This window comes from Parathalassolituus penaei, from assembly GCF_026626885.1.
GTDB lineage: Bacteria > Pseudomonadota > Gammaproteobacteria > Pseudomonadales > Oceanobacteraceae > Oceanobacter > Oceanobacter penaei.
This window is the reverse complement of sequence record NZ_JAPNOA010000020.1, coordinates 115,343-173,013: the sequence shown is the minus strand read 5'-3', so window position 1 is coordinate 173,013 and position 57,671 is coordinate 115,343. Positions and strand designations below refer to the sequence as shown.

Below are 57,671 nucleotides of genomic sequence, written 5' to 3'. Positions count from 1 at the left end.
GCTCCACCCGATGGGCTGGCTCCGGGCCATCCCAGAACACAAAGTCACGGCGATAAATGGTCCAGCGATCACCAACCCGCTCAAACGTCCCAGGACGAGGTGAACCACCCACCGGGTGATAATCGGTCCATTGCAGTTCAGCTCCCAGCTGTTCACTGCTGAGCAGCTGGCCCGGATACAGCTGCAGCGGACGGGCATATACCCGCGCTGGCAGCGTCCATTTGCGGCCTTCAAACTGCTCACGCATCTGCGAGTCGAGATAAACCAGCGATGCCGCCAGAATCACCGCACCGAGAATCCCCAGCCGGATCATCCACATCAGCAGCGAGCCGAACCAGCCCAGCGAGCGTGGCGGTTTGCTGCCACCACCACCGGACGAACGCTTGCGGCCCGTGCCGGTTTTTTTGGCCGGTGGTTTGGGGGTGGAACGCGGGGTACTGGCTGGCCGACCATCGGGGTTATTACCCCAGGCAGCATCAGGATCAGATTTTGGTTTGCGCGGCTTGCCAGAAGCAGCCGCCATCAGAAGCCGGGATACCGACCATAATCCGGAAAAAGGCATATATTTCAGGGAACCAGGGTTGGATTCACACGGGAGTCTAACGGGATACTGGACAAATATCAGGTATCCGCTGGCAAATTACCAATCAGACCATTATGGCGAATTCTGGCCAAGCCGTTCGCCAGCGGCCGGCAGGAAACGAATCCTGATATCCGACAGCAGCACATCCACCGGATCGTCGTCCGGCACCAGTTCGATCTGATAAACGAATGCCGGTTCACATCCATGCGGAGCCTGATCACGCAGCGCCGACAGATCGGCACGTACCACCCATTCAGCAGGAGCCGAATTCCAGGCAGAAGCAGGTATGGTCAACGACTGACCACAGAGTTCCATCGACAGGTCAGAAACCTGCCCATTGGCTGAGGCCTCACGCTGCAGATGCAGCTCCAGAACCTCATAGTGTTGCAGCCAGTCATCCGGATACTGACGCGCGCGCAGCTCCAGAGGATACGCCTTGCGTTTCATCAGGGCATTACGAGACATCACCCGGTCGCCGTTGCTGTTCATACGCCAGCCAACCAGCCCCGGTGGACCACCGAGCATACGAACCTGGCTGTCGACGTCCATTGGCTGGTATTCGCCGTGAGTATTGGTCCACTGCACAGCTGCGGGGTGTGAAGCACACCCGGCCAGCAGCAAGCCGACCCACGACACAAACGCAAGTCGCAACATGTTCATCCATCCCTGAGAAAACTGTCCGTAACCTAGCACAACGGGAAACCCCGGCCAAGGTAAAGGGTCTGAACGGGCCACCTGCCTTGCGACAATGCAATTGTCCAAATTGGACGTTAAAGTAAACAAAAATAACGGCACGAGAATGATTATGACAGCCCGTTTCCCGGAATCCCTGCACGCCCGCTGGACCCACCTGCAAGCCATTGTTGCTGACACCTGTGGTCGTTTTGGTTTTGACTGGCCCACCTTTTTTGCAGCCCTGCCGGAAAACTCGCAGCAACAGCTGCGCACTGTCATGACCGTCAGCCAATACGTCGCCGACAGTTTTGCCCACGATGCCCAATGGTTTGCCGAAGCAATCCAGTCTGGCCGCATCAATACACCGATTGTGCGCACCGATATTGCCGAATGGTTAACCGCCATCTGCAGCACGCTGGAAGTGGGCAGCAGCGAGGATCTCTGGAGCAAAGCCCTGCGCCGTCTGCGTCGCCGCGCCATGGTTCATATCATCTGGTGTGACGTTCTGAAAATCGCCAGCACTCTGGTCACCACCCGTTCGGTATCCGACCTGGCCGATGAAACCGTATGCCGCTCCATCCGCTTCCTGAGCCCGCTGTTGCAGCAGCGTCATGGTGCGCCAATCGGCCGCAGCAGTGGACTGGAACAGCCATTGCTGGTACTCGGTATGGGCAAACTCGGGGGCTATGAACTCAACCTCAGTTCCGACATTGACCTGATTTTCACCTACCCGGAATCCGGCGAAACCAGCGGCCCGAAAGTGCTCAGCAATCAGGAGTATTTCATCAAACTCGGCCAGAAGCTGATCACCGCCCTCGACCGCTCCACCAGTGACGGCTTTGTGTTCCGCACCGACATGCGCCTGCGTCCATACGGCCAGAGTGGCCCGCTGGTGATGAACTTCGACTCGATGGAAGAGTATTACCAGGATCAGGGCCGCGACTGGGAACGTTACGCCATGGTCAAGGCGCGGGTAATGACAGGCGAACAGGACTCCTACGCCCGCGAGCTGTTGAACATCCTGCGGCCGTTCACCTACCGCGTGTATATCGACTACAGCGCCTTTGAATCACTGCGCTCCATGAAAGCCATGATCAACGCCGAAGTGCGCCGTCGCGGCCTCGATATGGACGTCAAACTCGGCCCTGGTGGTATCCGTGAAGTGGAATTTACCGTACAGGCCTTTCAGCTGATTCGCGGCGGCCAGGACAAACAGCTGCAACAACGACAGTTGCTGCCGGTGCTGGGTATTCTTGCCGACGAAGGTTATCTGCCCGCCGATGCCGCCCGCGAATTGCGCGAGGCGTACCTGTTCCTGCGCGACAGTGAACACGCCATTCAGGCCCTCAACGACGAGCAGTCACAACAGCTGCCCGACCAACCGGAAGCGCAAGCGCGTATTGCGCTTTGTATGGGCTTTGACGACTGGCCAGCCTATCTGCAGGTGCTGGAACAGCATCGCAGTGCCGTCCGCCACCACTTTGCTGAAATCGTCCGCAGCCCGGACGAAGACCAGCCCGAGCAGGAACAGCAGCACACCTGGATCGATCTCTGGCATGGTGATCTTGCCGAAAGCTCACGTACCACCATTAACACCTGCTGCCCGGAACTGCTGGAAACCCCGTTCGCCAACCTGCTGAGCAAATTCCGCGACAGCCGTGCCGTCAACAGCATGCAGGCGATTGGCCGCGAGCGTCTGGAAAGCCTGATGCCAGCCCTGCTGGAAACCCTCAGTGCGTATCCACAACCGACCGTAACCTTCGAACGCCTGCTGCCGCTGCTGGAAGCCGTGTTGCGGCGTACCGCCTATCTGGTGTTGCTGAAAGAAAATCCGCACGCCCTCAAACAGCTGATCCGTCTGTGCAGCGCGTCGCCGTGGGTGGCCGCCTACATCGCCCAGACACCGCTGCTGCTCGACGAGTTACTCAACAGCCGTAACCTGCTGCGCTGCCCGCAACATCTGGAGCTGCGCGAAGAACTGCACCTGCGCCTGCTGCGCATTGCCGAAGACGACCTCGAACAGCAGATGGAACAGCTGCGCCACTTTGTGCGCGCCCACAAGCTGCACGCCGCCGCCTGCGAAGTCACCGGCACCTTGCCGCTGATGAAAATCAGCGACTACCTGACCTTCCTCGCCGAAGTGACCCTCGAAGCGGTATTGCAGATTTCCTGGCAACAGATGGTCAGCAAATACGGTTATCCATCCCGTCGCGACGGCGAAGTGGAAACCGACCCACAGCTGGCGATTATCGGTTACGGCAAGGTGGGTGGTCTGGAGATGAGTTACAGCTCCGACCTCGATCTGGTGTTCCTGCACGACAGCGACTCCATGGGCGTGACCCAGGCCGATGCCGGCAGCAACCAGCGCAGCATTGATAACAACGTGTTCTACACCCGTCTGGGTCAGCGCATGATCCACATTCTCACCACCCAGACCCGCACCGGTGATATTTACGAAGTCGACATGCGCCTGCGACCGTCCGGCAACTCCGGCATGATTGTCGCCAGCCTCAAGGCCTTTGATGAATACCAGCAGAAACACGCCTGGACCTGGGAGCATCAGGCCCTGACCCGCGCCCGCGTGCTCTGTGGCAGCCCACAGGTCGCCGCCGGATTTAGCCGCATTCGTGCCGTTACCCTCGGTCAGGCCCGTGATCAGGCCACCCTGCAGGAAGAAGTCCGCAGCATGCGCCAGAAAATGCGCGACCAGCTCGGCACCGGCAACAGCACCGTTAACGCCAGCAAGTTCCACCTCAAACAGGACGCCGGTGGCATTGTGGATATCGAATTCCTGGTGCAATACGGCGTGCTCGCATGGGCACACCAGTATCCACAACTGCTGGAAGTCACCGACAACATGCGCCTGCTCGACGGCTTTGAAGCCGTCGGCCTGCTCAGCAGCGCCGACCGCCAGCTGCTGCAAGACACCTACCTCGCCTACCGCGCCGAAACCCATCGCCGCGCCCTGCAAAACCAGAAACTGTTACTGGAAGACGAGGAAACCCGCGAACTCGGATTTGATACATGCCGTGCCGAAGTCAGCCGCCTCTGGAATCAGTGGCTCGAACCGGCAACAGCGCCTGACGTCTGACATCGGGTGTCGGGTGTCGGGTGTCGGGTGTCGGGTGTCGGGTGTCGGGTGTCGGGTGCGATTGTTGTGGGCATAAATGCCCACACTACAACAATCATCAACACCGTTTTCACCCAGCGCAGCTGGCCACCTTTAATTGCCCATCTGGGCGAGCCGGGATAAGCACCAAGGCCCGACCCAGCCGGGGGACAAGGTCCCAGGCAGGGCAAGCAGCCTGGCGTAATACACCGTTTTCACCCAGCGCAGCTGGCCACCGTTAATTGCCCATCTGGGCGAGCCGGGATAAGCACCAAGGCCCGACCCAGCCGGGGCATGGATGCCCGGCAAGGCCCTATTTTCACCGATAGACAGGGCACAGGGATGTGCCATCTGGCCGGGGTCGAAAAGGCCTTGTGTGTGAAGACCGGATTCACGAGCCCAGTCGGGCTAAGCAGGGGGACGGCCGCCCGGCCGGGGGACAAGGTCCCCCAGGCAGGGCAAAAGGCCTGGCAAATTAACAAGCCGAGTAGCCGCCAGAAGCCGGTCTCGGGCGTTTTACAAACTGCGCCCCTGCAACTGCTCAGCATTTACCTGCGCCGCTTCACGCTCCTGCAACGTCCGCTCAAACGCCCGCAGACGTTTGTAGATCGACTGCAGCTCCACAATCGTGGTCCAGGAGTTAACCAGATACTGGAACGAATCCTGAACCTGACGGAACGCATTCAGAATCCTCTGCATGATCCCCAGCGTAAACGCCCCTGCCATAATCGCCGGTGCCAGTGCAATCAGCGGCACAAACTGGCCGACGTTCAGATAACCGTAACGCACCACGTTGAAGTACAGGTAGTTGCGGTACAGGCGGAAGTAATTGGCGCGTACGTCCGCAAACAGCTCTGACAGGGTTTGCGGATGGGCGCGGTGTTCGTGGTCTTCACCGTACACCAGCTCCTTGCGGTAAGCCGCTTCCACTTTCTGGTTGTTGAACTCCAGCCCCGGCAGCTTGATACCGGCCAGCGCCAGCAGCGCGGTTCCCACAATCGACCACACCAGCGCCACCATCACCAGCGCCTGTGGCACCTCACCAATCAGCGGTAATTCCGTAACGTAGGCCGACAGCCCCCACAGAATCGGCAGGAACGCCAGCAGGGTCATCACCGACTCCAGAAAGCTGACACCGAGGTCTTCCACAATGGTGGCGAAACGCATGGTGTCTTCCTGAATCCGCTGCGATGCCCCTTCAATCTGGCGCAGCTGGCCCCATCGGGAGGTGTAGTAGTCGTTCATGGCATGGCGCCAGCGAAACACATAGTGGCTGACAAAAAAGCGGTTAAACACCGATACCGCCACCGCCGTCATGATGATCACCGCCACGGTGGATAACTCGCTGTAATACTCGCCGATACTGACCTTCCCCGGATTACCCAGGGCGTTCTGGATCAGGTCGTAAAAACCGCCGTACCACTCGTTTAACATCACGCTGACCTGCACCTGGAACCAGGTGATAAACACAATCAGCGCCGAACCGGCAATCGACCAGCGTGACCAACGCTGGTCACGGGCCAGCCACAACCAGACGCCCACAAACACCGCATATCCCACCAGCATGTACTGGTAGAACCAGAACTCACTGGCCTCCGACTGCGCAGTAGCAAACGCGGCCTGCGCCGCTTCATCGGCGGTCGCCGCCAGCGCCTGCGGAAAACTCACACCGATACTGAATGTCGCCCCCTGATCGGCAAAATAGCCATACCAGCCGCCGATACAAAGCAGAGCCCAGAGCGCAAACGACAGGAAGAACCAGCCTGGCCGCATAAAAAAGGAAACAAACACGTTTAACACCCTCCAATCCGGGAAATACCAACACAGCTGTGATCAGTGCAAACACAGACCTGTCGGCGCGCACAGGGTTTCCGTGATCCTCACAAAATACCCCGCTGACAGCGTTATACTGCAACCAGCAACCGAATTCAGGGAAATCCCATGTGCGAACTGCTCGGCATGAGTGCCAACACCCCCACCGACCTTTGTTTCAGCTTCACCGGCCTGACCCGCCGTGGCGGCGAAACCGGCCCTCACAAGGATGGCTGGGGTATCAGTTTTTACGACGGCAAGGGCGTGCGTTCCTTCCATGACCCTGAGCCCAGCGCCTCGTCGGCCATCGCCCGGTTTGTCAGTTCGCACCCGATCAAGAGCAAAACCGCCATCTGCCATATTCGTCAGGCCAACGTGGGGTCGGTGAATCTCGCCAACACCCATCCGTTTGTGCGCGAGTTATGGGGACGTTACTGGGTGTTTGCCCATAACGGTCAGGTGCCGAATTTTGTACGGCGGGTGGGCATGTATGAACCGGTCGGTGATACCGACAGTGAAGATATTTTCTGTGATCTGATGAATCAGGTGCGCCAGAACCTGCCACGTGACGCCATGCCAACCCAGCTGGCCAGCACTCTGGTGAGCCTGGCGCAGGAATACGCCAGTCAGGGGGTATTTAACTGTCTGCTGACCAACGGTGACTGGTTATTCAGCTTCTGCACCACCCGTATGGCCAGTATTACCCGGCGCGCGCCCTTTGGCCCGGCGTCGTTACAGGATACGGAAATGACGGTGGATTTTGCGGCCGAAACCACACCGGCCGATGTGGTGACCCTGATTGCAACCTCGCCCCTCACCCTCGACGAGGAATGGGATCGTTACCAGCCCGGTGAGTGGCGTTTGTGGCAACTGGGCGAACTGCTGGCGCAGGGGCAGGTGGATGTACCGCGTTATCCAACCACCCCAGCCCCGGAAACCTGCTAAAAAAACCAATAAAACCCTGAGCGAATCAGCGCTCAGGGTTTGCCACGGTTACGTTTCATTTCCTGCTCGGCAAACTGCTGGGCCGAACGCAAGGCATCTTCAACACTGCGTTTGCCCGCCAGCGCCGCACTGATCTGGCGGCCGGTTTCGAGGCCAATGCGCTGGAACTCCGGAATGTTCACCACCTGGATACCAATGTAAGGCACAGCCTGCAGGGTCGACTGTTTCGGGTCGGCACGATCAATGGCTTCACGCTCGGCATCCAGAAATGGCATCGCCGCCCTTACCGCCGGAATCTGATAGGTACTCAGACGGGTTCCAGTTGGCACCCGGTGCCAGCCCAGTTCACGCCCAACCAGCTCGATATAGGAACGCGACGTCGCCCATCTGACAAACCGTTTGGCGGCGTCCTGCTGGCGGGATGACGACGGAATCGCCAGCGCCCAGGCCCACAACCAGTTGGCCCCCCGCGGGGTTACCGCTACCGGAGCCGGGGCAAATCCGACCTTGCCCGCCACGGTTGACATTGCCGGATCAGATACAAACGATGCGGCAACGGTGGCATCCACCCACATCCCGCATTTGCCCGCACTGAACAGATCGAGATTCTCGTTAAAACTGTTGGCCGAGGCATTTTCCGGCCCGTAATTCTGCAACAGGCTGATATAAAAACTGACTGCCGATTTCCAGGCATCGGTGTTGATCTGCGGCTGCCAGTTAATATCAAACCAGCGGCCACCAAAGGTATTCACCATTGTGCCCAGCAGCGCCATGTTGTCACCCCAGCCCGGTTTGCCGCGCAGGCAAACACCATAAACTCCCTTAGCCGGATCATGGATGGCGGCTGCCATTTCTTCTACCTGTTGCCAGGTCGGATTGGCAGGCATGGTTTTACCCACAGCGGCCAACAGGTCCTTACGGTAAAACAGCATCGAACTTTCGCCGTAAAACGGCGCAGCCACCAGCTTGCCACGGGCGGACAGACCGGCCTTGATGGTGGGCAACAGGTCATTGGGGCGATAGTCGTCATCAAATTCCAGCGGCAATAACCAGCCGCGCTCACCCCACATTGGCGCTTCATACATACCAATGGTAAGCACATCAAACTGGCCAGCGCGGGTGGCAATATCGGTGGTGACTCGCTGACGTAATACCCCTTCTTCCAGGGTTACCCAGCGCAAATGAATATCCGGGTTGGCTTCTTCAAAAAAATGCGACAACTGCTCCATCGCCAGCATATGGCCGTTGTTGACCGTGGCGATCACCAGTTCGGTTTTATTCTGTGCAGCAACCGGCCCAGCCAGTACCCAGCACAACAGAATGCCCATTAATACCTGCAACAACGCCTTGTTCTGCCGAATCATTCTGTACCTTCCACAACAACGTCAGTCTGACGGTTTGAATCTCTGGTCGACCAGAAACAGTCGTTCCGTAAGTAAAGCAGCCACCTTGGAATCTGGCCTGTTTTTGGATGATTTGGTGGCGTAATAGCCCGAAGCCCAATACCCATAAAAGTAAAAAGGCTATCAGACCAGAATGGGCAGATTGGAAAACCCGATACGAGCCAACCCGCGATGAATGGCGGAATCAGTGCCGCTGGCAGCGCTGGCAGTCAACAGACGCCACAGGAATTGGCGTTTTCTGGCAGTAACCCAGAAGTTGTCCAACAACCCGGCCAGATGGCACGGGAAAAGGAGTTCACCATGTTGCCTTTGCATTCCCTGCTCGCCGCCTCGATTCTGGCCCTGTCGGCCACCACCAGTCAGGCCGCCAACCTCGACTTCTCCAACGAATACAACGACAAGTCGATCCACGCCCAGGGCGATGCCTGGTTTATCGAACAGGTCAAAGAACTCAGCAAGGGCGATGTGAATATCACCCTGCATACCAGCGGCGCACTGGGTTTCAAATCCGCGGACCACTTTTATGCAGTAGCCGATAACTCGATCCAGATTGCCGACACCCTGGCCGGCACCATGGGCGGTATCGACCCGATTTTCCTGCTGTCGTCGATGCCATTTCTGGTGAGCAACGTCGATGACGCCCAGAAGCTGTATCAGATTGCCAAACCCCTGTACGAAAAAGTGTTCGCTGCCAATGACCAGATTCTGCTGTACGCCTCACCCTGGCCGGCCAGTGGTATCTGGTCAAAAACCCCGGTGAATTCGGTGGCAGACCTGCAGAATCTGAAAATCCGCACCTTCGACAAAAACGGCACCCTGACCTTCAAGGATGTGGGCGCCGCGCCGGTGATGTTGTCCTGGGGTGATGTAGTGCCACAGCTGTCGACCGGTGGTATTTCCGCGGTACTGACCTCGGCCGAAGCCGGAGCCAACAGCAGCTTCTGGGAACACCTCAGCAGCTACAGTGAAATCGGTTACGCCATCCCCCTCAACATGGTGCATATGAACCGCAAGACCTTTGATGGCCTGTCAAAAGAAAGCCAGCAAGCCATTCTCGAAGCCGCCAAACGCACCGACGCTCACAACTGGGAAACCGTCAAAACCCGTATCGACCAGAACTACGCCGAACTGAACGCTCACAAGGTCAATCTGGTAACCGACATCAACCCGGAAATGGCCGCACGTCTGAAAGCGGCGGCCCAACCGGCGATGGATGAATGGCTGGAAAACATGAAAGGCCAGGGTCAGGACATCCTCAAACAACTGGCCGCCGAGTAAGCCTTATGGTGCGCCTGTATATCCATCTGGTGAAACGTATCAATCAGGGGGCCGGTGCGATTGCCGGTGCCCTGATGATCTACATGGCTGGCCATATCCTGCTGGAAATCGTCATGCGGTTTTTCAACAGCTCGACCTTTGTACTCAACGAATTCGTCGGGTACGCGGTAGCCACCATGACCTTTTTCGGGCTGGGTTACACCCTCGAACGGGCCGGACTGATCCGGGTGGATATGCTTACCGGACGCCTGTCCGAAGGCGCCAACGTACTGATAGACCTGCTGGTATCCAGTGCCTGTCTGCTGCTGTTTGGCTGGCTCAGCTGGTTCTGGGGCCAGAACGTGGTACGCAGTTTCAGCCGCAATATTCACAGCGACTCGCTGGCCAACACGCCGCTGTGGATTCCCGAAGGCCTGGTGCTTACCGGGCTGGTGATTTTCTGTCTGTCGTTGCTGGCGCGGGTGTTAAGCCTGGCGCTGTACCGCCAGCCTCCCTGTTATCTCGATGGTGAACCACAGGAGCTGCATTAATGGATACCTTGTGGACGACCCTCGGGCTGGTTGGCCTGATTTTTATTGTCCTGGGTCTTGGTACCTGGGTATTCGCCGGACTGGTGATGGTGGCGGTGCTATCGCTGCTGTGGATGGGCGATTTTGACCTGCAGCGAATTGGTATCACCCTCAGCCGTATTCTGTTCCGCGCCGGTAACTCGTGGGAACTGTCGGCGATCCCGCTGTTTATCCTGATGGGTGAACTGATTTTCCGTTCGGATATTTCCGAGCGCCTGTTCAAGGGCCTTGAACCCTTCGCCCGGCGGATTCCGGGTGGCATCCTGCATACCAATATTTTCGGCTGCACCCTGTTTGCCGCCGTCAGTGGCTCCAGCTCGGCGACCACCGCCACCGTGGGCAAAATCACCACCCGCGAGTTACAACAACGCGGTTACGACCGCCAGTTGTCTATTGGTTCGCTGGCCGGTGCCGGTAGCCTCGGCCTGCTGATTCCACCGTCGATTGTGATGATTGTGTACGGCGTTCAGGCCGAAGTGTCGATCAGCAAACTCTTTATGGCCGGGGTGCTGCCGGGCCTGCTGATCGCCACGCTGTATTCCGGTTATCTGCTGGTACAGGCGCTGTTGTATCCACACAAGGCACCGCGTCAGCCTGCCACGGAATCCACCGTCACCTTTCTGCAAAGCCTGGCGCTGCTGGCACCGGTACTGGGTCTGATTGTGGTGGTGATTGGTTCGATCTACAGCGGTCTGGCCACACCGTCCGAAGCCGCCGCCGTTGGTCTCGGCGCGACCCTGCTGTTCCTGCTGTTCGAAAAACAGCTGAGCTGGTCGTTATTTCAGGACGCCGTGCGTTCGGCGCTGCTGAGCAGCGTGATGGTCTGTTCGATTCTGGTCTGCGCCGCCCTGCTGGCCACCGCCGTGGGTTATCTGCATATTCCCCAGGACCTCGCCAAGGTGATTGGTGCCATGCAGCTGACCCCGGCCGGATTACTGCTGATTCTGGCGCTGTTCTACATCATTCTCGGGCTGTTCCTCGACGGTATTTCCATTACCGTCATGAGCCTGCCCATCACCCTGCCGCTGGTCATACAGGCCGGTATTGATCCGATCTGGTTTGGCGTGTTTCTGGTGATCATGGTGGAAATTGGCCAGATCACACCACCAGTCGGGTTTAACCTGTTTGTGCTGCAGGGTCTGACCGGCGAAAAACTTGGCAAGGTTGCCCTAGCCGCCATGCCATTTTTTGTACTCATGTGTGTGGCGGCGGTGATTATCAGCCTGTTTCCGGGCATTGCCCTGTGGTTACCGGGGCTGGCCAGCCAGGGCTGATATTCCTGATCGTTCCATCATGAGCCCGGCCACTGGCGCCGGGCCATCGAATCACCTGTAATAATTGAAACATTTGCTGCGGCGTTCTGTGATAAGAAAGGCTCTGGCAATTTTCACAATAACAACAGGCCACTCGACAATGACCGAACGAGGAACTCAGCGCATTCTCATCGTCGATGACGAAGCATCCATGCGGGAACTGTTACAAGACCTGCTGGAAGAAGTCGGATTCCAGATCACGACCGCCAGTAATGGTCAGGAAATGCGCAGCGCCCTGGAACAGCACGCCCATTCACTGGTGATTCTCGACCTGCGCCTGCGTGGCGAAGACGGCATGGAGCTGGCGCGTCAGTTACGCAGCCATTCCGGTATTCCGATCATGATGCTGACCGGCAAGGGCGACGAAACCGACCGTATTCTTGGCCTCGAACTGGCCGCCGACGATTTCCTGATGAAACCCTTCAACAACCGCGAGTTACTGGCGCGGGTGCGAGCCCTGTTGCGCCGCACCACCCAGCTCAGTATTCCGGTCAGTCGTCAGCAAGACAGTTACAGCCACCAGCGCCTGACCTTTGATGGCTGGGTGCTCGACCTCACCAGTCGGGAACTCTTCAACCCCGATGGCCAACCGGTGGGCCTTACCTACGCCGAATACGGCCTGCTGGAAACCCTGATCAAGGCCCCCAACCGCGTGTTCAGCCGTGACCAGCTGCTGGAAGCCACCCGCGGCCTGAACGTGGATGTGTTTGATCGCACCATTGATGTGCTGACCCTGCGCCTGCGCCGCAAAATTGAACCGAACCCGCGCCAGCCGCGTTATATCCGTACCGAACGTGGCATTGGTTACAGCTTCTGTGCCGCGGTGACCCAGTGCTGAATCGGCTGTTACCGGCGCGCTGGCGTTCGCTGCGCGCGGGCAGTCGCCTGTTGCTGGCGTTTCTGGTGCTGGCCACCAGCACCATTGGCCTCGCCTTTATGGGCTGGCGCAGCCTCAACGATACCGAACAGGCGGTAGCCGCCTTTGAACAACACAGCCTGCCGGAAATCTCACGCTCGCTGGAACTGGCGGAACGCACCGCCAACCTTGCCGCCATGGCCCCTTATCTGGCCGGGGTCAGCAGCCCCTTTATGCTGCAGGGCCTGAGCCAGACCCTCGAAGAAAAAATCCGCCATGTACTGGAGCTGGCCGCCACATTGCCGCAGCTCGATGCCGCCAGCCCCGACCTCCAGCCCTTGCTGGAACAGCTGGAACGCAACACCAATAACCTCATCAACACCACCCGCCAGACCCTGTTTATCCGCGAGGACATCCGTCAGGCCGGTTATCGTCTGCATCAGTTGCAGCAACGCATAAACGGCGATGCCGCCACGGTCACCAGCCTCGTCAACCTGCTGTTGCTGACCACCCGCGCCGACGACAACAGTGAACTGCTGAGCCTGCAGCAGCAGTGTGACCAGCAACTGACCGCGATCAGGGCCAGCGTCGCCGACGAAAACGACATCGAACAACTGCAACTGCTGTGCTCCGACGAACACCAGTCACTGGCCAGCCTGCGCCGCCAGCAACTGCAACAGGAAGAACAAAGCGCCTGGCTGCTGGCCTCAACCCGCGCCATTTCCGAACAGCTCAGTAACGCCGTCACCCACTTCGTTGACCAGACCCGCCAGCGCATCAACCGCGAAAGTCGTCAGGTCGCCCACACCGCCACCTCAGGCCAGACCGGCATTCTGCTGATCAGCCTGCTGTGTTTGCTGGCCGCCGGTGGTGGCATCGCCATTGTGGGCAGCCTTGGCCGCGGCCTGACCCAGGTAACCGCGGTGATGACCCGCCTCGCCAGCGGCAATGTAGAACAGCAGACCCCAGCGATTGAACGCCGCGATGAACTCGGTGAACTGGCCCGTGCCTTTGAAGTATTCCGTGAAAACGCGGTGGAAAAAGAACGCATCAGCCGCCACCTCAGTGAACAGACCCGCCTGCTGGAAACCGTGTTCAGCAACATCACCGACGGCCTCAGCGTGTTCGACAGCGAAGGCCGCCTGCTGGCCTGGAACCCGCACTACGCCAGGATTCTGGCAATTCCGGCCAACAGCATCCGCAAGGGTATGACCCTGACCGAACTGCATAACCTGTTACCGGCCGCCGCCCGCGAAGGCTGGTCACAAATGGGTACACTGCTGGATATGAACGAGATCAACCGCCAGCGCCAGAGCAGCAACCTGCGCTTTGAACGCCACTTCAGTGATGGCCGCGAGGTGGAGTTCCGCTCCAGCCCGTTACCCACCGGCGGTTTTGTAACCCTCTATACCGATGTGACCGAACGCAAGACCATCGAAGCACAGTTGCGTCAGGCCCAGAAAATGGAAGTGCTGGGACAGCTCACCGGTGGTGTTGCCCACGACTTCAACAACCTGCTGGCCGCCATGTTTGGCAACCTGCAGTTGCTCGACGACAGCATCAGCACCGGCCTGTTTAGCGACCCCGATGACCAGAGCCGTGCCCTCAAACGGGTACGGCGGGCACTGGCGGCGGCCGAGCGCGGCAATAACCTCACCCGGCGATTACTGGCGTTTTCCCGTAAACAGCAGCTGGAACCCAAACCGATCCACGTCGATGACCTTATTCGCGGCATGGACGACCTGTTTGAATACAGCATCGCCGATCCGGTAAAACTCGAACTCGACCTCAACAGCCGGGGTGCTGAAGTCGAGGTAGACCCGAGCCAGCTCGAAAACGCCCTGCTCAACCTCGCCATCAACGCCTGCGCCGCCATGCCCGACGGCGGCAGCCTGCGCATCAGCAGCCGTTGTATCCAGCGCAACGGCAGTGGCTGGGTCAATATCCGTATTACCGACACCGGCTGCGGGATTCCACGCGAACTCCTCGCACGGGTGTTTGAGCCGTTTTTCACCACCAAGGACATTGGTGAAGGCAGCGGCCTTGGCCTCAGTATGGTGTACGGTTTTGTGAAGCAGTCGCACGGCGATATCCACATCAACAGCGAAGTCGGTAAAGGCACCCGCATCAGCATCCTGCTGCCGCAACTGCCCGCCAGTCGGCAGACAGCCACCACACCCGCAACCAACACTGACAACAACGGGCCCACCGCCTTGTCTGCCCACTTATTGCTGGTTGAAGACGATGAACAGGTAGCACTCGCCACCATCGAACAGCTTGAAAGCCTCGGTTACGGATGTGTCCATGTGACATCGGCCGAACAGGCGTTACAGACACTCGCCAACGGCCTGCAGGTCAGTCTGGTGCTGAGTGATATCAACCTTGGGGCGGGTCAGCATGGCCTGAGCCTGCGCCAGCAGCTGGCCGATACGTATCCACAGCTGCCGGTGGTGCTGACCTCGGGCCTCAATGCCCAGCAACTGCAGCAGCGTTATGGCATCAACCCGCAGCCGCTGTTACCCAAACCTTTTCAACGCCAGCAACTGGCCACGGTAATTCGTGACTGTCTGGAAAACGGGAGTCCTGTATGAACAAGGCCGGTTCATGGCTGGCGCTGGCACTCACCAGCCTGCTCGCCAGCAGCGTACCAGTGTGGGCCGATAACCCGGCAGCGGCGGCAACCTCCGCCGCTACACCAACACCAACACCAACAGCACCCGCATCCGCATCCGCATCCGCACCGCTGCATATCGGCCTGAGTGTTTCGGACCTCGGTAATCCGTTTTTTATCGAAATAGCCCGTGGTGCTGAAGACGAAGCCAAACGCCTCTACAACGGCACCGTCAGTTTGCAGATGGTGTCGAGCGCCTACGATGAACAGCGCCAGATCCAGCAGATTGATGCCTTTATCCAGCAGCATATGGACCTGATTCTGGTGGTCGCCAACAGCCCCCACGGCCTCACCGAAGCCATCAGCCGCGCCCGCAGCGCCTCGATTCCAGTGCTTGCCATTGACGTTGCCGCCGTCGGGGCCGACCTGTCGATCACCACCAACAACCGCCAGGCCGGGGAAATCGCCTGCCAGTATCTGGCCGAACAGCTCGGGTTTCATGGCAAGGTGGTGATCCTCAACGGCCCACCGGTAGCCTCCGTGATCGAACGGGTGGCCGGTTGTATGGAACGGCTGCAACAACATCCGGCCATTGAAGTGTTATCCAACGACCGTAATGGCGGCGGCAGCCGTCAGGGTGGCCTCGAAGTCATGACCCACCTGCTCACCGCCTGGCCCGACATCGACGGCGCCTTCGCCATCAACGACCCCACCGCCCTCGGCGCCGAACAGGCCGCCAGCCTCTCCGGCCGCCAATTCCGACTGGTATCCGTCGACGGCTCCCCCATCGCCCGCCAACACCTGCAAGACCCGCAAAGCCTGCTCATCGCCACCGCCAGCCAATCCCCCGACGCCATGGCCCGCACCGCCATCCGCGAAGGCCTCGCCCAACTGCAAGGCCAAACCGCCCAACGTGGCGAATTGTTGTTACCGTCCGAACTCATCACCCGCGAAAACGTCGGGCAATTTCAGACCTGGTAAGAGGCGGGTCGGGTGTCGGGTGTCGGGTGTCGGGTGTCTGACGTCTGACGTCTGACGTCTGACGAACAGCATCCACCCACACACCGCTTTAACCCAGCGTAGCTGGCCACCAATTGCCCATTGGGCGAGCCGGGATTCGCACCGAGGCCCGACCCGGCCGAGGCATGGATGCCCCGCCAGACCCGTTGGCACAGGGACGTGCCATCGGGTCGGGGTCGAAACGGCCGAGTGGGTGAATTCCGGATTCACGAGCCCAGCGGGCAAAAGCAGGGGGAGGCCCGCCCGGCCGGGGGACAAGGTCCCCCAAGAGGGCAAGCAGCCAGGCCAATTAACAAACCGAGTAGCCGCGAAGCGCCAGACGCCAGACGCCAGACGCCAGACGCCAGACGCCAGACGCCAGACGCCAGACGCCAGACGCCAGACGAACAGCATCCACCCACACACCGCTTTAACCCAGCGCAGCTGGCTGCCGAATGCCCATTGGGCGAGCCGGGATTCACACCGAGGCCCGACCCGGCCGGGGCATGGATGCCCCGCCAGACCCGTTGGCACAGGGACGTGCCATCGGGTCGGGGTCGAAACGGCCGAGTGGGTGAATTCCGGATTCACGAGCCCAGCGGGCAAAAGCAGGGGGAGGCCCGCCCGGCCGGGTGACAAGGTCCCCCAAGAGGGCAAGCGGCGTGGCCAATTAACAAGCCGAGTAGCCCCAGACGCCAGACCAAAAAAAGCCCGCACTCCTGAGCAAGAAGGCGGGCAAGACTGGTGAGATAAGTCATTGGCGGGTAACCCCCGCCGGGGTATCAGAACATCAGGCGCGGTCGAGACGCGCACCTGTCTGTGGATCAAAAAACACCGCCAGGCTCATATCCAGCATCAGATCGGTGATTTCACCCGGCTTGACGCCAAAACGCGGGCCAACGCGGCAGTCAACCTGTTCGCCATTCAGCTCAGACACCAGCATGGTGTCGGCACCGGTTGGTTCGGTCACCAGCACTTTCAACTGCAGATGACTAATCAGCGGTTCCTGTTCCTTGTGCTGCAGTGGTTCGGTGATCTTTTCCGGACGCAGGCCCAGAATCACATCCTTGCCACTCATGCTGGCCAGCGCCCGTGGATTCGGAACCGGCAGGTACTGCACCCTGCCGAAGGCATCCTGTACTTCGGCCATGATTTCAGTGCCCTTGCCAACCAGACGGCACGGGATGAAGTTCATCGCCGGAGACCCCATAAAGCCCGCCACAAACTGGTTGGCCGGGTTGTCGTAGATTTCCTGCGGGGTGCCGAACTGCTGGACGATGCCGTCTTTCATCACGGCGATCCGATCGGCAGTGAAGTCAGCAACACCTTCTCTTTGCCGTTGGTGATATAACGGATTTCTCGTGCCTGCCATACAGCAGGAAGTTCCGGGTGTTTCTTTCGGGCTTGCAGGGAGACCGTCATCTCGATCAATCGGTCATCCGCGCCATCGACCGCCATGACTTGCAGCCCGTGCCAATCATCACCGCTGTGGCGTTCCTTTGCCCAGACCTCGCCGGTCTGCCGGAACAGCCATTCGACCGGGTCGGCACCCAGTCGCTTACGGGCTTCAGTGATGCCGCTACGCGCCAGCAGGCTGTCTGAAACCAGTCCTTCGGCGCACAGATTCAGGCGCCGAGCCACTTCATGAACAGGTTCGTTCACGGAATAGTGCCATACCCAGAACCAGCCAGAGCATTTGTTCAGAGGGAAGGCGTCGACGTCGAATGGTGGCTTTGTTGCTTAATCGCAGCGCCGACTCAATCTCTTCAACGGGGATGTTCTGGGTAAAGGTACTCAGATCAGAGAAGTTAAAGAGTTCGTCGAGGTCGAGGAGATCTTGCTGAATGGACATAAAAAATCCGATGTCATGGTCTGACATCGGAATTTCCTGATACTGATCAGATGAGCAAATCGCTTAAGTGAACAGCATTGCCGGGACTTTATTGTTGCGGCCTTCAAATCACTCAGGGACAACTTTCCCGCACCACCAGTTCGGTCAATACTTCCTGGGGTTCGGATTGCAGCCCCAGAAACAGCCGAGCCGCCTGACGCCCCTTGTCAGAGCTACGCTGATGTACCGTTGTCAGTGATGGACTGATCACGCTGGCCTCCGGTATATCGTCAAAACCCACCAGCCGTAACCTGTCCGGTATCAAAATACCCAGTTCCTGGGCAACCATAATCGCCCCCTGGGCAATACGATCACTCATACACAAAAGCAGATCCGGTTGTGGATAACTCATCAAGGCCTCACGAGCGGCCTGTTGGGCATGGCGCAAACTGTTAACCGGGATATTCCATATCCAGTTATTTCCCAGCGTCAGGTCATGTTCCGCAAGGGCCTGCATATAGCCACGCAAACGCTGAATCGATACCGAGGCATCTTCGTCCAGCAGGTCATCCTCATTGATGCGGCAAACCCGGTCGGTATCAATCAATCGCAACCCGAGGATGGCAACTTGCTCTGGTTGCCGCTGCAAGGCATGACGGGCACTCTCCAGTGCGCCTTCATAGTTGCTGACATGCACCGCCGGAAACGTCTCACACTGGAAATCAACCGTCACGACCGGCTTGTTTTGCTGAAAGATACGCGCCAGCACACCAGGATCACCCGGCGCACCATAAATAATGAAACCGTCCACCATACTATCCGGGATGTTGGCGGCTCGACCATCCGCACTGGTGGCACTGGAAAGCAGTAACATATGAATCTGTTGCTCATCAAACTCATGGGCAACCCCCTGCAGGAATTCGCTGGCAACCGGGTCGGTCATGCTATAGGTGAGGTTATCCGACAGCACGATACCGACAATGCCAGAACGGCCGGTTCGCAAGCTGCGAGCCGTGCCATTGGGGCCGTAATAACCAAGACGCTGGCATTCACTGAGAATGTGTCGGCGCAGTCCCGCCGACAACTGATCCGGCCGGTTAAATGCATTTGAAATCGTAGCTGTTGATACCTCCAACAGCTTCGATATGTCTTTGAGTGTCAGCTTTTTTTGTTGAACGATCATGAGTTTCTGGCAATTCAGATAGATTCAGCCAAGGCGCTCTCCGGGTGGTCGTGTAAAACCCTGGGATAGCTGATCCCCTGCTGATTAAACAGATGACAGGCGTCAGCTTCAAACAGCACACCAGCCCGCTCGCCGACCATTGGCAATTGCTGGCCGCTGTGGCGAATCACTAACGGCTCAGCATCCGCATGGTACATGAGATAGACAAAGCGCTCATTACCCAGATACTCCACATTCACTATTTCACCATCAATCTGTCCAGCTGCCGGAGTGGTCAACTGCATGTGCTCAGGACGAATACCAAGGGTGACAGAATCACCTTTAATGACCCCTTGCACAGGCACAGGAGAAATATCAATTGAAGTACCGGATTGCAGCGCCAGTGACAGCAAATCGCCATTAACGGCATCCACCGAGCTTGAGAGCAGGTTCATATTGGGGGAGCCTATAAATCCTGCAACAAAAGTGGTCGCCGGATGTTCATACAACTCATAAGGCGTTCCGACCTGCTCGATCCGCCCGGCATTCAGCACCACGATTTTGCTGGCCAGAGTCATGGCCTCGACCTGATCATGGGTTACGTAAATGATGGTCGACTTCAGACGACGGTGCAGTTTGGCGATTTCCATACGCATCTGGACCCGCAACGACGCATCCAGGTTCGACAAGGGTTCGTCGAACAACATCACTCTGGGCTCACGAGCAATCGCACGTCCCATCGCCACCCGTTGGCGCTGCCCGCCGGAAAGCTCCCGAGGCTTGCGTTCCAGCAACGGTTCGAGCTGCAAAATTCGGGCGGTACTGGCCACCCGCTCTTCTATTGTCTGGGACGACTCCCGTGACAACTGCAAACCGAAAGCAATATTGTCGCGTACTGTCATATGTGGATATAACGCATATGACTGGAAAACCATACCAATGCCGCGTTCCTTGGGCGCCAGATCAATAACATCCTGACCACCAATCAGCAGGTCACCATTGTTGACCTCTTCCAGCCCGGCAATGACCCGTAATAACGTCGACTTACCACAACCCGAAGGCCCGACAAAAACAACAAACTCGCCGTCCTCAATGTCGAGATCAATATTTCTGAGAATATGAGCCGAGCCAAAATGCTTATTTATTTTTTTCAGAGTGACGCTGGCCATAGAATTGGATCCTCTAGCTTGAAGGGAGCGATGTACCGCTCCCTTCAGGGATTAAAGTTCGATAAACAGAGCCTGCAATGCCGGAACATGCAGAGTATTGCCTTCAACAGTACCAGTCATGGCTGGCAGGCGAATCACCCTGGCACTTTCCAGCAAATCCGGCAGCTCACAGGCAACCGCTGTATTGCTGAGATTGACAGCCACCAGCAGCGTCTGTTGTGGACACTGGCGCAGCCAGCACACCAGGCGGTTACCGGTATCCAGAACCTGAATTGATCCGGACACCAGCGCCGGTTGTTGCTTGCGCCAATGCAGCAAGGCTCGCGTACGCATCAGTACCGAATCGGGATCACGCTCTTGCGCTTCCACACTCAAGGCCAGATGGCGATCATCCACGGGCAACCAGGGTTCTACCGGAGAAAAACCACCATGCTGCTGCGGCCCCCAAACCATCGGTGTACGACAGCCATCGCGGCCCTTGCACTCAGGCCAGAACGGAATGGCGTAAGGATCCTGCAAACGTTCAAAAGGAACCTCAGCCTCAGGCAAGGCCAACTCCTCACCCTGATAAATACACACAGAACCCCGCATACTGACCAGCATGGCAATAGCCGCCAACGCCAGTTGTTGCTGCGCAGCCCGGCTTGAGGCCAACCCCTGATCACCCCAACGGCTGACACAACGCACCACGTCATGATTGCTCAGCGCCCAGCAAGGCCAGCCATCCCCGACAACCGCTTCAAGATTACGGACAACCCGGTTGATATGCTCAACATCATAGCGCGGCCCAAGTAAATCAAAGGTATAGGCCATATGCAGCTTGTCGCCGCCACTGGTGTATTCCGCCATCCGCTGCAACGGAAAATCATCACCGATTTCCCCAACCGTGGTGCGTTCAGGATATTCATCCAGCAAGCTTCTCAGACGCCGCAGAAACTCCAGGTTTTCCGGTTGACTGATGTCATACAGATGGCGCTGCCAGGAGTAAGGATTATCCTCCTTCACCCCCAGGCTTTTGGGCTGATCGGCAGGTAGCGGCGGGTTATCGCGCAGCAAAGGATCGTGAAAATAGAAATTGGCAGTATCCAGACGGAAGCCATCAACCCCCAGTTCCAGCCAGAAACGGACGCTGTCCAGCAAGGCTTGCTGAACCTCCGGATGGTGCAGATTCAGATCCGGCTGACTGGCCAGGAAATTATGCAGATAATACTGGCGACGCCGACTGTCCCAGGCCCAGGAGCTGCCGCCGAACAGGGATAACCAGTTATTGGGAGGTGTACCATCAGCCTTGGGCTCAGACCACACAAACCAGTCCGATTTGGGATTATCACGACTCTGGCGACTCTCCATAAACCAAGGGTGTTGATCAGAACAATGGCTCAGCACCTGGTCAATGATCACTTTCAGACCCAGTTCATGAGCCCGCTCGACCAGTGTCCGGAAATGCTCGACGGTGCCAAATACCGGTGCAATATCGGTATAGTCGGAAACGTCATAGCCAAAATCCTTCATTGGCGAAGGAAATATCGGCGACAGCCATATCGCATCCACACCCAGTGAGGCGACATAATCCAGTTTCGAGATAATACCCTCAAGATCACCAATACCATCGGCATTGGCATCCATATAGGAACGCGGATATATCTGATAAATTACAGCGCCACGCCACCATTCGGAAAACTGATTTCCGGAAATATTAGAATTCATAAATCAAAACCCAGATTATTTTTTATTCAATACCGTCTGCCAGCCAAGCAGGGCCACCCCTCGAACATATCCAGGGGAAAGTCGGCTCCGGAACACGCAACTGCCCGCCAGATGGCACAATTACAATATTCGGCTGATCAGATAAAACGGATTTTCAACCCTTGACTGCTCCGGCAGTCAGACCAGAGACAATTCGACGCTGAAAGAACAGGACCATGATGACCAGTGGCAACGTCACCAGCACCGAGGCCGCCATAATAATGCCCCAGGGTAATTCATATTGACTGGCACCACTGATCAGAGCGATGGCCACCGGAACAGTCCGCTGGTCGTCAGTGAGCGTAAACGTCAGGGCAAACAGAAACTCATTCCAGGCCGCAATAAATGCCAGCATCCCGGTGGTCACCAATGCAGGCCACAACAATGGCATCATGACCCGGACCAGCGTCATCCAGGGAGTCGCGCCGTCAACGATCGCTGCTTCCTCCAGTTCCTTCGGCAGTTGCTGCATAAAGGTCGTCAGAATCCATACCGTAAATGGCAAGGTAAACAGCATGTAGGAAATCACCAGACCAAACGGGTTGTTGTAGAGCCCCAACATCCGAATGACCTCAAACAACCCTGACAGAACCGCCACCTGAGGAAACATCGAAACCGCCAGAATCACCATCAGAACCGTACTCCGACCGCGAAACTCAAAGCGTCCCAGCGCATAGGAAGCCGTCAATCCCAATAGCAGGGATAAACCGACGACCAGGGTAGAAACCAGAACCGAATTAAACAGGCTGTGAATAAAGGTCTCCTGCCCCAGAATATGCTGGTAATTATCAAAATGGAGCTGATTGACCCAGTAACTGGCCTGGAACAATTCACTGCTGCTTTTGAACGACGTAATAATCGCGTAATAGAACGGAAACAGACAAAAAACCAGAATCAGCACAACCAGCAGGGAGAATCCGGAGCGTGCCAGTATCCGCATGATATTCCTGTTCATTTAACACCTCCGTGATTTGAAGAGCGATTGCTCAGATACATCCAGATCAGGGTCAGCGACATAACGGACAGGAATACCAGCACCGAAGCCGCAGACCCATATCCCACCTGCTGGAATTCGACCAGCTGCTGACGGGCAAATACGGATATTGACATGGTGTCCGAGCTGTTCGACGTCAATACATAAATAACATCGAAAACACGCAGCGCATCCAGTACCCGGAAGGTAACGGCCACCACCAGCGCAGGCATGATGAGCGGCAAAGTTACCCTGAAAAACACCTTGACCGGATGAATACCATCAACCCGTGCCGCTTCATAACAATCCGATGGCAACATTTGCAGGGCCGCCAGAATCAGCAGAGCCATAAAAGGCGTGGTTTTCCAGACGTCCACCACAATCACTGCCCACAGCGACAAATCGGCACTGGCAGTCCACGACAGCGGACTATCAATCAGCGCCAGCGACATCAGGATATGGTTCACGATGCCAAACTGATCGTGCAGCATCCAGCCCCAGATCTTGGCCGACACAATGGTTGGAATAGCCCACGGAATCAGCACAGCAGCACGCACCAGCCCTCGCATGGGAAATTCGGCATTGAGAACCAGGGCGAAGATCATGCCTAACACAAGTTCGAGACTGACCGAAAAAGCGGTAAATGTCAGGGTATTCCAGACTGCCCGCCACCACAGGCCGTCTGCCAGAATGCCGAACCACTCCCCGTCTTCATAGATCAGATAATTCTCCAGCCCGATGAAACTCGCCTGCTCCATATTGGAAAAGGTTGCATCCGTCAGACTAAACCAGATCGTCCGTAGCAACGGCCAACCAGCCACCACCAATAACAGAAGCAGCATCGGCAGCAGAAACACCCAGGCGGCGCGTATTCTGCTGACAACCAGTTTGCTGTGGCGGCGAACCAGCACCGACCCGGTGGACGACATCCCGGACTCATGAATAGGCATGACCTGCTCCATTACTTGTCTTTCATGATGCGAGTGAGTTTACGCTGCAGATCACGGGTAGCCGCAGCTGAATCCGCTGAACCGGACAGCACCGAATGAACGCTGTTAAAGAATGCATTGCTGACCTGGCCATAACGATCACCGGTTACTGTGCTCGGGCGCGGTACGCTGTTGGCAAACACATAATAGAGATCAATGACCTGAGGTACGGTCTCGATAACATCGTCGTCCTGGTACAGGGCCGGAATAGTCGGGTTATAACCGCCTGCAGACTTGATAACACGACGCTTCTGCTCTTCGTAACTGGTCAGATACTGAACCAGATCTGCCGCCAGTGCCGGGTTACGGGTGTATTTCGAAACCGCCAGCTGCCATCCTCCCAGTGTCGAGGCGTGCTGACCGTCGGTACCGCCCATCGGCAAGGCTGCGATACCCACTTTGCCCTTGATCGGACTGTTCTCTGCCTGGGCCAGATTCCAGGCATATGGCCAGCTGCGCATAAAGACCGCATTGCCGCTCTGGAAAACCCCGCGAGCCTCTTCTTCCGCGTAGTTCAGGACGCCTTCCGGCGAGATGGTTTTCACCCAGGATTTGGCCATATCCAGCGCCTTGATCACGCCTGCGTTGGTCACGTCAACCTTGCCAGCGCTATCAATCAAGGTGCCGCCGTTATAACTGTATACCCATTCCAGAGCATCACAGGTCAGCCCTTCGTAGGCCCGCCCTTGCCAGACATAACCCCACATCTGGTCATGTCCGGACTTGCGTTCCTTATCCTGAATCAGGCGTGCCGAAGCCGTCAGCTCCTCCCATGTAACCGGAGTCGACTGCCCGTATTTTTCAAGCAAATCCTTGCGGTAATAAAGCATACCGGCATCCGTAAACCAGGGCAGAGCCGTCAGCTGATTACCGACCTTGAGGTTTTGCAGCATGCCGGGAAAGAACTGCTCAGTGTTCTTGACGTAAGGGGTCAGATCCAGCAAATGACTGGCCAGCATACCAGGCCAGACCACATCAATTTGCAGAACATCCAGATCCTGGGACTTGCTGGTCAACAACTGTTGATACAACGACAGGCGCTCGGTAGATGAGTTTGGCGTTGATACGAGGTTAACCTTGTTGCCGGTTTTGAGAGCCCATTGATCAACTCCCTCCTTGCACAGTTCAAATTCTGCGCCAACGGCACCACAGGAAATCGACAGGGTTTCTGCACCAGCGGCTGATGCCAGCAATGCAATTCCGATAGAAGCGAACAGGTGTTTCATAAGTGCTTACCTTTTTTTTCTTGTTTTGCGTAAGTCTTCTGAATCGTTTCAGAAGTGAAATTATCCTAGGCTTGAAAAATCCGAATTTCAACTGTCACAGAGAAAAAAATACGACGCCAGAAATCTCTGCTCCGGTAGTGCTGAATGCCGTTACCAGTGTCAAACCTGGTCAAAAAACACCCAAAAACTTTGACTGGCTGTCAGTTTTCTATCAAAAAATCCGCTTCTTAATCCTTTAAGAATCTATCAAAAACTGAAATTCTGGCCTATTTCGTTACAAACAAAGACTGGTAATATTTTTTTGTAGCAGAAACCGAAAATTCCATTTGACTTCCACTCTTGTCCAAAACTAATTTTGGAAGCGCCACCTGGAGATACTCTTAAACGTTTAACAAATGTTGTTGCTGCTGAAGAAATTGGAGGAATTTTCAGCACCAACAAAGCAAAACGCTTCGTACTCTTGCCAGCTCCAGGCACACCGGCACATTGACGATAAAAACAAAAACAGAGGTTTTCCAAGATGATCAATCGCACCGGCTTGTATCTGGCTATTGTTGCCAGCCTTGTACCAGCAACGTCCATGGCAGCGGATTCCGACGTAGAAACGCGCCTGCAACAGTTGGAAGCATCAATGCAATCTCTGCAGAAGGCGGCCCCTTCCAGCAGCAATCCAGCGGTAACAGCTACTGCTTCATCGTTCGAGTTTCACGGTTATGCCCGTGCCGGTACCCTGACCGGTAGTGATCAAACCACCCTGTCCGGAGTGGGCCCATACATGACCCCCGTCGGCAAACTTGAAGGCCCGATTGGCCGCCTGGGACTTGAAACCAATACCTATACCGAAGTCCAGTTTGCCAAAAACTTCAAGGGCAGCGATGGCTCCTGGGCGCGTTACAACACCATGATTGCCCAGGGAGCCGATACCAATAACGACTGGAGTGGTGACGGCACCAACCTCAACGTCCGTCAGGCATTTGCCGAAATGGGCAATCTGCCGTCTTTCAAGGGAACCGCCTTTGAAAACGCGGTGTTCTGGGCCGGTAAACGTTTCGACCGCAAAAACTTTGATATCCACTTTTTTGATAGCGACATCATTTTTATGTCCGGCACCGGTGCCGGTTTCTATGATGCGCAGCTGGGCAAGAACTGGAACTCCAGTCTCAATCTGTATGGCCGGGATCTCAACGGCAGCAAAAGCTACATCCTGAACAGCAACAACTACTTCGGCTCATGGCAGGTCATGGTCAACCTGATCAGGGCCAAAGCCAATGACGCCGCTGATACGGGTCTGGCGACCAGTGGTGTTCATGGCCTGCTGGCGTACCACGGCGACAACTTCTATGGTATCGCCGACGGTTTCTCGAAAACCGGAGTACTGGTGGGCAAAGGATTGGGCACACTACTGAAACGCCCGGGCGCCGCTGCCGATTTGCTGGAAGATGCAACCGGCACCCGTTTCTTTACCTACGGTGTCACCGCGCTGTCCGACAACTGGAATATCTCACCCGCTCTGTTTGTTGAAACCAGTTCAGATCGTTTTAACAGTGGCGACAGCTACAGCTGGGCTTCCCTGAACGTTCGCCTGATTAATGAGATCAACCAGAACTTTGAAATCCAGTATGAAAGCACCCTCCAGCATATGGATCTTGACAGCAACATCAGTAGCAATGAGCAGTCGCAGGGTAACGGCAAGGTCTTCAAGTTCACCGTCGCGCCAACCCTCAAGCTCGATACGGACGCAGGCTTCTTTGCACGGCCGGAATTGCGCCTGGTGGCAACCTATATGAAGTGGGGCAAGGACCTGAATACCTACACTTATGACGGATCAACCGAAAGTGGCTTCAATAGTCTTGGCATCACCGGAAGCGATCAGGCTGGCACCAGCAAGATATTTGTCGGTGCTCAAATGGAAACCTGGTTCTAACCGACCTGTTTAATCGCTCGCTGTATTTGGGTTACTTCGGTAACCCTTTTTTATTACCGGGGTTTTCCGGCCGTGGAACCTCCCTTTTTCACTCTGATCTGGCGGACATAATCATGCTGACCACCATCTCCTTTGGCGAAGTCCTGATCGACATGCTGTCCAGTCGCATGGGCACAGACCACCACCGCGACACCGAATCCTTCACCCAATACGCCGGTGGTGCCCCGGCCAACGTCGCGGTGGCGGTGGCCCGTCTCGGCGCCCCTGCCTGCATGGCTGGCAAACTCGGCGATGATATGTTCGGACACTTCCTGCGTGACGAACTGAACAAAGCCGGTGTGGACACCCGTTACCTGCTCAGCACCCGCGAAGCCAACACTGCATTGGCATTTGTCTCACTGGATGACAACGGCGAACGCTCTTTCAGCTTCTACCGCAATCCGTCCGCTGACATGCTGTTCCGCCCGGACGAATTTCAGCCGGAATGGTTTGCCGAACCCGGCCTGTTCCACTTCTGCTCCAACACCCTCACCGCCCCAGCCATTGCCGCAGCGACCCTGGCCGGTGTACAAATGGCTCGCGCTAACGGCTGGCTGATCAGCTTCGATATCAACCTGCGCCACAATCTCTGGCCATCCGGTGCCGCCGAACTGGCCGCTATCTGGCCTCTGATCGCCGCAGCCGATGTGCTGAAGATGAGCAAGGAAGAACTGGAATACCTGTGCGACGGCCATAGTGAAGAAGACACCATCAAACGCCTGTTCGAAGGCCCGGCCCAGGTGCTGCTGGTGACCGATGGCGGCAACCCGCTGCGGATACTGGTACGCAACAACGACGGCCATGAAGAAACCCGCCTGATACCGCCAGCAGTGCAGATGGTCGACAGCACCGGCGCCGGTGATGCCTTTATCGGTGGCTTCCTGTACCAGCTCGCCAGCCACAACATCAGCAGCGCCGAACTGGCTGCATTCAGCCACAACACCGAGGCCCTGCATCAGGCCCTGCGGTTCGCCTCCCGCTGTGGTGGCTACGCCGCCTCCCGCTACGGTGCCTTCGCCGCCATGCCAACCCTCGAAGACGTCAGCGGATAAGACTCTTGTACCCACGCGGGAGCGTGGCTACGAGAGCAAAAAAGCCCGCAGTGGCGGGCAAACAAAGCGTCTTACAGTCTGATTCGGATATTCCATCGCTCCCCTTCGCTCAGCATAAGCCGGGAGCGCGGGCGGCTCGCCCGCATGTTTTTGTCATCCAAGGCTTACTGGTCGATACGAGCACCGGTTTCAGGGTCGAAGAACACCGCCAGGCTCATATCCAGCATCAGATCGGTGATTTCACCCGGCTTGACGCCAAAACGCGGGCCAACGCGGCAGTCAACCTGTTCGCCATTCAGCTCCGATACCAGCATGGTGTCGGCACCGGTTGGTTCAGTCACCAGCACTTTCAACTGCAGATGACGAATCAGCGGCTCGTGTTCCTTGTGCTGCAGTGGTTCGGTGATCTTTTCCGGACGCAGACCCAGAATCACATCCTTGCCACTCATGCTGGCCAGCGCCTGAGGATTCGGAACCGGCAGGTACTGCACCTTGCCAAACGCATCCTGTACTTCGGCCATGATTTCGGTGCCCTTGCCAACCAGACGGCATGGGATGAAGTTCATCGCCGGAGACCCCATAAAGCCCGCCACAAACTGGTTGGCCGGGTTGTCGTAGATTTCCTGCGGGGTGCCGAACTGCTGGACGATGCCGTCTTTCATCACGGCGATCCGGTCCGCCAGGGTCATGGCTTCGATCTGGTCGTGGGTCACGTAAACGATGGTGGTGCCGAGGTTCTGGTGCAGCTTCTTGATCTCGGTACGCATCTCAACCCGCAGCTTGGCGTCGAGGTTGGAGAGTGGTTCGTCGAACAGGTACAGGCGTGGACGACGTGCCAGAGCACGGCCCATGGCCACACGCTGACGCTGACCACCGGACAGCTGGCCCGGCTTGCGGTCGAGCAGGTGTTCGATTTGCAGCAGTTTGGCAACACGCTGCACTTCTTTCATACGTTCGTCTTTTGGCACCTTGCGGATTTCCAGACCAAACGCGATGTTTTCGGCCACGCTCATGTTCGGGTACAGGGCATAGCTCTGGAACACCATGGCGATGTCACGATCTTTCGGTTCGACGTTGGTAACGTCGTCGTCACCCATCAGGATCTCGCCGGACGTCACGGTTTCCAGACCGGCAATCATGTTCATCAGGGTGGATTTGCCACAACCGGATGGACCTACGAGGATCAGGAATTCGCCGCTGTTGATGGCGATATTGATGCCCTTGAGGACGTCACCCTGGCCGTAGTTTTTTACAACGTTGTTAATGGTAAGTGCTGCCATTTTTCTGCTCCCGGACTGGCGGCTTGTTCACGCCAGCCCACAAATCGGTATTGGGTTAGGTTGCCGGTGCCGGGGCTCAGCCCTTCACAGCACCCGCGGTCAGGCCACGTACGAAGTACTTGCCGGCCAGGACATAAACAAACAGGGTTGGCAGCGCCGCAATCAGGGCCGCGGCCATATCAACGTTGTACTGTTTGCCACCAAAGCTGGTGTTCACCAGGTTGTTCAGCGCCACCGTTACCGGTTGGGTTTCGGCACCGGAGAACACCACCCCCAGCAGGAAGTCGTTCCAGATCTGGGTAAATTGCCAGATCAGGGTCACCACAATGATCGGCGTCGACAGCGGCAGCACGATGCGGCGGAAGATAAAGAAGAAACCGGCACCATCCAGACGCGCCGCCTTGATCAGTTCCTGCGGCAGACCGATGTAGAAGTTACGGAAGAACATGGTGGTAAAACCGCTACCCACAATCACGTGCACAATCACCAGACCGGTGGTGGTGTTGGCGAGGCCAAAAAACGCCAGGCTACGGGCCATTGGCAGCAGCATGACCTGCAGCGGAATAAAACAGCCCACCAGCAAAAGGCCAAACATCAGCTCGCTGCCACGGAAACGCCAGAACGACAGTACGTAACCGTTCACCGCACCCAGCAGGGTTGATACCAGCACCGCCGGAATCACGATCTGGAACGAGTTGAAGAAATAGGTCGAAATCCCTTCACAGGTGCCACCGGTACAGGCCGAACTCCAGGCCGCTACCCAGGCATCAAAGTTGAAGCTGCCCGGCAGAGCCAGCAGGTTGCCGGTACGGATTTCCTCGGTGTCCTTCAGCGAGGTGATGATCATCACCCACAGTGGCATCAGGTAGATAAAGGCGACCAGCGCCAGTACGGCATACAGACCGTAACGGGCCAGCTGGCGAACAGGGGTCATTGGAGCTTCAACCATGACGCTTGCCTCGCAGTTCGGAATACAGGTAAGGAATCAGGATCGCCAGCACACCACCCAGCATCACCATGGCGGATGCCGCACCCAGGCCCATCTGGCCACGGGTAAAGGCGTGGGCATACATGAAGTTGGCTGGCAGGTCAGAGGCATAACCAGGACCACCACCGGTGAGGGCGGCAACCAGGTCGAAACTCTTGATCGCAATGTGCGCCAGAATCACCACACAGCTGAAGAACACCGGCTTCAGGCTTGGCAGCACAATACGACGGTAAATGGTGGGCAGGCTGGCACCGTCGAGACGGGCGGCCTTGATCATTTCATCATCCACACCGCGCAGGCCGGCAATAAACAGCGCCATCACAAAGCCGGACGACTGCCATACGGCGGCGATGACGAGGGTGTAAACCACCATGTCGGGGTTCACCAGCCAGTCGAAGGTGAAGCTTTCAAAACCCCAGTCGTGCATGAGTTTTTCCAGACCCAGACTCGGGTTCAGCAGCCACTTCCAGGCGGTACCGGTAACAATAAAAGAGATCGCCATCGGGTACAGGTAAATACTGCGAATAAAGCCTTCACCACGGATTTTCTGGTCCAGCAGGATCGCCAGCACCATGCCGATCAGCAGACAGAGGGCAATAAACAGCACCGCAAAAATCACCAGGTTTTGCAGCGATACCATCCAGCGTTCGTTTTCGAACAGCTTTTCGTATTGCTGGAAACCAACAAACTTCCACACCGGCAGGATGCGGGAACCGGTCAGGGACAACAGAAAGGTCCAGCCGATATAACCGTAGATACACACAAAAATGATGACGAAGGTTGGTGCCATCACCAGTTTTGGCAGCTGCGCAGCCAACCAGCCGGACAGCCCACCCTGACGTGCAGACGTCTTGGTCGAACCGCTGCTGGCCGGGCTGCGGCTCAGGGTTGAGTGTGAGTGATTCATGCGAATTACCTGGATTCAGGCACAGCCGTCCCCGCCACACCCGTTGCCGGGTATGTCAGGAAGGCTGGCGTTTTAGGGATCAGATAGAGGCTTTAACCGCGCGAGCCAGTTTGTCGGCTGCGGCTTTGGCGCTCTGGTCCTTGCTGTTGTAGAAGTTGGTCACCACGTCGAAGATGGCGCCCTGAACACGGGAGGTAGTGGCCATGCCGTGGGCAAAGCTTGGTACCAGGTTGTTGCTGTCAGCACTGGCCTTGAACGAGTCCATGGAGCTGGTTGCACAGCTGTCGAATGGTGCACGGTCAATGTCCTGACGTACCGGGATAGAACCTTTGTTGAGGTTAAACGCGGTCTGGAAGGTTGGTTCCATGATCAGACGTGCGAGGTCCGCCTGGGCTTTTACCGAGCTGTCGGAGCCCTGGTCGAACAGATCAAACATCACAAAACTGTCGATGTTGAAGGTGAAACCGGAAGCGGTATCCGGAGCCGCCACACAGACATAATCCACACCGGCTTTTTTGCCAGCGGCAGTGAATTCACCCTTGGCCCAGTCACCCATGATCTGCATCGCAGCCTTGCCGTTGATCACCATGGACGTGGCGATGTTCCAGTCACGGCCCGGTGCATCCGCATCGATGTAGTCACGGGTTTTCTTGAAGGTTTCCAGCACCTTGACCATGGTATCGCCGCCCAGAGTGGCTGCGTCATGCTCAACAAATGCCTTGCGATAGAATTCGGAACCACCCACGCCCAGCGCTACGGCTTCGAACAGGGTTGCGTCCTGCCATGGCTGACCACCGTGCGCCAGCGGGATAATACCCTTGGCTTTCAGTGCTTCAGCGGCGGTAAAGAAGTCGTTCCAGGTGGTCGGAACTTCAACACCGGCTTGTTTGAATACCGCCGGGTTGGCCCACAGCCAGTTCACACGGTGAACGTTCACCGGAACCGCTACGTAGTGGTCTTCGTATTTCATGATGTTGCTGACCACAGGTGGCAGCAGGTTGTCCCAATGACCAGCCGCAGCAACCTTGTCGAGATTGGTCAGGAAACCCATCTCGCCCCATTCCTGAATATCCAGGCCCTTGATCTGGGCAGCTGCCGGAGGATTACCGGACACAGCACGGGATTTCAGAACAGTCATTGCTGTTTCACCGCCACCACCGGCAACCGCAAAATCTTTCCAGGTATGACCTTCTTTTTCCAGTTCCTGTTTCAGAACGTTGACTGCGGCTGCTTCGCCGGAAGAAGTCATGTAGTGGAGAACCTCAACTTCACCAGCCTGTACAAACGAGGCAGACAGAGCGAGGGAAATGGCACCCGCCAGGGCTTTGATTCTGTTCATGGATTCGAACCTTTTATTATTGTGATCTTGGCGGTCTGTGCTTGCAGACCGTCATTACACGTTACCAAAGGACGAGGTGCCAGAAAGTAAGACTGCCCATGGAAACCTTTCAAAGTGTTACAGCATCCCGTCCTCAGAACAGAGAGTCTGGCACAGAACGGCGGAATCAGCGCGGCAACACCAGGCGTGCGACCAGACCACCGTCCGGGTGGTTACTGAGGGTGATTTCACCGCCGTGGGCGCGGGCAATGTTGCGAGCAATCGACAGACCAAGGCCATGACCTGGCTGCAGTCCGGTATGGGCTCCCAGACGGGTGTAAGGCTCAAAGGCGCGATCAATCTTGTCGGCGGGAATACCGGGGCCAAAATCGCGGATAACCAGCGTCAGGGTATGGGCACTGTCCTGCACACTCAGTTCGGCACGCTGGCCGTAATAAATGGCGTTGTCGATGAGGTTGCCGATACAGCGTTTGAGCGCCAGCGGTTTGCCACGGTAACTGCAGCGCAGGTCATCCGGCAGCTGTAATGTCCCGCCGCACAAATCGGCACCTTCCTGCAGGGTTCGTAACAATCGGCCAATATCCACTTCCACCGGGGTTTCGTGAATATCGGTGTCTTTAACGCACTGCAGTGAGGCTTTCACCATGATTTCGAGGTCTTCGAGATCTTCACGGAAGGCTTCCCGTACTTCTTCGCGCTGCAACAATTCGGCACGCAGGCGCAGACGGGTAATCGGGGTTTTGAGGTCGTGGGAAATCGAGGCAAACAAACGCTGGCGATCATCCAGATACCGCTGGATACGCTCCTGCATATCGTTCACCGCCCGTGCTGTGGCCACCAGTTCCTTGCTGCCGGTTTCCGGCAAGCGCACACTTTCACCGCGACCAAACTGCTCCATCGCGGTGGTGAGCTGGCGTAATGGCCGGGTTAATGAGCGCACAAACAGGAAACCCAGCAACAGCACCACCACCAGCGATACCAGTAGCGAGAACATTCGCTCCAGACTCAGCGGCGACTGGCCATCGAGAAACATCGGGTCTGGCATCAGGCTGGCCAGATACAACCACTGGTTATCCGCAATGCGGATTTGCACCACCAGAATTGGTGCATCCAGCGGTTTGTAGAGCAGGCTTGAGGCGCCCCAGTTGTCCGGCAGATCAAGCAAACGGGTTTCGTTGTTAAGAACGTGCAGGTCTTCGGCGCGGGAAAACTCGATGGTGGCTTCGTCTTTTATCCCCAGCTGTTCCTGCAACACCTGGCGCACGCTGTTGACCACAATGCTCTTGCGATGGGAATCGTTGAGATCGTTCACCAGAATCCGCTCACGGTTGAGCGACACAAAAAAGCGGGTGCCGCCCATATCGCGCAGCTGGTCGAGCACCACATGGCGATAGGTATTGGGTAACGAGGTAAAAAATGAGGCGGTGGAGGCGATCCGGTACGCCATGTGCTCCGACATGTCGCGTACGGTGTTATCGGTATCACTGCGCCACTGGGCATACCAGATAGCGCTGGAGATCAGCTGGGCAGTCACAATACCGATCGCCAGCAACAACAGGAAGCGGGTCGATAACGACAGATGCCGTAATCCTTTCAAACCCTCCGTACCGGCTTCAGACACTGGCGTTGGCACTGCCAGACACCTGGGCGGTGAATACGTAACCCTTGCCACGCACGGTCTTGATCAGGGTTGGCGCCTTGGCGTCGTCACCCAGACGGCTGCGCAGACGGCTGATCTGCACATCGATAAAACGGTCCATCGGCAGGTTGTCGCGACCACGGGTAATACCGGCAATGGCTTCACGGCTTAATACTTCACCACAGCTGTCGAGCAGCATGGTGAGCAACTGGAAATCGGTTCCCGACAGCGGAATATCCTCACCGTCCGGGCCGCGCAGATTACGGCTGAGGGTATCGAGGCAGAAGCCTTCAAACCGGCGATAACGTTCCACATCGTTATTGGCCGGGGCGGCCTGCACTTCGGTGCGACGGCGAATGGCCTTGATGCGGGCCAGCAGTTCACGCGGGTTGAAGGGTTTTTCCAGATAATCGTCGGCACCCATTTCGAGGCCCACAATACGATCGGTTTCTTCAGCGTTGGCGGTCAGCATGATGATTGGCACTCGCGAAAAACCGCGCACCTGACGCACCACTTCAAAGCCGTCGATACCGGGCAACATCACATCCAGAATCACCATCTGCGGTTCCGGATGCAAACGCAAATGCTCTACAAACGACTCACCGTCAGGAAAGCTGGTGACAACAAAACCCTGCTGTTCCAGATACGCCTGCAGCAGCGAGCGAATGCCTTCATCGTCGTCCACTACAAACAAGGGTTTTACCGGAGTCATATCAGTACCTGTCAGATTTGCCAGAGCCGGAGTTTAAAGATAACTCCTGACATAAGAAACGATAGCGAGGCAGTTCCGACTTGCAACCCTGATATCCCCCCTGGATACCCGCTTTATTCACGCCTGCTCACACCTGTCAGCTGCGGCTGCGATTCTGACGCCCACTGGCACCACACCAACCGGCTAACGGCTGCATACGGGAGAGGCTGGACACCGGTTCCTGAAACAGCGAAGGCGCTGCTGAATTGTTATTACAAGGTGACCACTGGTTTACAGTGATTGCCGCGACCCGGGCCTTGACCGGACGCGGACAGGTAGGCCATACCATGATGCGTCTCCACCACTACAAGGGGAATTCCGGCGGGCACGAGCAACCTGCCGGATGGAAAAAGAAGTCAGCCTGCCGAAGGATAAGCAGGCTGACGGCCTCTCTGAGCCAGAGAGTGTTGGAGTGGACCCGCGACCCAGGTGACCAATCTGAGCGAGCACTACACGGATACACAGCAACGCGGGGAAATATCCACCGCCCTGTTCAGGCGGCGGATATCAATGACTTACCACCAGACTTCAGCCTGAACACCCAGGCTGGTGCCAGCGGTGTTACCGTTACCCAGAGCAATCTGACCGCCCTTGGCGTGAGTCACGTAGGCACGAACCAGTGGACGAGCCCAGTAACCGTCACCAGCAGCCCACTGTTGAGCCAGGGTGATCTTGGTCAGCTTGTTGTCAGCGATAGTGTCGGAAGTAACGGAATCGTGGCCGATTTCCAGAGCGGTAGACGCTACGTCGTTCCAGTGCATTACCGGACGCACACCCACAGAAGTCCAGGTGGTGGTGTTACCAGCGGCATCTTCAACCTTGTCGAACAGCACGTTGTATTCAGATTCCAGGTTGTCAGCGATATCAACCAGACCGAAGGCGATAGCACGCACGCTGCTGCCTTCCATGGTGTTGTCGTTCACACCGGTGCTGCCAGCCATACCGTCGTTACCGAACTGCAGAACCACCTTGTTGTAGGCGTCGTCGGTGTTACCGGCAAAGCCGTATTCCAGAGAGATCAGGGAACCGTTGTTATCGGCAACACCCATGGCTTCCTGATCATCAGTCAGGTTAGGAGCCGCGTAGGTAGCACCTACTTCCAGAGCACCACCAGCGATACCGATGTTGGAAACACGAACGTCGATGTTGTTGTTGTGAACATCACCGGCTGCACCAGAGTTGTTCTCGATCCAGGCGACGGCCAGTTTGGCATCGCTACCCAGAGAGATTTTTTCGATACCGGCGCCAGCGTTACCGGAAGCGTTCCAGTAGAAGAAGTCGTTCATGGCAACGGCATGACGCTGGTAGTACAGCTTACCGGCCCACAGAGTGGCACCTGGCAGGGCATCAATCACGTTGTCGCCCATAACAGCCGCCTGAATCAGGCCGATACCGCTTTCGCTGGTATCAGAACCACCCAGCATGGTCTGCACGCGGAAAGTACGGCCGTTCTGGTTGAACAGCTCACCTTTCACACCGGCTTCGTAGTAGTTGTCACATTCGTTACCCAGACGGTATTTGGCGCGAGCACCAGCAGCCTTGTAGCACATCTGGTCGCCGCCCTCGTTGGAAGTACCCACGTTGGTGCGGTAGTAACCGTAGAAGTCCAGATCCGGAGTGGATGGCTCAGCAAATACTGGCATGGCAGCCACGGCGGAAATGGCACAGGCGAGAATCTTTGGAGACATGGTCAGACGTTTCATGTTGTTATCGCTCTTCTGTCTAGTGGTTTTTTATTGTTATCTGGCAAAGTCCTGATACCGGGATGTCAGTCATCACGTCGGTCAACAGGCCGGTGCACAGTTCATTTCACGATGAAGGCTGGAAACAGGCGCAGAAAGGCCGTGGTCACAGGCTTTTGGCCGTGACGTTCCAGAAACAATTGAACGAAATACGTTTTGCTCTCGCTGCAACCAGGTAAAGCGTGGATCAGCTCATACCAGGATTATTGTTATTCTCATCGTTGCCGCAGTTCGGTAGCGGATGTAGGAAAATTACCAAAAACCCGCCTCAATGGAAGTAATTTAGTCATACAAAATGTAACGAAACCTTTCATCCGGGATTGTTCGTCAGAAATGATTGAAAGGTTTGCAGAAGAACTGCTGATTTATTGCCCAACCCCACTACTAAAGATGTAAAAAACCCAAAAAGATGGCTTAAAATTGAATTATTAACCGTATATTTCAATTATTTCTTGTTGGTTAACAACATTTCGAATGACAACGCACTGTTCCGGTATTTGCCCAAAAGCCGGTCAAAAACCCTCATGACAACACACATCGTCATCAGGAAGGCGTTATCATGGCCATCCCGATGCAAGTCAAACGATTGGAGGAAGGTATGTTGATGCATAAAATTTATGTAAATTTAGCAAAATCACGATTGATTAACGAGCGAACTCTGCCTACCATCTGATCAATTTCTGAATAATTACAAACAACGAGACATCACCATGAGTTCCCACGCCAGCGATATCATCATTTTTGGCGCCCGCGGAGACCTGGCCCAACGCAAGCTTCTGCCCGCCCTGTACCAGCTCGACCGTGCCGGTTTGTTACATCCACAATCCCGTATTATTGGCGTCTCCCGCGACGGCAACCGTGACAGCTTTATCAGCCAGAGCCTTGAGAATCTGGCGCGTTACGTGCCGGAGAAAGAGCAGGTAACGCAAGAAATCGAAACATTCAGCGCCCGTCTCGACCACCAGTGCATCAGTTTTACCGATGCCAAGGGTTACGTGCCGCTGGCCGAACTGCTGCTGCAGAAACATCACGACCGCGTCTTCTATTACGCCACCGCCGCCAGCCTGTTTGGCCCAATCAGCCAGAACCTGCATGCCTCCGGCTGTCTGAACAGCAACTGCCGTGTGGTGCTGGAAAAGCCGCTGGGTCACAACCACGAATCCTCTGCGGCGATTAACGATGAAGTCGGCAAGTACTTCACCGAAGCCCAGATCTACCGGATCGACCATTACCTCGGCAAAGAAACCGTTCAGAACCTGATTGCCCTGCGTTTTGCCAACCCGCTGTTTGGCTCGCAGTGGAACTGTGACCACATCAGCCACATTGAAATCACCGTGGCTGAAAAAGTCGGTATTGAAGGCCGCTGGGGTTACTTCGACGAAGCTGGCCAGATGCGCGACATGGTGCAAAACCACCTGTTGCAGCTGCTGACCCTGACCGCCATGGAACCACCACTCGACCTCAGCGCCGACGCCATCCGTAACGAAAAGGTGCGGGTACTGCAGGCACTGGCACCGGTCAAGGCCGTGGGCCCCGACAAACACGTGATCCGTGGCCGTTACACCGAAGGTGTGGTGGATGGCAAATCAGTACCGGGTTATATGAATGAAGAAGGTGCCAACCCCAACAGCAGCACCGAAACCTTCGTGGCAATCAAGGCCGAAATCCGTAACTGGCGTTGGGCAGGTGTGCCGTTTTACCTGCGCACCGGCAAACGGATGAAACAGAAGCTGTCGCAGATTACCGTGCACTTCAAACCGCACGCTTACTACATCTTTAATGAAAACCAGCGTTCGGTGGCCCGTAACCGTCTGACCATCCGTCTGCAGCCGGAAGAAGGGATTTCCCTGAAAATCCTCAACAAGGATCAGGACCTCAGCCAGGCCATGAACCTGCGCGCCGGCAGTCTGCGTCTCGACTTCGCCAACGACTTTGGCCGTAACCGTATCCCGGATGCCTACGAACGTCTGTTGCTGGAAGTGGTACGTGGCAACCAGTACCTGTTCGTGCGTCGTGACGAAATCGAACACGCCTGGCACTGGTGTGACCAGCTGATCGAACAGTGGAAACAGGACGACAGCGCCCCGCAAGGTTATTCCGCTGGCAGCTGGGGCCCGAAAGGTGCCGACCTGCTGATCATGAAAGATGGCAACTGCTGGCAGGAGGACCTCTGATGGAACTGCCAGCCGCCATCACACTGCACCGTTTTGAAGATCGCCAGCAATGTGCCGAGGCGCTTGCCGACCACATTGCCGGGCGTCTGCGTCAGGACCTGCAATTGAACGGTCAGGCCGGTCTGATCCTGTCCGGCGGTTCCACTCCGGTGCCGATGTTCAAGGCCCTCAGCCAGCAGAAACTCGACTGGGAAAATGTCCTGGTGAGTCTGGCCGACGACCGCTGGTTGCCGCCGGAACATGCCGACAGCAATCAGGGCAAGGTGGAACAACACTTGCTGCGTAACGAAGCAACCAAAGCTCGCTGGATTCCGCTGTGGAACCCGGCCAGCCAGGAAGACGAAGCACTGGGCCGTTGCCGTGAACAACTGCAACAGCTGCCAGCACAACTGAGCGTGGTGGTGCTGGGCATGGGCAATGACGGTCATACCGCGTCACTGTTCCCCTGCTCAAAAGAACTGCCACGGGTGTGGGACAGCCGTCAGGACTGCGAATGGGTACAACCCACCAGCGCTCCGTGGCAGCGTATGACCCTGACACCACAGCGTTTGCTGGCCAGTAACGAACGTATTCTGCACCTGACCGGGGCCGACAAGCTCGACACCCTCAGCCAGGCGCTCAGGAACAATCAGCGCGAGGAAATGCCGATTCGCCATTTCTTCAGCGCCGGCCTCCGGATTTTCTGGGCTCCATAAGCCCGGCCGGACGCCATCCGCACACTCAGCGGCACAACTTACTATAAAAGAGGACTTGCACATGTCTGAAGCCCGTTACCCAGAACACTTCATCGCTGCCATTGATGCCATGGCAGCGCTGGCCCCGGTGATTCCGGTTCTGAAAATTGATCGTCTGGAAGATGCCGTTCCACTGGCTACCGCACTGGTGGAAGGTGGCTTGCCAGTACTGGAAGTAACCCTGCGTTCCGACATCGCACTGGATGCGATTCGTCTGATCCGCGCCGAAGTGCCGGGCGCCCGTGTCGGTGCCGGTACGGTTACCAACCCGACCAACCTGCAGCAAGCGGTCGACGCTGGCAGTGAATTTATCTTCACGCCGGGCGCCACTCCGGCACTGCTGAAAGCCGCTCTGGAAGCCGGTGTACCTATGGTGCCAGGTATCCAGACCGTCTCTGAAATGATGACCGCCCTCGACCTCGGTTATCAGCGCTTCAAGTTTTTCCCGGCCGCTGCCGCCGGTGGTACTGCCATTCTGAACTCCATTGCCGGGCCATTCCCGCATGTGCGTTTCTGCCCGACTGGTGGTATCCGCATCAGCAACGCCAATGAGTACCTGAGCCTCAACAACGTGATGTGTGTTGGTGGCACCTGGTTAACTCCGGACAACCTGATCAGCAGCAAAAACTGGGGCGCCATCCGCGACCTGGCGGCAGAAGCCAGCGCCTTGCGCAGCTGAACCGCTCCGCCGCAGACCGGCCCCGACCAATAACAATAACAGCGACCGCCAGCACCAACGCCTGCTATCACCAACCTGTCACAATCAGCAGGCAGGCTGCCGGTCCTTATGGTTCCGATTTGCCCCCGCCCCGCGCCATGATCCGCAGGGCGGTTACACCACAGGAGATGATCATGCCGCAATTGACCCGCCACCCCGCCTGGACCAGTCTGCAGGAACAGATTGCCCCGGCCCTCGAAACCCCGATCAAATCCCTGTTCAGCGACCCGGACCGTTTCGATAAATACTCCCTGAAAGTGCAGAACATCCTGCTCGATATTTCCCGCAACCCGATCAACGACGGCGTCATGAACCTGCTGCTGCAGCTGGTGCGTGAAGCGGGTATCGAACAGTGGCGTGAACGCATGTTCGAAGGCGACATCATCAACTCCACGGAACAGCGTGCCGTTCTGCACACCGCCCTGCGTAACCGCAGCGGCACCCCGGTGCTGGTGCGTGGCAAGGATGTGATGCCGGTGATCGACCACGAACTGAAGCGTATCCGTGTATTCGTGAACGCCGTTCGCAAGGGCAGATGGCGTGGTCACTCCGGCAAACGTATTACCGACGTGGTGAACATCGGTATTGGTGGTTCCGACCTCGGCCCGCGTATGGTGACCCAGGCGCTGAAACCGTATGCCGACGACACCCTGCGTGTGCACTTTGTGTCCAACATGGACGGCGTGGAAATCGCCAACGTGCTGCGTGAACTGAACCCGGAACGGGTACTGTTTGTGGTGGCATCCAAAACCTTTACCACCAGCGAAACCATTACCAACGCCGAAACCGCGCGCAACTGGCTGATGGCATCGTCGTTTGACCGTCGTGCTGTGGCCAAACACTTCGTGGCGGTATCCAGTAACGTTGAAGCGGTAAAAGCCTTTGGTATCGCCCCGGAAAACATTTTCCAGATGTGGGACTGGGTCGGTGGCCGTTTCTCCCTGTGGTCCGCCATTGGTCTGCCAATCGCGCTGTACCTGGGCTTCCGCCAGTTCGAGGAGCTGCTGCAAGGCGCCCACGACATGGACCTGCACTTCCGCAACGCCCCGTTGGAACGTAACGCTCCAATCTGGATGGCGCTGACCACCCTCTGGAACAGCACCTTCCTCGGTCGCAGCAGCCAGGCCATCCTGCCGTACGACTGGCCACTGCAGAAGTTCTCGGCCTACCTGCAACAGGCAGAAATGGAATCCAACGGCAAATCCGTGGATCGTGATGGCAACCCGGTTCCATACAGCACTGGCTCCATTATCTGGGGTCAGCTGGGTATCGACGGCCAACACGCCTTCTACCAGTACCTGCACCAGAGCAACACCATTGTGCCAGCCGACTTTATCGGCTCGATTGAAAGCAGCACCCCGGTACAGGGCCACCATGAAAAACTCATGGCCAACTTCTTCGCCCAGACCGAAGCCCTGATGGCCGGTATCAGCGCCGACGACGTGCGTCGCGACCTGACCGCCAAAGGCATGGCCGCCGACGAAATCGAACGCCTGATTCCACACAAGGTGCACCGTGGCAACCGCCCGACCAACACCCTGCTGCTCGACCGTCTCGACCCGCGCACCCTCGGTGCCCTGATAGCCCTGTATGAACACAAGATTTTCATTCTGGGTGTGATCTGGGATATCTGCTCGTTTGACCAGTGGGGTGTGGAGCTGGGTAAAACCCTGGCCAAAAACATCCTGCCTGAGTTACAAAGCGGGGAGATCAAGCCGGATCACGACGATTCCACCCGCAACCTGATGCAGTACTTCGTCGAAAAACGTCGTCAGCTGCACAGTGAAGGCTGAGCGAAACCCCGGCCCGACAGCGATGGGGCAGTCGGCCATTTGTCCGGTTCGGCGTCGTCGGCTGCGACGGATTCGCTGACCTGCGGATTCTGGTGTGCATTTTGATGGAACCCACAAGGCCTTGCCGACCCCGGATCGGCGGGTGCTACCGGGTATCCATCATCGCCAGGAGGTTCTTAATGGAATGCGCCACAGATCCAGCCTCCATTGACAGCCTGAAACGCCAATGGCTGCGTCAGTACGAACGTATGATCAACAAGGATATGGCCTCGCAGCAGACCGACGGGATGCTGCTGCGCAACCTGACACAGACCATGGACAAGGTCTGTCAGGAATTGCTGCAGACTTCTCAGAAGGGCGAGTCAGGGGCGTTGTCTGCCGACAAACTGCTGATGCAGCTGTCAGTATTCACTGAAGGGTTTCTGGCGGATGTAATACAAAAGCACCGGACATCCTGCGCGATATCCAACTTTCCCCGGTAACATAATCCACCGCCTGGCTACCTCCCGAGGTGATCGTTGCGGTTGAAAAGCGCTGGCAAGGCTTCACGCAACCGTTACAGAGCCTCGCGTAGGCGAAAAAAAAACGGGCTGCCAAGGCAGCCCGTTGCTTCACCCGACGGATATCAGTTCATCACGCCCAGTGCACTCAGGGTTTGCAGGGTCAGCTGTCCGGTTGGCAGACCATTGTCTTTCTGGAATGCGGTTACCGCATTCATAGTACGCCAGCCCACTGCGCCATCCACCGGGCCCGGATTGTAGTTATGATCCAGCAGGGCCTGCTGCAAGTTCTTGACGATGTCAGGAGTGGTGTTGGTTTCACACAGAATTTCACGCCATTCCATGCGGGCATCCGATACCTTGACGGTCTGTGGCAGGTCCTGGTACTTGGCAGGAACGGTCTGGGCCAGCTCTTTCGGAGGCTCAACCATTTTCTCTACTTCTACCGTCTTGTAGACCGCGGGATGATTGATGGTTTCGGTGTGAGCCGCTACATCCACAACCTGCTTGCTGACGGTGGTGTATTCCGCCGGAATCACTTCCTCTTCGGTGCGCTCCGGTTTTATCAGTACCGTTTTGGAAACCATTTTGGACTCTTCCGGCACTTCAACCAGACAGAGAATCTCGCCGGTGGCGTCGTCCAGTTTCTCAACCGGACCATGGCCTTTCTTCCAGGTGGTGTAGGCAGGACGAATCACCACTTTCTCGGTGACTGTCTCGTACTCAGCCGGTTTTTTAACCAGCTTTTTGGATTCTTCCTTGACCAGAACCTGTTCTTCTACGGTTTTGTAGGTGGTTGGAACCACCACCAGTTCATCCCAGGCTTCGCTGACCAGAACTTCCTTGGACTCGGTTTCGTATCGTGCCGGTTCGACCTCAACACTGGTCTGTTCAGGCTCGATCATCACCTTCTGGATTTCATCCTTGTATTGCTCAGGAATGACCAGTCGTGCGTAACAGTGGCCAGGCAGGGCATTCGGGGGGAGCTGCTGATCAATCGCCGGTGAGCTTGCTTCACTCACAGCCGCCTCATCAGACTCGGACGCTTTCAGCTTCTGCAGCAGTTCTTCATTTTGCTTGGTCAGCTCCTGATTGGAGGTCACCAGCTTTTGATACTCACCGGTGTCTGCAGCACTGCTGTCTTTACTGGCCTGTGTTGCACATCCGCTCAGCATGATAGTGGCAATGCTGACCGCAAGCAGGTGTTTGTTCATATTCAATCCTTTAAATTTAACGACATGGTTAGTCCTATATCCAGTCACACCTCCCGAGACGAATGGGCCATTTCCGGTGCTGCTATCACATTCCCGAAGGCGCTTTCGTCTCACACGACAGACCTTGGTCTGCCAATCATTCACTGAAAGCACGCTATAAACTCCCGCTTGCTACAGCTCTGGACATCGGACCCAACCCATTATCCATATCGAACATGTCATTAAGTTATCGATTGTCACAATTAACACTTTTGAAAATCATAACAATGATTGATATCAGCAAAAAATCAAAATTCCAAAACAGTTTTTGCCATTAATGCTGCAAACAACGTGATTCCTCATGCATGGAGTACGGAATTTCGTCGACGAAAGCGATTGGACGGAAGTCCAGACGCGCGATCCTGAACAGCCAGCGGAATCGAAGCCCGGTTACGGAACAGACATATGAGACTGTTGATGGTCGCAGTGGACAGATAACCGTCGCCACAAACTTCAGCCTGGTTACGGGAAGTTCGGCAAAAGAGGGCAATCGCAGCCGGTAAAAGAATGCCAAACAAGGAATGAAGGCAAGGAGATCTCCTGCCTCCTGACAATTACGACCTGCTCCTGCAGCTGATCACTACGCCAACCTGGTCATATATGGAGATCTCCCTACTCCCGGTGCTTGTCGCACCACTCGTTGGGGCGCTACTGTCTCGGCGAACGGCGTCCGTCACGAAACAGAGCCATTATCCAGCGACAGCGCGCCAGCTTCATCTACCATCTGGTACAAAATCACCGACTCATTGCAGCAAAAATGACAAGCCAGACGCTCCCGGCGAGAAATACGGCAGGATTTGAATCAGTCGCAGCCAGAAAAGGCACCCGACCGATCGCACGACGGCCGGGATAGCGATACCGATGTTGCGGTTTGAGGCGAAGCCGTACCCCGACGGCTCCGACAGGACAGTCGGCCAATCCGCTCAGCCTCTTACCAGCGGGTTATCCAGTGCTGCCGCTGCACCCAGCAAGCCGGGGTTTTCGGCAACACACAACCACACTGGCACGGCGGCCAGATATTCCCGGAAACGGCCCTTGTTTTCGAAGCCCTGACGGAAGTCGGGGCTGCTGAGGAACAGCTCGCGTACCCGTGGCAGAATGCCACCACACAGATACACACCACCACGGCAACCGATGGTGAGGCTGTTGTCGCCTGCCACTGAACCGAGCATGCGGAAGAACTGGCGCAGTACATCACCGGCCAGTGAGTCCGGGTTTTCCAGCGCGGCCGAGCTGACCGCCGCCGGGCTATCCAGCTCAGCGGCAACGCCGCGCAGTTCAGCCATGATGCCGTAGAGGTCCAGCAGACCCTGACCACTCAGCACCCGCTCAACCGATACCCGTCCGTACAAACGGCGGAAGCCCACCAGAATGGCGTCTTCCTGTTCGTTGTGAGGGGCAAGGCTGACGTGTCCACCTTCACCCGGTAATGGCAACCAGCCATTCGGGGTGTAAGCCAGACTGCCCACGCCCAGACCAGTGCCGGGGCCAATCACCAGACGGGCCGCTTGTGGCAGCGCCGTACCAGCGCCTACCGGCAGCAGGTCGGCGGCGTCGACACACAACATGCCTAACGCCTGAGCGGTAAAGTCATTCACCAGTTTCAGCTGTTGCAGACCCAGTGCCTGACTCAACTGCTGGCGATTGAAAAACCAGTGGTTGTTGGTCATGCGGATGTCTTCACCATCCACCGGGCACGCCAGAGCCAGACAAGCGCGAGTCGGAATCGCAATACCGGCGCGGCTGCAGTATTCACGAATCGCTTCATCAATGTTGCTGTGGTCAGCCGTTGCCAGCGTAATCACCTGTTGCAGACCGGCATTGGCAGCCGAACTGTCGATCCAGGCAAAACGGGCATTGGTTCCACCAATATCACCTACCAGTACTGCATTACTCACCGCTATTACCTCACTCGATACCGGCAAAACGGAAAACGGTTGCGCCTTGCTCCGCAGAATTCACCTGCTGGCGCATCGGTGCAAACAGCTCACGGCCCATACCGTTGTGGTGTTCATTCACCACCGCCGGTTCCGAGGCCGGACGCTGCAGCCAGCTGTCATCGGCTGCCAGCAGGCTCAGCTCACCGGTGTTGCCATCCAGACGGATACGGTCGCCGGTCTGAACATGCGCCAGCGGGCCACCCAGACGGGCCTCCGGCCAGACGTGAATCGCCGCCGGTACTTTACCGGAGGCACCGGACATACGGCCGTCGGTCACCAGTGCCACCTTGAAACCCTTGTCCTGCAGGGTGCCGAGGAATGGCGTCAGTTTGTGCAGTTCTGGCATACCAATGGCGTTCGGGCCCTGATAACGCACCACGGCGATAAAATCACGCTCCAGCTCACCAGCCTTGAAGGCGGCAGCCAGCTCGTCCTGATCGTTAAAGACAATGGCATCGGCTTCCACCACCCGGTGTTCCGGTGCTACCGCCGAAATCTTGATGACACCACGACCGAGGTTGCCACTCATGAGTTTGAGGCCACCATCGGCGGAGAACGGGTTGCCGTGGGAGCGCAGCACTTTTTCGTCCAGTGAGGCTTCCGGGCCGTCACGCCATACCAGTTCACCGTTCTGCAGGAATGGCTCCTGCATGTAACGATCAAGACCCTGGCCCATGATGGTCATCACGTCGTTGTGCAGGTAACCACCAGCCAGCAGTTCACGCACCACGTAAGACACACCACCAGCGGCCTGGAAGTGGTTGATGTCGGCTTCGCCGTTCGGGTAAACGCGGGCAATCAGCGGCACCACCGACGACAGGTCAGAGAAGTCATCCCAGTTGATGATCACACCGGCCGCCGCCGCAATGGCGATGATATGCATGGTGTGGTTGGTTGAACCACCGGTCGCCAGCAGGGCAACAATGCCGTTCACCAGCGATTTTTCATCAACGATTTCGTACAGCGGAGTGAAACGGCCGTTCTGGGCGGTCAGGCGCACCGCTTGCTGGGCCGCGTAAGCGGTCAAAGCGTCACGCATCTCGGTGCCCGGATTCACGAAGGAAGACCCCGGCAGGTGCAGACCCATGATCTCCACCATCATCTGGTTACTGTTGGCCGTGCCGTAAAAAGTACAGGTGCCAGCGCTGTGGTAGGAATCCGCTTCACACTGCAGCAATTCTTCGCGGCCAACCTTGCCCTGGGCATAGAGCTGGCGAATACGGGCTTTTTCCTTGTTTGGCAAACCGGATGGCATCGGGCCCGCTGGTACAAACACGGTTGGCAGATGGCCAAAACGCAGGGCCCCCATCAACAGGCCCGGAACGATCTTGTCACACACCCCCAGGTAGAGGGCGGCATCAAACATGTTGTGAGAAAGGGAAATGGCGGTCGCCATGGCAATCGCATCACGACTGAACAGTGACAGCTCCATGCCCGGTTGTCCCTGGGTCACCCCATCACACATGGCCGGAACACCACCGGCAACCTGAGCCACCGACCCCATGGCGCGCACGGCGGCACGGATTTTTTCCGGGTAGTGCTCAAACGGCTGGTGCGCCGACAGCATGTCGTTGTAGGCCGTCACCATGGCAACGTTGACCTGATTCATGAGTTTCAGGACGTCCTTGTCATGGCTGTTACAGGCGGCAAAACCGTGGGCAAGGTTGCCACAGGCCAGCGTGGCGCGGTGCACGCCCTGTTCTTCGGCGGCCTTCATACTGGCCAGATAGGCACTGCGGGCGGCAGAGCTGCGTTTGATGATGCGTTGCGTAACCTGTTCGACGACCGGATGCATAACGCTCCTCCCGGATGATGTGTTTCTTGTGATTATTAAGGTTCGGAAATTTCTTTCATCAAAGGGGTCAAACTCTGTGACTGGCTGCCGATGTTCCCACTTACCTGCCGTCAGACCCGACGGAGCCAAAAAGCACCAACGGGAACAGGAATCAGGCCATCCAGAGCGGTTCAGTCCAGTGCCGGTGGGCAATCCGGGCACTGTCAGAGGCCTTTGTTACAAAGCCTTTCACCGCGGTGAAAGGTTGTGAAAGACTTCTCGCGAATTTTATGTAAGTTTACAAAATAAACGACGCGTTTCCTACCAAAAATCCTTGACTTCGAGCCTTCCGGATGTAAATTTTTATTAAATATTACCAAAAATAAGAACACCCTGAGGCTCATCATGACTATTCGAGTTGCAATTAACGGTTTTGGCCGCATCGGCCGTAACGTCCTGCGTGCCCTGTACGAAAATCACTACCGCGACCGTATTCAGGTCGTAGCGATCAACGATCTGGCACCACCGGCAACCAACGCTCACCTGTTCCAGTATGACAGCGTTCACGGCCGCTTCCCGGGCTCTGTCAGCTCTGACAACGAAAGCATCACCGTCAACGGTGACCGCATTGCCATCAGCGCCATTCGTAACCCGGCCGAGCTGCCATGGGGCGAACATCAGGTTGACGTGGTATACGAATGCACCGGCCTGTTCACCAGCCGTGACAAAGCCGCCGCACACCTGACCGCCGGTGCCCGCAAGGTCATTATTTCTGCACCGGGCACCGATGTGGATGCCACCGTGGTGTTTGGCGTGAATGATCAGGTTCTGACCGCCGACCATCAGATTATTTCCAACGCGTCCTGTACCACCAACTGCCTGTCGCCAGTGGCGCAGGTGCTGCACCGTGCCATTGGTATCGAAAGTGGCCTGATGACCACCATCCACGCCTACACCAACGACCAGAACCTGTCGGATGTTTACCACTCCGACCTCTACCGCGCCCGTTCTGCCACCCAGTCCATGATCCCGACCAAAACCGGCGCTGCCGCCGCGGTTGGTCTGGTGCTGCCGGAACTGGCAGGCAAGTTCGACGGTATGGCCGTACGTGTGCCAACCATCAACGTGTCTCTGGTGGACCTGAGTTTTATCGCGTGCCGTGAAACCAGCGTGAAAGAAGTGAACGAACTGATGGCCGCTGCCGCCAAGGAATCCGCCGTGCTGGGTTACAACGACGCGCCGCTGGTTTCCATCGACTTCAACCACGATCCGCGTTCGTCCATTTTTGATGGCAGCCAGACCAAGGTCTCCGGCCGTCTGGTGAAAGTGATGTCCTGGTATGACAACGAGTGGGGTTTCTCCAACCGTATGCTGGACAACACTCTGGCCCTGATGAGCGCACGCTAAGGCCAGACTATGTGCAGAAGAACCAAAATTGTGGCCACCCTTGGTCCGGCCACCAGCAGTCCTGAACGGATCGAAGCGCTGATTGCAGCGGGTGCCGATGTGGTGCGCCTGAACTTCTCCCACGGCGAAGCCGATGACCACCGCCAGCGCGCGGCGCTGGTGCGTCAGGCGGCTCGCAAACAGGGGCGTTTTGTGGCGATTCTCGGTGACCTGCAAGGCCCGAAAATCCGTATCGCCCGTTTTGCCGATCGCAAGGTCATGCTGGATGTTGGCCAGGCTTTCACCCTCGATGCCACGCTGGGCAACGAAGCCGGTGACAAACATCAGGTGGGGATCGACTACAAGGCGTTAATCGAAGACGCCCGTGTTGGCGACATCCTGCTGCTCGACGATGGCCGTGTAGAGCTGGAAGTGACCGCAACCCATCCGCACAAGCTCGAAACCCGGGTGCGGATTGGCGGCTGGCTGTCGAACAACAAGGGCATCAACCGTCTTGGTGGTGGTCTGTCCGCTCGTGCTCTGACCGACAAGGATCGCGCCGACATCATTACCGCTGCTGAAATCGGTGTGGATTATCTGGCGGTGTCATTCCCGCGCGATGCCGCCGACATGGAAGAAGCCCGCAGCCTGCTGCTGGCCGCCGGTGGTCATGCTGGTCTGGTATCCAAGATCGAACGTGCCGAGTGTGTGGCCGATGACGAAGTGCTGGATGGCATTATTCGCGCCTCCGATGCCGTGATGGTCGCCCGTGGTGACCTCGCGGTGGAAATCGGTGACGCCGAACTGGTGGGTGTGCAGAAGAAAATCATCGCCCGCTCACGTCAGCTCAACAAACCGGTGATCACCGCCACCCAGATGATGGAGTCGATGATCACCAGCCCGATGCCAACCCGTGCGGAAGTTTCCGACGTTGCCAACGCCGTGCTGGATTACACCGATGCGGTAATGCTGTCGGCTGAAACCGCCGCCGGTGATTACCCGGTGGAAGCCGTAGCGGCCATGGAGAGGATTATTCTGGGTGCCGAACGTCATCCGTTGTCCAAGCGCTCCAAACACCGCCTGTACGAGGAATTCCACGACGTTGATGAAACCATCGCGTTGTCAGCAATGTACGCGGCCAACCATCTGCAGGGTGTGAAGGCGATTATTTCCCTCACCGAATCCGGAGCAACGCCGCGTCTGATGTCGCGTCTGCGTTCACCGCTGCCGATTTATGCATTCTGCCGCGAGGAAGCCACCCAGAACCGGGTTGCGCTGTACCGTGGTGTGCAAACTGTTCCGTTCTATTCGGAACGTCTGGCGCCGGAAGATGTCAATGCAAGAGCAATTGACGTTTTACGCTCCAAAGGTGTGGTCACCAACGGTGATCTGGTGGTGATGACCAAAGGTGATTACCTCAACGCCCAGGGTGGTACCGACGTTCTCAAGATCATGCGCGTCTGACGCGTTTGTTCTTCGCTCTCATTCACGGCTCGTCCCGCTGGGGACGCTTATGGGGAAGGTATTACCTTCCCCTTTTTTATGGGCACAGTTTATGGGTAATGCCGATCAGTTAAGCCCCCGTCGGCATTCTTAAACGTCGTTATGGCATCGGTTGATCACGATCTGCTCGGCTTGTTAATTGGCTCTACCGTATGCCCTCATGGGGGACCTTGTCCCCCGGCCGGGCGGGCCTCCCCCTGCTTAGCCCGACTGGGCTCGTGTTTCCGGTTTTCACCGACAACGGCTTTTCGACCCCGGCCCGATGGCACATCCCTGTGCCAACGGGCCTGGCGGGGCATCCATGCCCCGGCCGGGTCGGCCGTTGCGGTGAATCCCGGCTCGCCCAGATGGGCATTGGGCAGCCAGCTGCGCTGGGCACATTCGGAAATCAATGATCAGGCTGTTTAAAAGTCCTTAACTGATCGGCATTACGGTTTATGGGCACGGTCTGGCAGCAGGTCAGTTCATAGCTGCTATACAGCCACCTCATGAATCCAGCGGCCCATCTTCTTGTCCCATATTGTTGTTCTCTCGATCAGTCACGACAGTGGCAACACCGTAAACGGCATTGGCGGTATGACTACTACTGTTTTGTGATCAATCGTCATACACTGGAGTCTGTTAACCGAGCCGCTGTTCACTAAACCCGCAGGGCATGTAGCAGCAGCCGTGGCCGCCTCTGGCAGGTCACCAGGGTCCGATGGGAAACCGTCTGGCCTCCCGCATTTTTGGAAAGGTGTAACAATGACATTGCCCGAACCTCACCTGAGTGACGCCTTTGGCCGTCGCTTTGGTTATTTACGCCTGTCGGTAACCGACCAGTGTAACTTCCGTTGCAACTACTGCTTGCCGGACGGTTATCAAGGGTCGGGGAAAACCGCCTTCCTGTCGCTCGATGAAATTCGCAGCGCCGTCGGTGCTTTTGCGGCACTCGGCACCCGCAAGGTCCGTATCACCGGTGGTGAACCCAGCCTGCGTCGGGATTTGCCCGATATTATCCGCGCCGTTGCCAGCACTCCCGGTATCGACACCGTCGCCATGACCACCAATGGTTATCGCCTCGAACGGTCGGTTGACGACTGGGTCGCCGCCGGCCTGACCAATCTCAACCTCAGCATCGACAGCCTTGATCCGGCCCAGTTTGCCACCATCACCGGCCACGACGTATTGCCGTCGCTGCTGCGTGGGCTCGATCGCGCGCTGGCGCTGGGTCTGAAGGTCAAGATCAATGCCGTGTTGCTGCGCGGCTTCAACTTCGACCAGCTGCAATCCTTCCTCGACTGGGTCAAACACACCCCCGTCAGTATGCGTTTTATCGAACTCATGCAAACCGGTGATAACCAGGTGTTTTTTGCCGAGAACCACGTCAGTGGTGAACAGATTCGCCAGCACCTGCTGGATCAGGGCTGGTTACCGGTGCTGCGGGAAACCAACGCCGGCCCGGCACTGGAGTTCTGCCACCCGCATTACCACGGCAAGATCGGCCTGATCATGCCGTACAGCCGCGATTTCTGCGCCAGCTGCAACCGTCTGCGCCTGTCATCGGTGGGCAAGATGCACATGTGCCTGTTTGGTGAACAGGGCTACGACATCCGTGAGCTGCTGCAGGCCGACCGTCAGGCCGAACTGCTGCAAACACTGCCACAGCTGCTGGGTGAAAAACGCGAAAGCCACTACCTGCATCAGGGCCAGACCGGCGCTACCCGCCATCTCGCCATGCTCGGAGGTTGATCATGAAAGCCACATCCCAAACCGTTGGCCTGTTACTGGCCGGTGGTGAATCACGGCGGATGGGCAAGGACAAGGCCCTGCTACCTATCGAAGGGTATCCGGATTTATTACATCGCCAGCTGGCTTTGTTACAAAGTCTGTCGCTGGATCGTTACCTGGTGAGCCGTCACCAGCGCCACGGTGAATTGCCACTGGCCGGTGCCGAATTGCTGATCGACCAGAATCAGGGCCAGCACGAAGGCCCGCTGGCCGGTATCGCCGCCGCCCTGAACGCCTGTCCGGATGCCACCGAATTACTGGTATTACCGGTCGATCTGCCCTGTATGACCCGTGACGTGCTGGAATCCCTGCTGGAAAGCGGCCGTCGTTTGCGTCAGGGCCTGTATTTTGAAGGTGAATACCTGCCGTTGTATCTGCCCGTGACCAGCAGCCTGCGCAGCGATCTGGCCCAGCGTCTTGGCCAGCTCAGCAGCGACAAGTCGATACGAGGCATGCTGCGCCGCGAAAATGCCGCCGGTTTGCCAGTGCCGGATTCACTCGTCTTTACCAACACCAATACCCCGGAAGAATGGCAGGCCTGCCAGATCCGGCCGCATTCCTTCTGAATTCAAGAGAGCCCGAACATGTCCAAGACCTTTACCAACGATTTTGTGCCACTGAACATTGCGGTGCTGACCGTTTCCGATACTCGCACGGAAGAAACCGATACCAGTGGCCAGCTGCTGGTGCAGAAGCTGACCGAAGCCGGTCACACCCTGACCGCCAAAGCCATTGTGGCCGATGACAAGTACGCCCTGCGTGCCGTGGTTTCCAACTGGATCGCCGACACCACCACCCAGGTGGTACTGGTAACCGGTGGTACCGGTTTCACTGCCCGTGACACCACTCCGGATGCACTCGAACCGCTGTTCGACCAGACCATCACCGGTTTTGGTGAGCTGTTCCGCCAGATCTCCTACAGCCAGATCGGCACCTCTACCATCCAGAGCCGCGCGGTTGCCGGTCTGGCCAACAGCACCATTATTTTCTGCATGCCAGGCTCCACCAACGCCTGCCGCACCGCCTGGGATGACATCATCGCCAGTCAGCTGGATGCCCGCTTCCGCCCATGCAACTTTGTACTGCGTCTGAAAAACACGGCTCCTGGCCAGTGTGAAAGCCGCGGCTGAGAACGGACAGGTTATGGATACGCCACAACAGCAGAATCAGTTCTCCCACGTTAATAGCCGTGGTGAAGCCAGCATGGTCGACGTCAGCCAGAAGGCGGTGACCGTACGTGAAGCCCGCGCCGAAGGTTATGTGGAAATGCAGGCCAGCACCCTGCAGATGATCATCAGTGGTGGTCATCACAAGGGGGATGTTTTCGGGGTTGCCCGGATTGCCGGCATTCAGGCCGCCAAACAGACCAGCCAGCTGATTCCGCTGTGCCATCCGCTGATGCTGTCGAAGGTGGCGGTCGATTTTGAAGTACAACCCGAACTCAACCGGGTGCGTATCCACAGCCTCTGCAAACTGAGCGGTCAGACCGGCGTCGAGATGGAAGCCCTGACCGCCGTCAGCGTCGCCGCTCTGACCCTGTTCGACATGTGCAAGGCGGTTGATCCGGCCATGTGCCTGACCGGCATCCGGGTGCTGGAAAAACAGGGTGGTAAAACCGGCCACTGGCAGGCGCAGGCAAACACCCAATCTGGCGCGGAGCAGCAATAATGAACGTCCTGTTATTTGCCCGTCTGCGCGATGAACTGGGCCAGGACAGCATTGAGCTGGACCTGCCGGAACCGGTTCAGATTGCCGATATTCGTGCCGCCCTGCAGCAACGCTGGCCGCAGCACCAGAACCTGCTGGCCAGCGGCCGCGCTCTGGTGGCCGTCAACCAGACCCTGATCAACAACGATCAGCAGCTGGTCAGCAGCCGTGATGAGGTGGCGTTTTTCCCACCCATGACCGGAGGCTGAGATGGCAGTACGGGTGCAAACCGCCGACTTTGATGTCGGCGCGGAATACCAGCAACTGGTGAACAACAACCCGGCCGATGGTGCTGTGGTGTTTTTTGTTGGCCTGGTGCGCGACCTCAATCAGGGCGATCAGGTCAAAGGCCTGTTTCTGGAGCACTATCCCGGTATGACCGAACGGGCGCTGGAACAGATCGAAGCCGATGCCCGCGCGCGCTGGCCGCTGGGCCGGGTGCAGGTGGTGCATCGGGTTGGCCAGCTGGAGGTCAACGACCAGATCGTGTTTGTGGGCGTCAGCAGCCCCCATCGTGAAGCCGCCTACGAGGCCAGCCAGTTCATCATGGACTTCCTCAAAAGCCGCGCACCGTTCTGGAAAAAAGAAACCGTACGCGACGGCAGCGACCACCAGCAACGCTGGATCGACACCGCCGCCAAGGACACCGAAGCGCTGAAACGCTGGTAACCCTCCGCCGACTGACGCGCACTGTCGCCTTCAGCAGTCATACGCCGACTGGCACGCCGATTTTCCTGAACGACCATTTTCCTGAACGACCATTCGCCGTTGGTGGCACTGAAGCCACCCGCCTGCTGGTTTATGATGGCCAGCAGCTGAATGGAGATCCTCATGAAAGACCAACTGCTTGCCCGTCTGGAATTACTGATCCCACCACCCCTGGTGGCGCTGGCACTGGCCATTCTGATGGCGCTGATAGTGCCGTTTGTGCCACGTCCGGCGCAGCTGCCGTTTCACCATCTGGCCTTGTGCAGCCTAGTCGCCGCGGGCGGCATAGTCTCGGCACTGCTCGGTGTGTATTGCTTCTGGCGTCACAAAACCACCATCAACCCACACCGCCCGGATCGCACCAGCGCCCTGGTCACCAGCGGAATATACCGTTTCACCCGTAATCCCATGTACGTCGGCATTCTGCTGGTACTGGCGGCGTGGGCGCTGTATCTGTCGCATATCCTGCCGCTGCTGCTGGTGCCGCTGTTTATGGTCTATCTGAACCGTTTCCAGATCGGACCAGAGGAACAACGACTGGAAAAGCGTTTTGGAACAGACTTCACCAGCTATCGGGATTCTGTCCGCCGCTGGCTCTGAGTAGACTGCCTCCAGACCCTGGGGGAAGGTCAGGACCGGCCTTTCCCCCTGACGAATTCCGGAGGACCCAGCATGAAACCAACCCGTTTACCGACCGTATTTGTGCCCCACGGCGGCGGCCCCTGGCCGTTTGTTGATCTCGGCGGCCGCTTTGGTGAGTCGGAAATGGCCAACCTGCGACGCTTTCTCGAACAGTACCCGTCCACCCTGCGCCAGAAACCCAAAGCCCTGCTGGTGATTTCGGCACACTGGGAAGAAGCCGTCGCCACCATGATGACCTCCCCGCAACCGCCGATGCTGTACGACTACTACGGCTTCCCGGACGATGCCTACCAGATCCAATGGCCAGCCCCCGGTTACCCGGAACTGGCACCACGGGTCGCCGAACTGCTGCACAAGGCCGGTTTTGCCACCGACACCAACGAAGAACGCGGTTATGACCACGGCACCTTTGTGCCACTGAAAGTCATGTACCCGGACGCCGACATGCCGATCCTGCAACTGTCGATGCTGCGCAGCCTCAACCCCGCCGACCACATCCGGATGGGCCGCGCGCTGGCACCACTGCGTGACGAAGGCATCCTCATTCTCGGCAGCGGCCAGTCATTCCATAACCTACGCATCAACCGCACCGACCTCGCCCGTCAGGTCTCCGAACCGTTCGACACCTGGTTAAAAGAAGTCGCCGTAATGCCTCGCCCGGAACGCGAACGCCGCCTCAGCGACTGGGTCTCCGCCCCCAACGCCAAACTCGTCCACCCACGCGAAGAACACCTGCTACCCCTCATGGTCATCCTCGGCGCCGCCCTCGACGACCCCGGCGAAATCATCTACAACGGCCTGTTCGGCAAAGCCTGGATCACCGGCGTACAGTACGGACGGTAAGCGTCGGGCGTCGGGCGTCGGGCGTCGGGCGTCGGGCGTCGGGCGTCGGGCGTCGGGCGTCGAGGGCGATTTTTGTGGGCATAAATGCCCACACTACAACAGAGCATCTATTTGCACCGATTTCGCCCAGCGCAGCTGGCCACTGTTAATTGCCCATCTGGGCGAGCCGGGATTCGCCGCAACGGCCGACCCAGCCGGGGCATGGATGCCCCGCAAGGCCCGTTGGCACAGGGATGTGCCATCGGGCCGGGGTCGATCAGCCGTTGTCGGTGAAAACCGGAGGCACGAGCCCAGCGGGCAAAAGCAGGGGGACGGCCGCCCGGCCGGGGGACAAGGTCCCCCAGGCAGGGCAAGCGGCTTTGCGTCTGGCGTCTGGCGTCTGGCGTCTGGCGTCTGGCGTCTGGCGTCTGGCGCACAGTATCCATCCACACCGAAAATCCCCGCCACGCCATCGCGGCCAACGGCGCGCTCCAGGAAAAAAACGGCTTTGCCCACCGAAGGTGGCCGCCAATGCCCATCTGGGCGAGCCGGGATTCGCCGCAACGGCCGACCCAGCCGGGGCATGGATGCCCCGCCAGACCCGTTGGCACAGGGACGTGCCATCGGGTCGGGGTCGAAAAGCCGTTGTCGGTGAAAACCGGGAAAACGAGCCCAGCGGGCAAAAGCAGGGGGAGGCCCGCCCGGCCGGGGGACAAGGTCCCCCAAGAGGGCAAGCGGCTTGACGTCTGGCGTCTGGCGTCTGGCGTCTGGCGTCTGGCGTCTGGCGTCTGGCGTCTGGCGAACAGCATCCATCCAAACTGACAGCAAAGGCCCCCCGGCAGGACAAGCGCCTGGTGTCTGAAGCCAGAAACAACACAGGCGGCCGAAGCCGCCTGTGGATAACCCGCAAACCCGCGTAGCGCCGGATCAATTCTCCAGCTTCAGCTTGCGCGTCGACGCCGACAAATGCTCCGCATCGGTTTCCGATGCCAGCTTGATCATCAGACGCAGGTCGTTTGGCGAGTCCGCATGCGACAGCGCATCTTCGTACGTCACCTCACCCTGCTCATACAGATGAAACAGCGCCTGGTCGAAGGTCTGCATCCCGATATCCACCGATTTGCGCATCAGCGGTTTCAGTTCGTGTACCTGACCCTTACGGATCATGTCGGATGCCAGCGGCGAGTTCAGCAGTACTTCCACCACCGCACGACGGGAGCGGCCATCCGGGGTTGGAATCAGCTGCTGCGCAACAATGGCCTTGAGGTTCAGCGACAGGTCCATCCAGATCTGGCTGTGACGCTCAGGCGGGAAGAAGTGAATGATACGTTCCAGCG

49 protein-coding genes, 1 pseudogene and 1 riboswitch (2 of these 51 running past the window's edge) are annotated in these 57,671 nt (G+C 57.2%); of the genes and pseudogenes, 25 read left to right on the top strand and 25 right to left on the bottom strand.

Features of this window, described 5'->3' with window-relative positions:
- Together mrcB and OUO13_RS07675 are read right to left on the bottom strand one after the other, a co-directional pair.
- A protein-coding gene (mrcB, locus tag OUO13_RS07680) for a penicillin-binding protein 1B (protein WP_283173283.1) crosses the window boundary here: on the bottom strand, positions 1 to 562 show its 5' portion. It extends 1,919 nt beyond the left edge of the window; only the first 562 of its 2,481 coding nucleotides appear in the window; its start codon is at positions 560 to 562; its stop codon lies off the left edge, out of view.
- Positions 563 to 655: 93 nt separating this feature from the next.
- Positions 656 to 1,237 carry a hypothetical protein gene (locus OUO13_RS07675; RefSeq protein ID WP_283173282.1) on the bottom strand — a complete coding sequence of 194 codons (582 nt, stop codon included), beginning with the start codon at positions 1,235 to 1,237 and terminating at the stop codon, positions 656 to 658.
- 151 nt (positions 1,238 to 1,388) lie between these two features.
- On the opposite strand from OUO13_RS07675, the gene glnE reads away from it, so the two are divergent.
- On the top strand, positions 1,389 to 4,349 hold the full coding sequence (gene glnE, locus OUO13_RS07670; RefSeq protein ID WP_283173281.1) for a bifunctional [glutamate--ammonia ligase]-adenylyl-L-tyrosine phosphorylase/[glutamate--ammonia-ligase] adenylyltransferase: 2,961 nt from the start codon (positions 1,389 to 1,391) through the stop codon (positions 4,347 to 4,349).
- Between the two features lie 534 nt (positions 4,350 to 4,883).
- Here glnE and sbmA read toward each other — a convergent pair.
- On the bottom strand, positions 4,884 to 6,158 hold the full coding sequence (sbmA, locus tag OUO13_RS07665) for a peptide antibiotic transporter SbmA (protein WP_283173280.1): 1,275 nt from the start codon (positions 6,156 to 6,158) through the stop codon (positions 4,884 to 4,886).
- A 150-nt stretch (positions 6,159 to 6,308) separates the two neighbouring features.
- Here sbmA and OUO13_RS07660 point away from each other — a divergent pair, with 150 nt between their 5' ends.
- Positions 6,309 to 7,124, top strand: coding sequence for a class II glutamine amidotransferase (locus OUO13_RS07660; RefSeq protein ID WP_283173279.1), 816 nt, complete (start codon positions 6,309 to 6,311; stop codon positions 7,122 to 7,124).
- 32 nt (positions 7,125 to 7,156) lie between these two features.
- Here OUO13_RS07660 and OUO13_RS07655 read toward each other — a convergent pair whose 3' ends face one another.
- On the bottom strand, positions 7,157 to 8,488 hold the full coding sequence (locus OUO13_RS07655; protein ID WP_283173278.1) for an ABC transporter substrate-binding protein: 1,332 nt from the start codon (positions 8,486 to 8,488) through the stop codon (positions 7,157 to 7,159).
- 339 nt (positions 8,489 to 8,827) lie between these two features.
- Between OUO13_RS07655 and OUO13_RS07650 the strand changes: the two genes are divergently transcribed.
- The 6 genes from OUO13_RS07650 to OUO13_RS07625 all read left to right on the top strand — a co-directional run bounded on the left by OUO13_RS07650 (position 8,828) and on the right by OUO13_RS07625 (position 16,135).
- Positions 8,828 to 9,805 (top strand): TRAP transporter substrate-binding protein, encoded by a 978-nt coding sequence (locus OUO13_RS07650; RefSeq protein WP_283173277.1) that lies wholly within the window; start codon positions 8,828 to 8,830, stop codon positions 9,803 to 9,805.
- 5 nt (positions 9,806 to 9,810) lie between these two features.
- A complete protein-coding gene (locus OUO13_RS07645; RefSeq protein WP_283173276.1) occupies positions 9,811 to 10,335 on the top strand; it encodes a TRAP transporter small permease subunit in 525 nt (174 codons plus the stop codon).
- Positions 10,335 to 11,648 carry a TRAP transporter large permease gene (locus OUO13_RS07640; RefSeq protein WP_283173275.1) on the top strand — a complete coding sequence of 438 codons (1,314 nt, stop codon included), beginning with the start codon at positions 10,335 to 10,337 and terminating at the stop codon, positions 11,646 to 11,648. The genes OUO13_RS07645 and OUO13_RS07640 overlap by 1 nt, the downstream gene beginning before the upstream one ends.
- Positions 11,649 to 11,787: 139 nt before the next feature.
- Positions 11,788 to 12,525, top strand: coding sequence for a response regulator (locus OUO13_RS07635; RefSeq protein WP_283173274.1), 738 nt, complete (start codon positions 11,788 to 11,790; stop codon positions 12,523 to 12,525).
- The gene (locus OUO13_RS07630) at positions 12,519 to 15,134 is read left to right on the top strand and encodes an ATP-binding protein (protein ID WP_283173273.1); all 2,616 of its coding nucleotides are present in this window, start codon (positions 12,519 to 12,521) and stop codon (positions 15,132 to 15,134) included. The genes OUO13_RS07635 and OUO13_RS07630 overlap by 7 nt, the downstream gene beginning before the upstream one ends.
- Complete coding sequence (locus OUO13_RS07625) at positions 15,131 to 16,135, top strand: substrate-binding domain-containing protein (RefSeq protein WP_283173272.1); 1,005 nt, start codon at positions 15,131 to 15,133, stop codon at positions 16,133 to 16,135. Before OUO13_RS07630 ends, OUO13_RS07625 begins: the two co-directional genes overlap by 4 nt.
- Before the next feature lie 808 nt (positions 16,136 to 16,943).
- Here OUO13_RS07625 and OUO13_RS07620 read toward each other — a convergent pair.
- The 9 genes and pseudogenes from OUO13_RS07620 to OUO13_RS07580 all read right to left on the bottom strand — a co-directional run bounded on the left by OUO13_RS07620 (position 16,944) and on the right by OUO13_RS07580 (position 25,783).
- A complete protein-coding gene (locus tag OUO13_RS07620; protein ID WP_283173271.1) occupies positions 16,944 to 17,444 on the bottom strand; it encodes an ATP-binding cassette domain-containing protein in 501 nt (166 codons plus the stop codon).
- A gap of 149 nt (positions 17,445 to 17,593) precedes the next feature.
- Positions 17,594 to 17,999 (bottom strand): annotated as a pseudogene (locus tag OUO13_RS07615) (transposase domain-containing protein); the annotation flags it as partial.
- Positions 18,000 to 18,117: 118 nt separating this feature from the next.
- On the bottom strand, positions 18,118 to 19,068 hold the full coding sequence (locus OUO13_RS07610) for a substrate-binding domain-containing protein (protein ID WP_283173270.1): 951 nt from the start codon (positions 19,066 to 19,068) through the stop codon (positions 18,118 to 18,120).
- A 113-nt stretch (positions 19,069 to 19,181) separates the two neighbouring features.
- Positions 19,182 to 20,315 (bottom strand): ABC transporter ATP-binding protein, encoded by a 1,134-nt coding sequence (locus tag OUO13_RS07605; protein ID WP_283173269.1) that lies wholly within the window; start codon positions 20,313 to 20,315, stop codon positions 19,182 to 19,184.
- Positions 20,316 to 20,366: 51 nt separating this feature from the next.
- Positions 20,367 to 22,022, bottom strand: coding sequence for an alpha-glucosidase (locus OUO13_RS07600; protein ID WP_283173268.1), 1,656 nt, complete (start codon positions 22,020 to 22,022; stop codon positions 20,367 to 20,369).
- 154 nt (positions 22,023 to 22,176) lie between these two features.
- Positions 22,177 to 23,016, bottom strand: coding sequence for a carbohydrate ABC transporter permease (locus tag OUO13_RS07595; RefSeq protein ID WP_283173267.1), 840 nt, complete (start codon positions 23,014 to 23,016; stop codon positions 22,177 to 22,179).
- On the bottom strand, positions 23,013 to 23,963 hold the full coding sequence (locus OUO13_RS07590; protein WP_283173300.1) for a carbohydrate ABC transporter permease: 951 nt from the start codon (positions 23,961 to 23,963) through the stop codon (positions 23,013 to 23,015). The genes OUO13_RS07595 and OUO13_RS07590 overlap by 4 nt, the downstream gene beginning before the upstream one ends.
- A 32-nt stretch (positions 23,964 to 23,995) precedes the next feature.
- Positions 23,996 to 25,249 carry an ABC transporter substrate-binding protein gene (locus OUO13_RS07585; protein WP_283173266.1) on the bottom strand — a complete coding sequence of 418 codons (1,254 nt, stop codon included), beginning with the start codon at positions 25,247 to 25,249 and terminating at the stop codon, positions 23,996 to 23,998.
- A gap of 246 nt (positions 25,250 to 25,495) precedes the next feature.
- Positions 25,496 to 25,783: a hypothetical protein gene (locus OUO13_RS07580; RefSeq protein ID WP_283173265.1), complete on the bottom strand. Its 288-nt coding sequence runs from the start codon at positions 25,781 to 25,783 to the stop codon at positions 25,496 to 25,498.
- On the opposite strand from OUO13_RS07580, the gene OUO13_RS07575 reads away from it, so the two are divergent.
- The gene (locus tag OUO13_RS07575; protein ID WP_283173264.1) at positions 25,770 to 27,173 is read left to right on the top strand and encodes a carbohydrate porin; all 1,404 of its coding nucleotides are present in this window, start codon (positions 25,770 to 25,772) and stop codon (positions 27,171 to 27,173) included. The genes OUO13_RS07580 and OUO13_RS07575 overlap by 14 nt on opposite strands.
- A 113-nt stretch (positions 27,174 to 27,286) precedes the next feature.
- Entirely contained in the window at positions 27,287 to 28,264 is a 978-nt protein-coding gene (locus OUO13_RS07570) for a carbohydrate kinase family protein (protein ID WP_283173263.1), read from the top strand.
- A 164-nt stretch (positions 28,265 to 28,428) separates the two neighbouring features.
- Here the strand turns inward: OUO13_RS07570 and OUO13_RS07565 are convergent, their stop codons facing one another.
- The 8 genes from OUO13_RS07565 to OUO13_RS07530 all read right to left on the bottom strand — a co-directional run bounded on the left by OUO13_RS07565 (position 28,429) and on the right by OUO13_RS07530 (position 36,871).
- Positions 28,429 to 29,544: an ABC transporter ATP-binding protein gene (locus OUO13_RS07565; RefSeq protein ID WP_283173262.1), complete on the bottom strand. Its 1,116-nt coding sequence runs from the start codon at positions 29,542 to 29,544 to the stop codon at positions 28,429 to 28,431.
- A 76-nt stretch (positions 29,545 to 29,620) separates the two neighbouring features.
- Entirely contained in the window at positions 29,621 to 30,493 is an 873-nt protein-coding gene (locus tag OUO13_RS07560; RefSeq protein WP_283173261.1) for a carbohydrate ABC transporter permease, read from the bottom strand.
- Positions 30,486 to 31,439, bottom strand: coding sequence for a carbohydrate ABC transporter permease (locus OUO13_RS07555; protein ID WP_283173260.1), 954 nt, complete (start codon positions 31,437 to 31,439; stop codon positions 30,486 to 30,488). The genes OUO13_RS07560 and OUO13_RS07555 overlap by 8 nt, the downstream gene beginning before the upstream one ends.
- A gap of 79 nt (positions 31,440 to 31,518) precedes the next feature.
- The gene (locus OUO13_RS07550) at positions 31,519 to 32,778 is read right to left on the bottom strand and encodes an ABC transporter substrate-binding protein (protein WP_283173259.1); all 1,260 of its coding nucleotides are present in this window, start codon (positions 32,776 to 32,778) and stop codon (positions 31,519 to 31,521) included.
- A gap of 166 nt (positions 32,779 to 32,944) precedes the next feature.
- Positions 32,945 to 34,411, bottom strand: coding sequence for an ATP-binding protein (locus OUO13_RS07545; protein ID WP_283173258.1), 1,467 nt, complete (start codon positions 34,409 to 34,411; stop codon positions 32,945 to 32,947).
- A complete protein-coding gene (locus OUO13_RS07540) occupies positions 34,392 to 35,129 on the bottom strand; it encodes a response regulator (RefSeq protein WP_283173257.1) in 738 nt (245 codons plus the stop codon). Before OUO13_RS07540 ends, OUO13_RS07545 begins: the two co-directional genes overlap by 20 nt.
- A gap of 136 nt (positions 35,130 to 35,265) precedes the next feature.
- Positions 35,266 to 35,457, bottom strand: a complete 192-nt coding sequence (locus OUO13_RS07535; protein ID WP_283173256.1) for a hypothetical protein — start codon at positions 35,455 to 35,457, stop codon at positions 35,266 to 35,268.
- A 226-nt stretch (positions 35,458 to 35,683) separates the two neighbouring features.
- Positions 35,684 to 36,871 (bottom strand): maltoporin, encoded by a 1,188-nt coding sequence (locus OUO13_RS07530; protein ID WP_283173255.1) that lies wholly within the window; start codon positions 36,869 to 36,871, stop codon positions 35,684 to 35,686.
- A 749-nt stretch (positions 36,872 to 37,620) separates the two neighbouring features.
- Between OUO13_RS07530 and zwf the strand changes: the two genes are divergently transcribed.
- From zwf to OUO13_RS07505, 5 genes are all read left to right on the top strand, one after another.
- Positions 37,621 to 39,084: a glucose-6-phosphate dehydrogenase gene (gene zwf / locus OUO13_RS07525; protein ID WP_283173254.1), complete on the top strand. Its 1,464-nt coding sequence runs from the start codon at positions 37,621 to 37,623 to the stop codon at positions 39,082 to 39,084.
- Positions 39,084 to 39,779 (top strand): 6-phosphogluconolactonase, encoded by a 696-nt coding sequence (gene pgl / locus OUO13_RS07520; protein WP_283173253.1) that lies wholly within the window; start codon positions 39,084 to 39,086, stop codon positions 39,777 to 39,779. Before zwf ends, pgl begins: the two co-directional genes overlap by 1 nt.
- Positions 39,780 to 39,840: 61 nt before the next feature.
- A complete protein-coding gene (locus OUO13_RS07515; RefSeq protein ID WP_283173252.1) occupies positions 39,841 to 40,497 on the top strand; it encodes a bifunctional 4-hydroxy-2-oxoglutarate aldolase/2-dehydro-3-deoxy-phosphogluconate aldolase in 657 nt (218 codons plus the stop codon).
- A gap of 173 nt (positions 40,498 to 40,670) precedes the next feature.
- Positions 40,671 to 42,329: a glucose-6-phosphate isomerase gene (gene pgi, locus OUO13_RS07510; protein ID WP_283173251.1), complete on the top strand. Its 1,659-nt coding sequence runs from the start codon at positions 40,671 to 40,673 to the stop codon at positions 42,327 to 42,329.
- A 179-nt stretch (positions 42,330 to 42,508) separates the two neighbouring features.
- Complete coding sequence (locus tag OUO13_RS07505; protein WP_283173250.1) at positions 42,509 to 42,811, top strand: hypothetical protein; 303 nt, start codon at positions 42,509 to 42,511, stop codon at positions 42,809 to 42,811.
- 143 nt (positions 42,812 to 42,954) lie between these two features.
- On the opposite strand, the gene OUO13_RS07500 is transcribed toward OUO13_RS07505, so the two are convergent.
- From OUO13_RS07500 to edd, 3 genes are all read right to left on the bottom strand, one after another.
- On the bottom strand, positions 42,955 to 44,043 hold the full coding sequence (locus OUO13_RS07500) for a peptidoglycan-binding domain-containing protein (RefSeq protein ID WP_283173249.1): 1,089 nt from the start codon (positions 44,041 to 44,043) through the stop codon (positions 42,955 to 42,957).
- Between the two features lie 962 nt (positions 44,044 to 45,005).
- Positions 45,006 to 45,980, bottom strand: coding sequence for a glucokinase (gene glk / locus OUO13_RS07495; protein WP_283173248.1), 975 nt, complete (start codon positions 45,978 to 45,980; stop codon positions 45,006 to 45,008).
- Positions 45,981 to 45,990: 10 nt separating this feature from the next.
- Positions 45,991 to 47,817: a phosphogluconate dehydratase gene (gene edd / locus OUO13_RS07490; RefSeq protein ID WP_283173247.1), complete on the bottom strand. Its 1,827-nt coding sequence runs from the start codon at positions 47,815 to 47,817 to the stop codon at positions 45,991 to 45,993.
- Between the two features lie 384 nt (positions 47,818 to 48,201).
- Here edd and gap point away from each other — a divergent pair, with 384 nt between their 5' ends.
- The 10 genes from gap to OUO13_RS07440 all read left to right on the top strand — a co-directional run bounded on the left by gap (position 48,202) and on the right by OUO13_RS07440 (position 56,355).
- Positions 48,202 to 49,203: a type I glyceraldehyde-3-phosphate dehydrogenase gene (gene gap / locus OUO13_RS07485; protein ID WP_283173246.1), complete on the top strand. Its 1,002-nt coding sequence runs from the start codon at positions 48,202 to 48,204 to the stop codon at positions 49,201 to 49,203.
- Positions 49,204 to 49,212: 9 nt separating this feature from the next.
- Positions 49,213 to 50,646, top strand: coding sequence for a pyruvate kinase (pyk, locus tag OUO13_RS07480; protein WP_283173245.1), 1,434 nt, complete (start codon positions 49,213 to 49,215; stop codon positions 50,644 to 50,646).
- Positions 50,647 to 51,296: 650 nt separating this feature from the next.
- A riboswitch (molybdenum cofactor riboswitch) is annotated at positions 51,297 to 51,440 on the top strand.
- A complete protein-coding gene (gene moaA, locus OUO13_RS07475) occupies positions 51,430 to 52,416 on the top strand; it encodes a GTP 3',8-cyclase MoaA (RefSeq protein ID WP_283173244.1) in 987 nt (328 codons plus the stop codon). It overlaps the preceding riboswitch by 11 nt.
- A 2-nt stretch (positions 52,417 to 52,418) precedes the next feature.
- On the top strand, positions 52,419 to 53,021 hold the full coding sequence (gene mobA / locus OUO13_RS07470; protein ID WP_283173243.1) for a molybdenum cofactor guanylyltransferase: 603 nt from the start codon (positions 52,419 to 52,421) through the stop codon (positions 53,019 to 53,021).
- Positions 53,022 to 53,039: 18 nt separating this feature from the next.
- Positions 53,040 to 53,585, top strand: coding sequence for a molybdenum cofactor biosynthesis protein B (gene moaB / locus OUO13_RS07465; RefSeq protein WP_283173242.1), 546 nt, complete (start codon positions 53,040 to 53,042; stop codon positions 53,583 to 53,585).
- Positions 53,586 to 53,598: 13 nt separating this feature from the next.
- On the top strand, positions 53,599 to 54,123 hold the full coding sequence (gene moaC, locus OUO13_RS07460) for a cyclic pyranopterin monophosphate synthase MoaC (protein ID WP_283173241.1): 525 nt from the start codon (positions 53,599 to 53,601) through the stop codon (positions 54,121 to 54,123).
- Positions 54,123 to 54,371 carry a MoaD/ThiS family protein gene (locus OUO13_RS07455; RefSeq protein ID WP_283173240.1) on the top strand — a complete coding sequence of 83 codons (249 nt, stop codon included), beginning with the start codon at positions 54,123 to 54,125 and terminating at the stop codon, positions 54,369 to 54,371. Before moaC ends, OUO13_RS07455 begins: the two co-directional genes overlap by 1 nt.
- Position 54,372: 1 nt before the next feature.
- The gene (moaE, locus tag OUO13_RS07450; RefSeq protein ID WP_283173239.1) at positions 54,373 to 54,831 is read left to right on the top strand and encodes a molybdopterin synthase catalytic subunit MoaE; all 459 of its coding nucleotides are present in this window, start codon (positions 54,373 to 54,375) and stop codon (positions 54,829 to 54,831) included.
- Positions 54,832 to 54,993: 162 nt separating this feature from the next.
- Complete coding sequence (locus OUO13_RS07445) at positions 54,994 to 55,470, top strand: methyltransferase family protein (protein ID WP_283173238.1); 477 nt, start codon at positions 54,994 to 54,996, stop codon at positions 55,468 to 55,470.
- Positions 55,471 to 55,542: 72 nt separating this feature from the next.
- The gene (locus OUO13_RS07440) at positions 55,543 to 56,355 is read left to right on the top strand and encodes a DODA-type extradiol aromatic ring-opening family dioxygenase (RefSeq protein WP_283173237.1); all 813 of its coding nucleotides are present in this window, start codon (positions 55,543 to 55,545) and stop codon (positions 56,353 to 56,355) included.
- 906 nt (positions 56,356 to 57,261) lie between these two features.
- On the opposite strand, the gene OUO13_RS07435 is transcribed toward OUO13_RS07440, so the two are convergent.
- Positions 57,262 to 57,671: the end of a PilT/PilU family type 4a pilus ATPase gene (locus tag OUO13_RS07435; protein WP_283173236.1), read on the bottom strand. Its footprint extends 706 nt past the window's final position; 410 of the gene's 1,116 nt are visible here — the last part of the coding sequence; the start codon falls outside the window, past its right edge; its stop codon occupies positions 57,262 to 57,264.

Coding starts and splice junctions, on each gene's coding strand:
- OUO13_RS07645 (WP_283173276.1), top strand. CDS start 9,811: ATGGTGCGCCTGTATATCCATCTGGTGAAACGTATCAATCAGGGGGCC.
- OUO13_RS07635 (WP_283173274.1), top strand. CDS start 11,788: ATGACCGAACGAGGAACTCAGCGCATTCTCATCGTCGATGACGAAGCA.
- OUO13_RS07560 (WP_283173261.1), bottom strand. CDS start 30,493: ATGGTTGAAGCTCCAATGACCCCTGTTCGCCAGCTGGCCCGTTACGGT.
- OUO13_RS07585 (WP_283173266.1), bottom strand. CDS start 25,249: ATGAAACACCTGTTCGCTTCTATCGGAATTGCATTGCTGGCATCAGCC.
- OUO13_RS07515 (WP_283173252.1), top strand. CDS start 39,841: ATGTCTGAAGCCCGTTACCCAGAACACTTCATCGCTGCCATTGATGCC.
- OUO13_RS07535 (WP_283173256.1), bottom strand. CDS start 35,457: ATGGTATGGCCTACCTGTCCGCGTCCGGTCAAGGCCCGGGTCGCGGCA.
- OUO13_RS07675 (WP_283173282.1), bottom strand. CDS start 1,237: ATGTTGCGACTTGCGTTTGTGTCGTGGGTCGGCTTGCTGCTGGCCGGG.
- OUO13_RS07500 (WP_283173249.1), bottom strand. CDS start 44,043: ATGAACAAACACCTGCTTGCGGTCAGCATTGCCACTATCATGCTGAGC.
- zwf (WP_283173254.1), top strand. CDS start 37,621: ATGAGTTCCCACGCCAGCGATATCATCATTTTTGGCGCCCGCGGAGAC.
- OUO13_RS07570 (WP_283173263.1), top strand. CDS start 27,287: ATGCTGACCACCATCTCCTTTGGCGAAGTCCTGATCGACATGCTGTCC.
- gap (WP_283173246.1), top strand. CDS start 48,202: ATGACTATTCGAGTTGCAATTAACGGTTTTGGCCGCATCGGCCGTAAC.
- OUO13_RS07440 (WP_283173237.1), top strand. CDS start 55,543: ATGAAACCAACCCGTTTACCGACCGTATTTGTGCCCCACGGCGGCGGC.
- OUO13_RS07540 (WP_283173257.1), bottom strand. CDS start 35,129: ATGACTCCGGTAAAACCCTTGTTTGTAGTGGACGACGATGAAGGCATT.
- OUO13_RS07640 (WP_283173275.1), top strand. CDS start 10,335: ATGGATACCTTGTGGACGACCCTCGGGCTGGTTGGCCTGATTTTTATT.
- OUO13_RS07600 (WP_283173268.1), bottom strand. CDS start 22,022: ATGAATTCTAATATTTCCGGAAATCAGTTTTCCGAATGGTGGCGTGGC.
- OUO13_RS07625 (WP_283173272.1), top strand. CDS start 15,131: ATGAACAAGGCCGGTTCATGGCTGGCGCTGGCACTCACCAGCCTGCTC.
- OUO13_RS07655 (WP_283173278.1), bottom strand. CDS start 8,488: ATGATTCGGCAGAACAAGGCGTTGTTGCAGGTATTAATGGGCATTCTG.
- OUO13_RS07455 (WP_283173240.1), top strand. CDS start 54,123: ATGAACGTCCTGTTATTTGCCCGTCTGCGCGATGAACTGGGCCAGGAC.
- OUO13_RS07650 (WP_283173277.1), top strand. CDS start 8,828: ATGTTGCCTTTGCATTCCCTGCTCGCCGCCTCGATTCTGGCCCTGTCG.
- OUO13_RS07575 (WP_283173264.1), top strand. CDS start 25,770: ATGATCAATCGCACCGGCTTGTATCTGGCTATTGTTGCCAGCCTTGTA.
- glnE (WP_283173281.1), top strand. CDS start 1,389: ATGACAGCCCGTTTCCCGGAATCCCTGCACGCCCGCTGGACCCACCTG.
- pgl (WP_283173253.1), top strand. CDS start 39,084: ATGGAACTGCCAGCCGCCATCACACTGCACCGTTTTGAAGATCGCCAG.
- pgi (WP_283173251.1), top strand. CDS start 40,671: ATGCCGCAATTGACCCGCCACCCCGCCTGGACCAGTCTGCAGGAACAG.
- edd (WP_283173247.1), bottom strand. CDS start 47,817: ATGCATCCGGTCGTCGAACAGGTTACGCAACGCATCATCAAACGCAGC.
- moaE (WP_283173239.1), top strand. CDS start 54,373: ATGGCAGTACGGGTGCAAACCGCCGACTTTGATGTCGGCGCGGAATAC.
- OUO13_RS07595 (WP_283173267.1), bottom strand. CDS start 23,016: ATGAACAGGAATATCATGCGGATACTGGCACGCTCCGGATTCTCCCTG.
- pyk (WP_283173245.1), top strand. CDS start 49,213: ATGTGCAGAAGAACCAAAATTGTGGCCACCCTTGGTCCGGCCACCAGC.
- OUO13_RS07605 (WP_283173269.1), bottom strand. CDS start 20,315: ATGGCCAGCGTCACTCTGAAAAAAATAAATAAGCATTTTGGCTCGGCT.
- OUO13_RS07445 (WP_283173238.1), top strand. CDS start 54,994: ATGAAAGACCAACTGCTTGCCCGTCTGGAATTACTGATCCCACCACCC.
- OUO13_RS07590 (WP_283173300.1), bottom strand. CDS start 23,963: ATGTCGTCCACCGGGTCGGTGCTGGTTCGCCGCCACAGCAAACTGGTT.
- OUO13_RS07550 (WP_283173259.1), bottom strand. CDS start 32,778: ATGAACAGAATCAAAGCCCTGGCGGGTGCCATTTCCCTCGCTCTGTCT.
- OUO13_RS07660 (WP_283173279.1), top strand. CDS start 6,309: ATGTGCGAACTGCTCGGCATGAGTGCCAACACCCCCACCGACCTTTGT.
- OUO13_RS07505 (WP_283173250.1), top strand. CDS start 42,509: ATGGAATGCGCCACAGATCCAGCCTCCATTGACAGCCTGAAACGCCAA.
- OUO13_RS07530 (WP_283173255.1), bottom strand. CDS start 36,871: ATGAAACGTCTGACCATGTCTCCAAAGATTCTCGCCTGTGCCATTTCC.
- mobA (WP_283173243.1), top strand. CDS start 52,419: ATGAAAGCCACATCCCAAACCGTTGGCCTGTTACTGGCCGGTGGTGAA.
- OUO13_RS07620 (WP_283173271.1), bottom strand. CDS start 17,444: ATGAAAGACGGCATCGTCCAGCAGTTCGGCACCCCGCAGGAAATCTAC.
- moaB (WP_283173242.1), top strand. CDS start 53,040: ATGTCCAAGACCTTTACCAACGATTTTGTGCCACTGAACATTGCGGTG.
- moaC (WP_283173241.1), top strand. CDS start 53,599: ATGGATACGCCACAACAGCAGAATCAGTTCTCCCACGTTAATAGCCGT.
- OUO13_RS07555 (WP_283173260.1), bottom strand. CDS start 31,439: ATGAATCACTCACACTCAACCCTGAGCCGCAGCCCGGCCAGCAGCGGT.
- OUO13_RS07565 (WP_283173262.1), bottom strand. CDS start 29,544: ATGGCAGCACTTACCATTAACAACGTTGTAAAAAACTACGGCCAGGGT.
- moaA (WP_283173244.1), top strand. CDS start 51,430: ATGACATTGCCCGAACCTCACCTGAGTGACGCCTTTGGCCGTCGCTTT.